The 51,860-nt window shown below is 49.5% G+C and carries 34 protein-coding genes and 1 tRNA gene (1 of these 35 only partly in view); 18 read left to right on the top strand and 17 right to left on the bottom strand.

Annotated elements, in window-relative coordinates; all coding sequences use genetic code 11:
* The 3 genes from LLG96_16440 to LLG96_16430 all read left to right on the top strand — a co-directional run.
* A partial coding sequence (locus LLG96_16440) for a hypothetical protein (protein MCE5251798.1) occupies positions 1–239 on the top strand: 239 nt, incomplete at its 5' end.
* Positions 240–322: 83 nt separating this feature from the next.
* Positions 323–622, top strand: coding sequence for a hypothetical protein (locus LLG96_16435; GenBank protein MCE5251797.1), 300 nt, complete (start codon positions 323–325; stop codon positions 620–622).
* Positions 623–678: 56 nt separating this feature from the next.
* Positions 679–1,752: a Gfo/Idh/MocA family oxidoreductase gene (locus LLG96_16430; protein MCE5251796.1), complete on the top strand. Its 1,074-nt coding sequence runs from the start codon at positions 679–681 to the stop codon at positions 1,750–1,752.
* A 79-nt stretch (positions 1,753–1,831) separates the two neighbouring features.
* Here the strand turns inward: LLG96_16430 and LLG96_16425 are convergent.
* Positions 1,832–1,906, bottom strand: a tRNA-Gly gene (locus tag LLG96_16425).
* A 265-nt stretch (positions 1,907–2,171) separates the two neighbouring features.
* Here LLG96_16425 and LLG96_16420 point away from each other — a divergent pair.
* From LLG96_16420 to LLG96_16395, 6 genes are all read left to right on the top strand, one after another.
* Positions 2,172–2,849, top strand: a complete 678-nt coding sequence (locus tag LLG96_16420) for a nitroreductase family protein (GenBank protein ID MCE5251795.1) — start codon at positions 2,172–2,174, stop codon at positions 2,847–2,849.
* 181 nt (positions 2,850–3,030) lie between these two features.
* Complete coding sequence (locus LLG96_16415) at positions 3,031–5,181, top strand: transglutaminase-like domain-containing protein (protein ID MCE5251794.1); 2,151 nt, start codon at positions 3,031–3,033, stop codon at positions 5,179–5,181.
* A gap of 365 nt (positions 5,182–5,546) precedes the next feature.
* A complete protein-coding gene (locus LLG96_16410; GenBank protein ID MCE5251793.1) occupies positions 5,547–7,112 on the top strand; it encodes a hypothetical protein in 1,566 nt (521 codons plus the stop codon).
* Positions 7,113–7,589: 477 nt separating this feature from the next.
* Positions 7,590–9,731, top strand: a complete 2,142-nt coding sequence (locus tag LLG96_16405; protein ID MCE5251792.1) for a transglutaminase-like domain-containing protein — start codon at positions 7,590–7,592, stop codon at positions 9,729–9,731.
* A 162-nt stretch (positions 9,732–9,893) separates the two neighbouring features.
* Positions 9,894–12,050, top strand: a complete 2,157-nt coding sequence (locus tag LLG96_16400; GenBank protein ID MCE5251791.1) for a transglutaminase-like domain-containing protein — start codon at positions 9,894–9,896, stop codon at positions 12,048–12,050.
* 209 nt (positions 12,051–12,259) lie between these two features.
* Entirely contained in the window at positions 12,260–14,407 is a 2,148-nt protein-coding gene (locus tag LLG96_16395; GenBank protein MCE5251790.1) for a hypothetical protein, read from the top strand.
* Between the two features lie 351 nt (positions 14,408–14,758).
* On the opposite strand, the gene LLG96_16390 is transcribed toward LLG96_16395, so the two are convergent.
* The gene (locus LLG96_16390) at positions 14,759–18,697 is read right to left on the bottom strand and encodes a PQQ-like beta-propeller repeat protein (GenBank protein ID MCE5251789.1); all 3,939 of its coding nucleotides are present in this window, start codon (positions 18,695–18,697) and stop codon (positions 14,759–14,761) included.
* Between the two features lie 384 nt (positions 18,698–19,081).
* Between LLG96_16390 and LLG96_16385 the strand changes: the two genes are divergently transcribed.
* A complete protein-coding gene (locus tag LLG96_16385) occupies positions 19,082–21,436 on the top strand; it encodes a histidine kinase (GenBank protein ID MCE5251788.1) in 2,355 nt (784 codons plus the stop codon).
* Here LLG96_16385 and LLG96_16380 read toward each other — a convergent pair.
* Entirely contained in the window at positions 21,433–22,101 is a 669-nt protein-coding gene (locus tag LLG96_16380) for a response regulator transcription factor (protein MCE5251787.1), read from the bottom strand. The two genes, LLG96_16385 and LLG96_16380, sit on opposite strands and share 4 nt — an antisense overlap.
* A 710-nt stretch (positions 22,102–22,811) precedes the next feature.
* On the opposite strand from LLG96_16380, the gene LLG96_16375 reads away from it, so the two are divergent.
* From LLG96_16375 to uvrA, 5 genes are all read left to right on the top strand, one after another.
* A complete protein-coding gene (locus LLG96_16375; GenBank protein MCE5251786.1) occupies positions 22,812–24,176 on the top strand; it encodes a hypothetical protein in 1,365 nt (454 codons plus the stop codon).
* A gap of 291 nt (positions 24,177–24,467) precedes the next feature.
* Positions 24,468–25,031, top strand: coding sequence for an RNA polymerase sigma factor (locus LLG96_16370; GenBank protein ID MCE5251785.1), 564 nt, complete (start codon positions 24,468–24,470; stop codon positions 25,029–25,031).
* Complete coding sequence (locus LLG96_16365; protein MCE5251784.1) at positions 25,031–26,641, top strand: hypothetical protein; 1,611 nt, start codon at positions 25,031–25,033, stop codon at positions 26,639–26,641. Before LLG96_16370 ends, LLG96_16365 begins: the two co-directional genes overlap by 1 nt.
* A gap of 84 nt (positions 26,642–26,725) precedes the next feature.
* The gene (locus tag LLG96_16360) at positions 26,726–27,511 is read left to right on the top strand and encodes a hypothetical protein (protein ID MCE5251783.1); all 786 of its coding nucleotides are present in this window, start codon (positions 26,726–26,728) and stop codon (positions 27,509–27,511) included.
* A gap of 391 nt (positions 27,512–27,902) precedes the next feature.
* Positions 27,903–30,743 (top strand): excinuclease ABC subunit UvrA, encoded by a 2,841-nt coding sequence (gene uvrA, locus LLG96_16355; GenBank protein ID MCE5251782.1) that lies wholly within the window; start codon positions 27,903–27,905, stop codon positions 30,741–30,743.
* 92 nt (positions 30,744–30,835) lie between these two features.
* On the opposite strand, the gene LLG96_16350 is transcribed toward uvrA, so the two are convergent.
* The gene (locus LLG96_16350; GenBank protein ID MCE5251781.1) at positions 30,836–31,132 is read right to left on the bottom strand and encodes a metalloregulator ArsR/SmtB family transcription factor; all 297 of its coding nucleotides are present in this window, start codon (positions 31,130–31,132) and stop codon (positions 30,836–30,838) included.
* Positions 31,133–31,339: 207 nt separating this feature from the next.
* Here LLG96_16350 and LLG96_16345 point away from each other — a divergent pair, with 207 nt between their 5' ends.
* Both LLG96_16345 and LLG96_16340 read left to right on the top strand, forming a co-directional pair.
* On the top strand, positions 31,340–32,590 hold the full coding sequence (locus tag LLG96_16345) for an MFS transporter (protein ID MCE5251780.1): 1,251 nt from the start codon (positions 31,340–31,342) through the stop codon (positions 32,588–32,590).
* Positions 32,591–32,764: 174 nt separating this feature from the next.
* Positions 32,765–35,827: a hypothetical protein gene (locus LLG96_16340; GenBank protein ID MCE5251779.1), complete on the top strand. Its 3,063-nt coding sequence runs from the start codon at positions 32,765–32,767 to the stop codon at positions 35,825–35,827.
* Between the two features lie 87 nt (positions 35,828–35,914).
* On the opposite strand, the gene LLG96_16335 is transcribed toward LLG96_16340, so the two are convergent.
* The 5 genes from LLG96_16335 to LLG96_16315 all read right to left on the bottom strand — a co-directional run bounded on the left by LLG96_16335 (position 35,915) and on the right by LLG96_16315 (position 43,665).
* Positions 35,915–37,468: a hypothetical protein gene (locus LLG96_16335; protein MCE5251778.1), complete on the bottom strand. Its 1,554-nt coding sequence runs from the start codon at positions 37,466–37,468 to the stop codon at positions 35,915–35,917.
* Positions 37,469–37,835: 367 nt separating this feature from the next.
* Positions 37,836–39,602, bottom strand: a complete 1,767-nt coding sequence (locus LLG96_16330; GenBank protein ID MCE5251777.1) for a prolyl oligopeptidase family serine peptidase — start codon at positions 39,600–39,602, stop codon at positions 37,836–37,838.
* Complete coding sequence (gene pgeF, locus LLG96_16325) at positions 39,599–40,351, bottom strand: peptidoglycan editing factor PgeF (GenBank protein MCE5251776.1); 753 nt, start codon at positions 40,349–40,351, stop codon at positions 39,599–39,601. Before pgeF ends, LLG96_16330 begins: the two co-directional genes overlap by 4 nt.
* Entirely contained in the window at positions 40,338–42,560 is a 2,223-nt protein-coding gene (locus LLG96_16320; protein ID MCE5251775.1) for a bifunctional (p)ppGpp synthetase/guanosine-3',5'-bis(diphosphate) 3'-pyrophosphohydrolase, read from the bottom strand. Before LLG96_16320 ends, pgeF begins: the two co-directional genes overlap by 14 nt.
* Complete coding sequence (locus tag LLG96_16315) at positions 42,553–43,665, bottom strand: glycosyltransferase family 4 protein (protein MCE5251774.1); 1,113 nt, start codon at positions 43,663–43,665, stop codon at positions 42,553–42,555. Before LLG96_16315 ends, LLG96_16320 begins: the two co-directional genes overlap by 8 nt.
* Before the next feature lie 89 nt (positions 43,666–43,754).
* Here LLG96_16315 and LLG96_16310 point away from each other — a divergent pair, with 89 nt between their 5' ends.
* A complete protein-coding gene (locus LLG96_16310; protein ID MCE5251773.1) occupies positions 43,755–43,964 on the top strand; it encodes a hypothetical protein in 210 nt (69 codons plus the stop codon).
* A 72-nt stretch (positions 43,965–44,036) separates the two neighbouring features.
* Here the strand turns inward: LLG96_16310 and pyrE are convergent, their stop codons facing one another.
* From pyrE to LLG96_16270, 8 genes are all read right to left on the bottom strand, one after another.
* On the bottom strand, positions 44,037–44,555 hold the full coding sequence (gene pyrE, locus LLG96_16305) for an orotate phosphoribosyltransferase (protein ID MCE5251772.1): 519 nt from the start codon (positions 44,553–44,555) through the stop codon (positions 44,037–44,039).
* 110 nt (positions 44,556–44,665) lie between these two features.
* Positions 44,666–45,772, bottom strand: a complete 1,107-nt coding sequence (aroB, locus tag LLG96_16300; GenBank protein ID MCE5251771.1) for a 3-dehydroquinate synthase — start codon at positions 45,770–45,772, stop codon at positions 44,666–44,668.
* Positions 45,773–45,852: 80 nt separating this feature from the next.
* On the bottom strand, positions 45,853–46,719 hold the full coding sequence (locus tag LLG96_16295; GenBank protein ID MCE5251770.1) for a shikimate dehydrogenase: 867 nt from the start codon (positions 46,717–46,719) through the stop codon (positions 45,853–45,855).
* 5 nt (positions 46,720–46,724) lie between these two features.
* Complete coding sequence (locus LLG96_16290; GenBank protein ID MCE5251769.1) at positions 46,725–46,916, bottom strand: hypothetical protein; 192 nt, start codon at positions 46,914–46,916, stop codon at positions 46,725–46,727.
* Between the two features lie 460 nt (positions 46,917–47,376).
* Complete coding sequence (locus tag LLG96_16285; GenBank protein MCE5251768.1) at positions 47,377–48,717, bottom strand: hypothetical protein; 1,341 nt, start codon at positions 48,715–48,717, stop codon at positions 47,377–47,379.
* Position 48,718: 1 nt separating this feature from the next.
* On the bottom strand, positions 48,719–49,813 hold the full coding sequence (locus LLG96_16280; protein MCE5251767.1) for a prephenate dehydrogenase: 1,095 nt from the start codon (positions 49,811–49,813) through the stop codon (positions 48,719–48,721).
* Between the two features lie 92 nt (positions 49,814–49,905).
* Positions 49,906–50,640 carry a hypothetical protein gene (locus LLG96_16275; protein ID MCE5251766.1) on the bottom strand — a complete coding sequence of 245 codons (735 nt, stop codon included), beginning with the start codon at positions 50,638–50,640 and terminating at the stop codon, positions 49,906–49,908.
* 54 nt (positions 50,641–50,694) lie between these two features.
* A protein-coding gene (locus LLG96_16270; protein MCE5251765.1) for a phosphomannomutase crosses the window boundary here: on the bottom strand, positions 50,695–51,860 show its 3' portion. It continues 214 nt past the right edge of the window; only the last 1,166 of its 1,380 coding nucleotides appear in the window; the start codon falls outside the window, past its right edge; its stop codon occupies positions 50,695–50,697.

The following is a 51,860-nucleotide window of genomic DNA, read 5'->3' as shown; positions in this document are numbered from 1 at the left end:
CTGTAGGGTATACCATTGAGGATAATTATTTATTTGCAACATCGAAATACAAAAGTACGATAGATATAAAACAAATCCCCGTGATTATATTCTCGGAAAATCACCGGTCACTCGTAAACCTGGAAAAATATACTATATCATGCTTAAAAAACAAAGTAAACTCATCGGAGAAAAACCGGGGGGCAATTCCACGAAAAATGGGGCCTGCGCCCGCGCGGGTGATCCGGGTTACAAAATAAAACCTAAACTGTCTTGACGCTGCGTTATGATAAATAGTATCTTAAAAAGAAATTATTCATCATGTATCTGGAGGAATACTTTTATGAAGAGTAAAGAAGAATTTGTTGAAGAAATCAAAGAAATCAGGGCCATGCTGGCTTCGGGTGCCGAGGCGAAATGCTCATGTCCTAACATTCATTGTGAATTTCATGGAGATTGTTACAACTGCATACGTATTCATCGCCACTATAAGGATCATGTGCCGAGATGCCTGCAACCCATGCTTCGGGAAAAGGTCAAGGGATTAGCACAGATAGTGGAATTCACGGTTGAAAACATACCCGGAAGTCCCAAAGAATACTGGGACTATCTCAATGAGGTCGCGCCTAAAAAAAATTCCTGATGAGCTCTTTAGTTGTAAAAAAAGACTTCAGAATCCGGCAGAGAAAGGAAATTTACATGGAAACGCGTCGTTCGTTTATGGAGAAAGCGGCACTGGCAGGTATCACGGGTATTATTGCGACAAAAACCGCGCCGGCGTTCGCTCAGAATATGGGAATGATCAAGATCGGGCAGCTCGGTCTCGGCTCGCATAATTTTCTGGGAAGGTTATTGAACCCGCCTGAAGAAATGAAGGGCAAGGTTAAATGTCGCCCGTATGCTGTCTGGGACGACGCTCCCGGAGTCGCCGAAAAACTGAAGCAATCCCAGGGATTCGAGAAGGTGATTGCCGATCCGGTAAAACTCGCGAAGGAATCCGATGCGGTGCACGTGGAGCACGCCGATTACCGTCGGGCTCTGGAACTGGCCCGTCCGGCGCTGGAAATGGGCAAGCCTGTGTTTATCAACCGCCCGTTTACTTCAACAATTACCGATGCCGAGGAAACGGTCCGTCTGGCAAAAACGTATAACGCTCCGCTTATGAGCGCCTCATCGCTGGAATTCCAGCCCGAAGTTGAGGAAATGCGGATATTCGCAAAAGAAAAGGGGCCGATACGCACATACGAGGCATATTGCCCGGAGCAGCATTTCACCTGGATGTTTCCTCATGTTTTCAACTATGCCCATGCGGCGTTCGGGGGCGGAATTGACACGGCGTACTTTACCGGCACATATAATATGGACCTCGGCAAATGGATCGATGAACACAAGCCCTTCGGCACTTCGCTGTGTATCCTGACATGGAAATCACATGACGGGCAGCCACCCATGATCGGGATGAACCATATCGGCAACTATCCCGGCCCCTTCCACATCAATGCCTATGCGGTAGGAGAAAACCGGACTTTTACGGCTGGAGGGAATCTGTTCGATTACATGTTCCGGGCATTACACGACTTTTATGCCGAGCGGAAAATCCCGCGGCCATACGAAGCCATTCTCGAGGAGCACCGTGCGCTCGCCGCTACTAATGTCTCACGCCTGGCCGGAAGGGCGGTGAGCCTGGATTCCCTCGGCGGCGATGATGCGGTACCGTATTCGGAGGACATTCGCTGGTGGGTGGTGAGAAATTTTCTCAAGCCCGCGAAATGATTCACCGTAGAGGTATCATCTCTTATAAAGGAAATAAAAAAAGGGCTTGGAAATATACTCTAAGCCCTTGTTATTATTCTGGAGCGGGAGACGGGGATCGAACCCGCGGCATCAAGCTTGGGAAGCTTGCGTTCCACCACTGAACTACTCCCGCACAGTGTGTGTAAATATATCGAAAGGGCCGGGATTCGTCAACGGTTTTTATGCACTGCAATGACCACCAATATTTTAGATCACTTTTTTTACCGGATTATTTATAGAAATATTTTCCCCACAAAAAACACAAAGGCACAAAGAGAGATAAACGATTAACAATATTATCTTTAGTGACAATTCATCGTTCACATATAAAAAAACAGATCCGTAAAAATCCGCCCGATCCGCGAAAATCCGTGTTCTACAAAAAAGGGAGCACTCTTGTGAAAAAACGTATCTTCTCTATCCTGTGTATTACAGTGTGTATGCTGTTTATTTTCTCATCGGCAACTGTCGCGCAGGAATTCAGGACAACTGTCAAGCAGGAATTCACGGCAATCAAACTGCCCGCTCCAATGACTGACGGCGGAAAACCTTTGATGCAGGCGCTCAAGGCCAGGCAGACATCCCGTGAATTCCGCACTGATGCCCTGCCCCTGCAGGTGATATCCGACCTGCTCTGGGCAGCGTTCGGCATCAATCGACCCGAATCCGGGAGACGCACCGCTCCCTCCGCGATGAACTGGCAGGAAATCGATATATATGTCGCAAGTTTCGGAGCTGTTTATCTTTATGATGCCAGGGAACACGCGCTGATACCGGTTCTTGGCCAGGATATACGGTCCTCGACCGGAACACAGGCGTTTGTCGGGGAGGCTCCGGTGAATCTTGTCTATGTCGCCGATTTATCGAAGATGGGAGGCGGATCGGATGAAGGAAAGATACAAACCGCCTTCGCCGACACCGGTTTCATCGGCCAGAATGTCTACCTTTATTGTGCATCGGAAGGTCTGGCAACCGTGGTCCGCGGCTCGGTCGACAAAGACGCTCTTGCTCAGCTCATGGGGCTTCGTCCCGAACAGCGTATCACGCTTGCACAGACGGTTGGATACCCAAAATAAGAAACGGGCATAAATACCTTTGCTCCGGTGAATAAACAGTGACATCGGAGACGTCATGCCGAACTTGTTTCGGCATCTATTCCAAATATGAGTAGCATTATTTATTCGCCGAAGTAATAACATCGCATCAGATTATAGACTTAATGGAAAAAATTTCAACCGCGCGTCAGGAGGAACCGGAATGCGCAAGAAAATGATTATCGTCATGGTTTCAATGGTGTTGGTCGGCTTGATCGTTATACCCGTTTCGGCAGAAATGGTCACCGTAAACTGGGGCGGCAGCGCTGAAAAAATCTATGACAACGGTTTCATGCACATGCTCATGAAACATCCCCAGGGTGGCGTATGCCTCTTTAACATGGAGCTGATCCAGAATGACGCTCCCGGTGCCGGCTTCAGCGAAAAGGGTGTATCGACCGATGTCATATGGGGTAAAAATCAGGCGCGTAAATATATCATGCTCGACGATATACGGACAAACAAGGCATGGCTTGTCCTGTTCACCGTGCACCAGGGTAAAACCCCGCTGAGATTCAAGATCAACGGGAATGCAGGTCAGGTCAATACGTGGGATACATCCAAAAACCAGGAAGTATACCGCTGGGCCGAATTTCCCGCCGAATGGCTGAAAAAAGGCCGGAACGTGATCGACCTGTTCTGTCCCGAAGCCTCAAGCGATGCCGAGGGCTGGGAAGTATATATCGCACGGTCGGATGAGTTTGAAACTGGCGGCGGCGATCCGAAAGATGTGGGTAAAACATCGTTCAAATCCGCGGATGGCGGCGAATCATGGAAAGAAAGCCCGTTCGGACCTCTCGGACAGACACGGGCCGAATACTCGATTCGGATCAGTCTCGACCGCTTTGTAAGCAAGGGATGGCTGGCGAGCCAGGTAATAGACCTCTGGAAGGGGGATTCACCGGATTTCATCGTTCCGCTCCGTGAGATAAAAGATGTGAAAATCTCAATCCGGTCGGATGTTCCCGAGGGTGCCAGCATAGAATATTTCCTGCGAAAAGGCCCGGACCCCGACCCCTATTCAAAGGAATGGGGACCGTATGAATATGTCGGAAATGGCGCGGCTGTTTCTCTCGATTACGACGGAAACACCATGACCCGCCGTTACATCCAGATCAGGGCCGAGCTGAAAACGGCCGATCCGCTCAAGAGTCCCATCGTAAAATCGGCGAATGTCGAGGTTCAGCTTTTCGAACGAGTGCCTCTCAACAGAAACATCCATGTCGTTTCCACCGATAATCCCTCAATACAGTACTCATCGATCGACTGGGAATGGGAAAAATGGGATCGTCCCGAGTTCAGAGAACTCCGTACGCTCGAAAACCTCGATGAGGTTGTAGCCGGTTGCCGGACCGAATTCGATGGACAGGTCAGGCTCCTCGATTACGTCACCAAACGCTGGCGTCACTCCTCCCCTCACCCGGAGTATCCGGCATGGGATGCGAAATCCATCCTCAACCGCATCAACAACGCCGGCGGCGGGGGCATGTGCATCCAGTTCAACAACACGCTTGCAGGGCTGTGCATGTGCTACGGCTGGCAGGCGAGGCTCGTCAATGTCGTCGGGCACGAAATCTGCGAGGTTTGGAACGACGAATACGGTAAATGGATTTTCATCGATGCGGATTTCGAGAACAATTACGACTATGACCCATTGACAGCCGAGCCGCTCGGTATGCTCGAACTTCACCGCCTTTACCTCGACTACTACTTCCCCACCCGGCCCATCGACTGGATGAATGATATGATAACATGGATGGGAAAGGTTGACGACAAACCCGTTCCGGTCAAGCGCGGCTCGCTTTCGCAGCATCCGACCTCTTCTTATGTGCCGGAAGGCACCGTTTCGGGTTTCATCAACGCCGCCTTCATGCGTATGGTGCCCCGTAACAACTGGTACGAAAAACCCTATCCGCGACCGCTTGCCCACGGAAGCACCTGGTGGCCGTGGGACGGCTACATCTGCTGGTACGACGACCGGACACCGCCGAAACGCCAGTATTCATGGCATACCGACCGTCCCCGCGACATGTGGCCTGATCTCAATAAAGTCCACGTCGATGCGACTTCCACGCTCGGGAACGACCGCCTGTTCCTGAGGTTCGAAACTTACACGCCCAATTTCAGCCATTTTGAGGTCAATGCCGACGATACGGGCTGGAAAGCAGTCGGCGAGCGCTGGACATGGCTCCTCCAGTCCGGAAGAAACACACTTGGAGTCCGCGCGGTCAGCAAAGCCGGCGTCAAAGGAAAGCCCTCCGCGTTTGTCGTCAATCACGCCGATGCTCCCCTTGCCGATTATCTCAATTATTGACAGATATTTCAGTAAAAGAGAAATGCCCTTTGTACACACATGTATGAAGGGCATTTTCTTTGCGGTGCGGTATATCTTTCGGGCTATTTCACAAGCATGCAAGTTAAGGAGAATTTAACCACGGAGACACGGAGGACACGGAGAAAAAAAATCCGGTTATCATGTTTTAAAAAAAGTATGGTATATATTGTAATTCTGCTCATCGTTAATAACTCTTGTACCAAAGAGATATTGACTTTTTTCTCGTTTTATATTTTAATAGGTATATAAAAAAACTGTATTATTGCAAAGGTTCATCTTTTTGCCCGGAGATAAGAACCATATCACTGAGGAGTATTATCATTTATCCAAACAGGACAAAAACCATGAAAAAACTGAATATCCTTATAACGGTGACGTTTGGTATGGTTGTGCTTCTCTCTACGCCTCTGTCCGCACAAAAGGACGATTTCGAGGATTTTATAAAAAAACAGCGGGAAGAGTTTGATAAACAGAAGAAAGAAGTGACACAGGAATTCGATGACCTGAAAAAAAAGGCCGATCAGGATTTTGCGCAATTACTGAGCCAGGCATGGCAGGAAATGGAGGTTTTTAAAGGGCTCGAAGCTGACACAACACCGAAACCGGTCGAACCTCCTGTGGCACGGCCTGTTAAAACTCCCGAAAAAGAACCCGCAAAACCACCGGTGAAAACGCCGGAAAAGGCCCCCGCGAAGGTTCCGCAAAAAGCCCCTGTCAAAGAACCTGTACCTGAAGAAAAAAAGCCCCAGGCCCAGAAGAAGGAACTGCCGAAGGAGAAGGAAAAAGTCATTCAGATTCAGCAGCCCGAAGGTGAGCCGGTATCATTTATTTTTTATGGAACTCCCGTAAGAATTTCAATAGACCCGAAATTGAAGGTCAATCTGACCGGGACCGTTTCGGAAAAGACCATAAGCGCATTCTGGGAAACCATCAGCTCGTCCCCATATGAAAAAGCTCTCGAACAGCTTTTCGAGGTAAAAAAACAGCTTCGCATGAACGACTGGGGATTTTGCCTGCTCCTGGATACTGTTGGGAAAAACATTTACGGCCCGCCGACAACGCAGCGCAATCTGTTCGTCTGGTTCATGCTCATCAAATCCGGGTATGACGCCCGTATCGGATTCGTTGACGGCCAGGTGTATCTTCTCCTTCCCTCAAAGCAGACATTATTCGGTGTTCCGTTCTATACCCTCAATAACAAAACATATTATATTACCTTTCTCGGAACGAATCCCGAAAGTGTCAAATCGCTGTATACATACGAGGGAAGCCATAAAGCCGCTGATAAGCTTATCGATATGAATATATACCAGTCACCGGATGTTACTCAGAAGTATGTGTCCAAAACGTACAAATTCAGTTATTCCGGCAAGGAATACTCCATTCCGGTGGATGTCAACCAGAACATAATCGATTTTTATCAATTTTACCCGCAGACAAATTTCGAAGTTTATTTCAGTGCTTCCGTCGACAGCGAGTCAAAAAATGCCCTCCTCAACGGTCTGAAGCCGGTGATATGGAATCAGCCGGAAGACGAGGCTGTAAACATGCTCCTCTGTTTTGTGCAGACAGCGTTCCAGTACCAGACAGATGAAGAGCAGTTCGGAAAAGAAAAGCACCTGTTCGCCGAAGAAACCCTCTATTATCCGTTTTCGGACTGCGAGGACCGATCCTTCCTTTTTGCGTTTCTTACACGGAATCTGCTCGGTCTCGATGTGATAGGGCTTCACTATCCCGGACATGTCGCAACGGCGGTAAAATTCAAGGGCTCGGAGAGCGGCGATTCCGTACAGTATAACAACAGCAGATATATAATCTGCGATCCCACCTATATCAACGCTCATTATGGCGAGTGCATGCCCAGATTCAAGAATGTGAATCCGGAAGTGGTTGCAATACGGACTGATTGAGCACAGTGCTTCCGGCAATTGGGTAGATACGTTTTATCTGAAAATGCATCAACGGTTCCAAGTGCCGAAGCACCAGCATAGTGTCAGGAATTCCTGTAACGCCGTCATTCCCGAATCTTTAATCGGGAATCCATATACAGCCTGTATACATTTTTCAGCCTTCGGTGTGACCATCTCTGGTCATGGGAGTTATTCACATTATTCAATGGAACACGGATTGGGCTGATTTTCACGGATATAAATTTTATTATTTCTAATATTTTCAAGCTATTATATGTGCTTTAACCTCCTTGTCTTTTTGCCCCTCTGCCACCTTACTATTCCGTTTCTATACTATACTGAACTGACAGGACACCTCTGAAAAAACGACAGGAAAACAGTGTCATATCGCTTGATAAAACCGTAACTTTATTATATCATCCTCTCTATGACTATTACGATTCTCAATAACTACCTTACTCAGCAAGGAGACATTCCATGCAGAAGAAAGTTGTACTGTATCTTTCAGTCATGTTTCTTGTTCTTTCGGGATTAAAACCGGCCGATGCAGGCACGGTCACCACGACATGGGGCGGCAGCGCCGAAATGGTGTATGACACCGGATTCATGCACATGCTCATGAAACACCCGGACGGCGGCGTATGTCTTTTCGACATGGACCTCGTCGAAAACGACTCTCCCGGCGCTGGACAGAGCGAAAAAGGCGTCTGCACCGACATCATCTGGGGAAAAAACCGCGCCCGGAAGATTCTCAATGTGGACGATCCCCGCGCTCATTCGGCATGGGTGGTCATTTTCCCCTACTATAAATCGGGGAAATATCCCCTGAAATTCACGGTCAATGGCAGGGAAAGCCAGATTTCCAACTGGGACACCGAAAAGAACAAGGAATGGTACCGCTGGAGCGAGTTTCCGGCGGAATGGCTCAAAAAGGGAAGGAATGTTATCGACCTGTACTGTCCCGAAGCGCAGACTGCCGAGGATGGATGGGAAATCTTCATATCGCGCGCCGATGAATTCGAGACAGGCGGCGGCGACCCGAAGGATGTGGGGAAAACATCGTTCAAGTCCACGGATGGCGGTGAATCATGGAAAGAGAGCCCGTTCGGCCCCCTAGGACAGACACGCGCCGAATACTCGATCCGGCTCAGCCTCGACCGCTCGGTGAAAACCGGATGGCTCGAAAGCCCGGTAATAGACCTCTGGAAGGGCGACTCGAACGATTTCATCGTCCCGCTCCGCGAAATCGGAAAGATGAAACTGGTCATCGAATCCGAGATGCCCCAAGGAACGAAGATCGAGTACTATTTTCGCAAGGGCACCGATCCGCAGCCATTTTCAGCCACATGGGAACCGTACGAGTTCATAGGCAACGGCCCCAGTCTCGACTTCGAAACGGGTGATGCCAAACTCAACCGTCGCTATATTCAGTTTAAAGTTGTACTTTCGACCGAAAACCCCCTCCTCACCCCCGTTGTCAAGTCGGCGCGAGTCACCGCTGAACTGTTCGAACGTGTTCCGCTCCCCCGGAACATCCATGTCGTTACGAGCGACAATCCACCAATCAGATATTCCTCTCTCGACTGGGAATGGGAAAAATGGGACCGCCCCGAGTTCAAAGAACTCCGCGAACGCGAGAACCTCGACGAGGTCATCGAGGGGAGCAGGACCGAACTGGACGCGCAGGTCAGGCTCCTTGATTATGTGACACGCCGCTGGCGTCACAGCAGCCCGTTCCCCGAATTCCCGGGATGGGACGCCCTGTCCATACTCAACCGGGTTGAGACCACAGGCGGCGGCGGATACTGCCTGACATTCAATAATCTCCTTGCGGGTATGTGCATGGCGTACGGCTGGCAGGCGCGAATCGTCAACGTCGTCATTCACGAGGTCGTGGAGGTCTGGAACGACGACTACGGCAAGTGGGTGTTTTTTGACGCCGATTACGAAAACCACTACAATTATGATGTCGAGACTGCGGAGCCGCTCAATCTCCTCGAACTCCATGAGCGGTATCTCGACTACTACTTTCCCGGACACACGCTCGACTGGATGAACGACAAATTCGACTGGTTCAAGCTCAAGGAGGACCAGCCGCCATCGGTGAAGCGCGGTTCGCTGACCGACCACCAGAACACGGTGCTGACGGGCTTCATCAATGCGGCGTTCATGCGCCTGATACCCCGGAACAACTGGTACGAAAAGCCCTATCCGCGCCCGGTCACGCACGGCAGCGGCACGAACTGGCCGTGGAACGGGTATGTCAACTGGTATGACAGCCGGACGCCGCCGAACCGCAAGTATACCTGGCAAACCGACCGTCCCCGCGATATGTGGCCCGATCTCAACAAGGTGCATGTCGATGCGACAACGGGATTCGGCAACGGCCGCCTCTTTCTGAGGTTCGAAACCTACACACCCAATTTCAGCCATTACGAGGTGAATGTGGACGATACCGGCTGGAAAAAGGTCGGCGACCGCTGGACATGGCTGCTCCAGTCGGGGAGAAACACCCTTGCAGTCCGCGCTGTCAACAAGCTCGGCGCAAAAGGAAAGCCATCAACGTTTGCTGTCAATCATGCGGATGCTCCGCTGGCGGACTATATGAATTATAAATGAGAAACTTTTTAAATACGGTTTCATAGAATTATTACCCTCACCCCCGGTCCTTCTCCCGTAAACAGGAGAGGGATGAAAAACGTATTCTATCAGGTATTCGGGCATGGTACATGATGAGAGCTCGAAATTGAACAACCGATACATGTCATATGGGAGACAATCATGAAACACTTAACAAAAACAGTCTTTTTCCTTTCTTTAATACTGTCCCCAGGACTGGCATCACTCCATGCTGATACTGTGCATACTTCATGGGGCGGCGACACCGAAATGGTGTATGACACCGGGTTTATGCACATGCTCATGAAAAATCCTGATGGCGGCGTCTGTCTATTCAACATGGACCTCATCGAGAACGATGCTCCCGGTTCTGGACAGAGTGAAAAAGGAGTATACACCGATACCATCTGGGGCGCTTTCAGGGCACGAAAAATCCTGTATCTCGATGATCCGCGTGCATATTCGGCATGGATTGTCGTGCTCCCCAATTACCGGTCAGGAAAATATCCCCTCAGGTTCACGGTGAACGGGAACGAGAATCAGATTCCGACATGGGATATCACGAAAAATGTCGAATGGTATCGCTGGAGTGAATTTCCGGCACAGTGGCTTAAAAAGGGCAAGAATGTCATTGAGTTGTATTGCCCGGAGGCTCAAACCGAAAAAGAGGGATGGGAACTCCAGATATCACGGGCTGATGAATTCATTTACGGCGGGGGCGATCCGGCCCATGTCGGTGAATCATCCTTTAAATCCTTCGATGGTGGAAAAACATGGAAACAGAGCCCATTCGGAGCTGAACAGAAAGACAGGGCGGAGTACGGCATCCGTCTCAGCCTCGACCGATTTGTCCGCTCGGGATGGCTGGAAAGCCCTGTTATCGATCTCTGGAAAGGAGACTCGGACAGCTTTATCGTACCGCTCCGTGAGATCGGGAAAATGACACTGACCATCGATTCCGAAGTCCCCGCAGGAACCAGAATCGAGTATTATTTTCGAAAGGGAACAAACCCGCAGCCCTTCTCGGATGAATGGGAACCATACCAGTTCATCGGCAGTACTCCCCGTCTTGACTTTGAAACCGGTGGAGCCGATCTCAACAGACGGTATGTTCAGTTTAAGGCCGTTCTGTATTCGGACGATCCCCTGAAAAGCCCGATTATAAAATCAGCCCGGGTGACCGCTGAACTGTTCGAGCGCGTCCCACTCCATAAAAACATCCATGTAGTCGAATATGAGAATCCGCCTATTAAATATTCATCGGTGAACTGGGAATGGGAAAAATGGGACCGCCCCGAATTTAAAGAAATCAGGGAGCGTGAAAATCTCGATGAGGTCATTGCCGGAAGCAGAACGCAGTTCGATGCACAGGTGAAGCTTCTCGACGATGTTACAAAACGGTGGCGCCACTCCGACCCGATGCCCGAGTTTCCGGGATGGGATGCCAAGAGCATTCTCGACCGTATCGACAAGGCGGGCGCGGGCGGTTACTGCCTCCATTTCAACAGCGTTCTCGGCGGTCTCTGCATGGCGTACGGATGGCAGGCCCGGATTGTCAACTGCGCCATCCACGAAGTTGTCGAGGTCTGGAACGATGAATACGGCAAATGGATATTCCTCGACGCCGATTATGTGAATCAATACAATTACGATGCCGTGACCTGTGAACCGCTCGGTATGCTCGAGCTCCACAAACGTTACCTCGACTACTTTTTCCCGGGACAGACCCTCGACTGGATGAACGATATGTTCGACTGGAAAAAGCTCCGGGAAAACGATCTTCCCCCGGTCAAACGCGGCTCGCTCACCCAGCACAAGTTTTACGGCGGACCGATGGAGGGATTCACCGGTCTGATCAATGCGGGGTTCATGCGCATGGTGCCTCGAAACAACTGGTACGAGAAACCGTATCCGGTGCCCCTGACCCACGGGTACAGCGGCTGTCTGGCTTGGAACGGCTATATCAACTGGTACGACAACCGGACGCCGCCGAACCGTAAATACTCATGGCAGACCGACCGTCCCCGCGACATGTGGCCCGACCTCAACAAGGTGCACGTCGATGCGACAACGGGATTCGGCAACGACCGTCTCTTCCTGAGGTTTGAAACCTACACACCCAATTTCAGCCATTACGAGGTCAATGTTGACGACACCGGCTGGAAAAAGGTCGGCGACCGCTGGACATGGCTGCTCCAGTCCGGGAGGAACACTATTGCCGTACGTGCGGTCAATAAACTCGGCGCGAAAGGAAAGCCGTCAACGTGTGTAATCAATCATGCCGATGCGCCGCTTGCAGATTATATGAATTATAAATAGGCTGTTATAATAATCTGGATGATGGGATGAAGCCCCATTCATTGTCCTCCCGCTCCGCTGCGACAGAGCAACGAGACGGCGAGGCGGGCATCCCTCTTTTTTATGAGGAATTTTCAGCTGAATCTATGTGTTTGTAATTTTTAAAAACTTATATGATTCGGTTTTACATATTTAACCATCGGAGCAATAATTCTCCCGGAGTGTGTTCAATGCGAAAAATATTGATTGTATTGATGGAATCGGTCGCGTTCTTCATGGTGAGTATCGCTCCGGTTCATGCGGAGATCGAGACTGTCACATGGAGCGCCGACGCGGAAACGATCTACGACACGGGATTCATGCACATGCTCATGAAACATCCGGACGGAGGCGTGTGCCTGTTCAACGTGGACCTCATCGAAAACGACAGCCCGGGAGCAGGCACCAGCGACAAAGGGATTTATATCGACAGCGTCTGGGGAAAAAACAGGGCGCGGAAAGTACTGACAATTGATGATCCACGGGCGCACAAAGCCTGGCTGTATCTCTTCCCGAACCGTAATCCAAAATTTCCGCTTACGTGCGAAATTAACGGGCACCGGACACAGGTCGACAATACTGAACGGAAAGGCTGGGAAACAGTCCGCTGGATCGAATTTCCTGTCGAATGGCTCAAGAAGGGAGAGAATGTCATCGATCTCTCCTGCCCCGAGGCTCAAACGGAAAAGGAGGGCTGGATACTGCAGCTGGCGCGGGCAGACGAATACGAGGCAGGAGGTGGTGACCCGACGTCTGTCGGAGAAACTTCCTATAAATCCTTCGACGGCGGCAGATCATGGAAAAAAAGTTCTTTCGGAGCCGACAATAAGCTCCGCGCCGAATACTCTGTGCGGATAAGTCTCGAACGGCATGTCAAAACCGGATGGCTGGAAAGCCCGGTTATCGACCTCTGGAAAGGCGATTCCGATACGGTCATCATGCAGATGAGGACCATCAAGAAATTGAAATTCTCCGTCATGTCCGAAGTTCCTCCGGGCTCGACGCTCTCACTTTATATCCGGAAAGGAACAAGCCCGGGCCCGTATTCGAAGAACTGGGAGCCCTATGAACCTGCCGGAAACGGACCCTCCGTTGATCTTGAAATCGACGGGGGTGTGTTCAACAGGCGGTATCTCCAGTTCAAGGCTATTCTTTCAACCGATAATCCGCTCGTCAGCCCGGTCATTAAATCCGCCCGCATTACAGCGGATTTTGAAGAAAGCTTTCCCGTGCCGCTCCACAAGAACATTCATGTAACCGAAATCGACAATCCGCCGGTTAAATATCCTTCGGTACCATGGGAATGGGAACCATGGGACAGACCTGAGCTCACGACATTGCGGAAGCGTGAAAATCTCGACAAGGTCATCGCCGGAAGTCGCACCGAGCTCGAAGCCCAGATGAAACTGCTCGATTACGCCCGGAAACGCTGGCAGTGGACACCTCCGAATCCCGAGTATCCGGAGTGGGACGCTCTCTCGATTGTGGAACGTGTCAACAAGGGAGGCGGGGGCGGAATGTGTATCCAGGAAAATCTCTTTTTTGTCGGATTATGCATGGTATACGGCTGGCAGGGGCGGCTTATCGGCGTGGACGGTCATGAGGTGTGCGAGGTCTGGAATGACGAGTACGGCAAGTGGATTTATTTCGATGCGTTTTTCCCGAATCACATCCTCTGCGATATCCATACCGGCGAACCGCTGAGCTTCCTCGAACTCCATAACCGTTACCTCGACTACTTCTATCCTGACCGACCCATGGACTGGGCAACCGATTACCGTGTCAGCACCGATTCATTCAAGGACAGGAAGGACAAACCACCGATCATCCGGAGCTCGCTTACCTACCACGATCATCAGGCGAATGCTTATACCGGCTTCATGGAATCGCGGATCATGCGCATGATGCCCCGGAACAATTTCTATTCAAAACCCTTTCCGAGGCCATTGTCCCATTACGGCGGCGGATATTTCTGGCAGGGGTATGTCAACTGGTATGACAACAGAACCCCTCCTCGTGGTCAGTACAACTGGTACACTGACCGGCCGCGTGACATGTGGCCTGATCTGAACACCGTCCACCTGACTATCACCCAGGGATATGGAAACGACCGGCTTTTCATGGAATTCGAAACCTATACGCCCAATTTCAGCCATTACGAAGTAAACGTGGACAACACCGGCTGGGAGCAGGCGGAAGAACGGTGGACATGGCTTCTTGTTCCCGGCAGGAATACGCTCCTCGTCAGGGCTGTCAGCAAGTCTGGTGTCGGAGGCAAACCATCACGCATAACGGTCAATCATGTCGTCATGCCGCTCAACGAATGGAAAATAGAATAAAAACGAGATTTCTTGGTTTCTTGTTTATCGTTTATGGTAAAAAATTCAGGTACGTTGCAGTTTTAAAAACCGGTTATCCAGTTAAATCAGCTAACAGATTGATCCCTCTCGGCTTCGCCGTTTCCCCCTTATAATAGAAAGGGGGATGAAAGTGCCCAAATAGCCGCTCCCCCTTTAAAAAGGTGGGATGCCATAGGCAGGGGGATCACATACTATCGAAAAAAATTTTCAATTCTGATTAAATAAAGTTTTCTATGCTTATCAAACTGGATAACCGGAATAAATAACCACAAACCATAGACCACAAACTATAAACCATATTCCGGTTTTCCGAATTACGACTTATATCGATCAGTAGTGGCGCGATTTTTTCAGGTAGTACGGGTGATAGCTCATAACCTGAATGGAGCGGTCGGTAACCACTGAAAATTCATACTGCTCGCTGGCATATTCACCGGCCAGTATCTGTTTGACAGCGGCATTTTCGAGCGACAGCCCGGCGCGTACCCGGAAATCCTCGTCGAGAACGACAATCCTGCCGTCTTCGGTACCCGCAGCGATATCGGTTCGCCTGTGCTGAGTTGCCGGAAACACCTTTATATCAGTAATACCCCGGCCAAGGCTGACTGCCCGTATCCGCTCGCCCTTCAGGTTATAGAGGATAATATCTCCGGCATCGGTGCCCACAAGTATGGCGGTCATGCCGTCATGGGAGGTTGTGAGCGTTTTCATCACAGTCACTTCTCCTCCGGTGTTGGCATTCCACTGTGTTTTTCCGGTTGCGGGCTCGAGAGCATAAATCCGGTTATATTTTGTGCCGAAAACCACTTCCTCATTCCCATCACCGTTCGTATCGGCAAACACCATGTCGGTCAGGTGAAAACCGCAGTAGTCGGTCACCGACAGGAATTCGCTTCCCATCTCTTCCCATGTGTACCATATCACTTTGCCATCCTTCGGTGAAACCATATTGAGCGGTGTATGATACTCCGTACCGACCGCAATAAATATCTTACCGTCGCGATGCCGGAGAATTCCGATACGGGTCTCGGGGTGATAATAGGTAAAACATTCCCACCGGACAGAGCCATCAGGCTTGAAAGCATACAGTTTCCATCCGGCTGTTGAAACGAGGATGGTGGACGATCCCGTACCATCGATGTCGCCGACCACTATATCGACCGCATTCGCATCGGTACCGTAATACATGGTCAGCTTATGAGTCCAGAGCTGTGAACCATTCTCACCGAAACAATAGAGATTCTCGCTGTCATCACCCGCGATAATCTCGATGGAGCCATCATGGTTCACATCGGCGGCAGCCATGCACGTGACTGGGCGACTGGAAGGAACAGTAAACAGAACATGGCCACCATTTTTATCATATCTGGTTACCCTGCCCTTCGTGTCACCGGCTATATAACCCGATAATCCCGCACTGCACACAACGGTGACAGAATCATCGCTCGCATACTCTTTTATACGTTCGATTCCGAAATCTTCGAACTTTTTAAGACCGGATTCGGGATTGATTCTTTCTGCGGCCGAAGTCACCGACATGAACGGCACGCGGTTTTTCCAGAAATCACCCTTAAAGGTAAAATCGAAGTTGAAGGTATACGTGCCGGACCCGAGACGCACTGTATCTTTCTTTTCATCTTCCAGCGGTCCGATTTCCCTGAATTCGAGGTTACGGATTTTAAACGTCCCCGTACTTTCCTCCGGTACGATGAGCTTCCCGGTCCGTCTCCGGTAATTTATCTCGAAATGCACCTTCCCGGGGGCTTCGATATATGAATTTCTGAAACCGAGAAATGTCGTATCGAGCAGCCAGATGTACCGCGAATCCTGAACAAAAAGGCTGCAATCGGTATAGACACCCTCGTCGGCAAGGGCATCGGCATTCAATCCGATAAGATCCGGGCTTTCGGAATCGTCAACGATATACATCCCCTCCCCGACCTTGTAAAGATTCCGGGGTAGTTCCTCATAATCGTCAACGGCGTACATGAGGTTGGCAAATATCCAGGAATCACCGGGTGTCATGGTGATGTCTCTGCGGGCATGGCTGATTGTGGTCTTTCCGTTACCGTACGGGTAGTTCCAGCGGCTCCGGGAACCATCGGCCTCATATTCCAGGCGGCGTTCGGCTTCATCGGCGCTCTTTATGAAAAAGGTCTTGTCGCCCTGATGGACGGTGAGGAGGTTTCCGGCGAGGTCCACATCACCGCGTGTCCGCCAGCGGGCATCGAGCCGGAAATCGCCGTCCCGGAGGGCTTTGATTCTGTCGAGAAACAGGAAATACTTCCCCTTCCTCCAGATAATCGTGCGCTCCCAGTCTGCACCGTTATAATCCCGCGAAGTCGTGCGTGTAATACCGAATTTTTCAAAATCACCGGCGCAGTCCAGTACTGTCAGAGGCGGCGGGTCTTCCTGAATACCGTTACGGGTTACGGTGACACCGTTATGGTACTTCGGAGTGGACTTGATATAATCGAGGTCAAACAGCCAGATGCGGTCTTTCCAGGTAAGACGGGAAATGGTGTTACCGTCAAGGTGACCATGCGAAAAGGTGGAAATACCATCGAGCAGCATATATTCATCCTGAGGATCGAAATTCCACCGGTACGATATCTTGTCAGAATAACGTCCGGCTTTAACAGACAGGTGCGCAATGTTCTGAGTCCGCAGGGAGCTCCACCTGAGCGCTCCCTCATCGAGCAATACGGGGAACACACCGACAAACCGGGACGGCTCTTCTTCAGGGATATCGACAGCGTATATTCCGCTGTACATGTCCTCTACGGAGAAAACACGGTCGGCGCCGAAATGCATCTGTATAGGGTTTTCCCCTTTTTTGTCGCCGCTTTTCATGGTGTCGAGGCTGATGACCCGTTCCTTCGACCCCCAGTTGTAGAGCCACTGATACTGGCCATCACCGTAAAACCAGGCACCCATGCCGTAAAACTTGAGCTCCATGCCCCGCGCGGAACCTTTAGCCCGGTGGGAATATCCGCCCACATCCCCCAGGCTCACCGGATCACGGCGGTTGTCGATTGTTGCGGTCACGAGATCTATGAGCGAACGAAGGCGGTTACTCGAACAGAAAGAATCATCGCCGCGCGACATATCGTACGTAAGCAGGTGGAGCGGCGAGAGATAAAAATAATTTCCTGCGTCGTCATTGGGACGGAACGAGTGCTCCTGCCCCCTGTCGAAGGCACGCCGGTATTTCTCGACCATCGAATCGAGACCGGCGATATCATATTTCTCCGTAAAATACCGGTGAGAGTAATAGAGGCTCAGAGCGAGAAAAGTGGTATGGTTCTGCCTGCCCTCGTCGAGGGGCGCATTCTGTACATCGAGGTTGGGCAGCCACCGGACGAATGTCATATACCCCCAGAGAACCTCTTCGATGATCTTCCGGTCTGCGGGGGTGAAAAAGGGATCGTCATCGATCAGCTCCCACGCATACACCATCTTCCAGAGGTTGAAGTAGAGATTCGTCCATCCCTCTGGAACCCACTGCCCTGTTTTTTCCGCGCGTTCGTGGCACAGATAGAATCCATCGCGGAAATGCTCCGCCCATTTTTTATCACCGCTGAGAAAGTACAAAAGTCCCCAGTTCGCTATGCTCCAATAGGGCGCCATGGTGGTTCGAAGGTTCTGCCGCACGTTGTCGAGAGTTGAATCCACACTGTCCGGAGGTTTCGGTAATTCAAGATCGGACTTGAGATAGTGCATTATTCCGAGGGTCGATGCGCCCTGTTCGATGAGGTTTACGAATTGCTCGAAACCGGGCATGATGTCCTCGTCACGGCTTACTCCGATGACCATGACCGACCGACCGGTATTCCAGATCGATGCGGCGGGATGAACGATCACTCCGCCGGCGCCAGGGAAATACGCATCTGCAAAGGCGAACCGGCGTTTGTAGAGATCGAGCGCATAGCGATTATCGGAAATATTCCCGATGATAATGAGGTGTTTGAGGCCGAGCTCGTTTTCGAGCGGTTCATCGGCGCACCGGAAGGGGATTGTGCTCCCGCATTTCGATGCCAGAAGAGCCTGCATTTCCTGAACATGAGGTTTTGCCGCAGCAGGGTAGATAACTATCAATTCCTGTGGATCGAGCGGAATCGTGAAATTTTTTTCAATAGGTTTTTTCGGAAAGGCTCCGGGAATATAATCATTGTTCTCCTTATATGCATATACGGCATTCCGGGGGAAAAATCCCACGATAATAATGAAACATATTACAACACATGACAAGCGTCCGGAAATATTCATTGTAACCGCCTTTGAAAAAACGTATTCGTTGTAAAAACAATACAGATTAACAGAATTGACTGGTATGTTATAATATAACAGGAAAACTCAGAATAACTTATACGCTTTAATAAACACAATGAATGGGTCTAAAGCTCCGACAGTTCCACAATAAAAACATGATACATAAAAATGATTTATACAAGTACAAATGTTTCCGATTATATTACTTGTTTAAAAAGTGATTGTCATCACAAATCGACTCCAATATAATAATCTATATTCTCTGTAATAGACGATATCGGTGGCTGATTCGCACGGTACCATGAGCCGGAAGTGTTTATAACATCATTAAAAGTCCGCGGTTTCAATTTCAGAAGGATTTATCATTCCGGAGAAACTCGCTTGAATAAAAAGTTATATGTGGGATTGAGCATAATACCATTCCTTGTGGCTTTTCTTGGAATTTCCACGCTGACACAGGCACCCTATACCGGTCTGACGTATGAATTGAAAGACGGGACATGGTATATATCATCGGTTTCCCCAAAAGGTCCTGCCGGGAATATACCTGAGTGTACAGACGCGGAAATTGTCGCCATAGAGGATTTCGAGCTCGAATCGTTCGATCTCGTAGAGGACTTCGATTATATACCCGACCGGGAGTCGCTCAATCACTGGTGGAAAGCACAGACATACTTTTCCCGGCATGTAAAACCGGACAAGCCGCTTGTACTCAGACTCAAAAACGGCGATGTATACAGCTCTGCAGAAATTGTGCCTGTCCGCTTGCCTGTGGCTGAAATTCTTTACAGAGTCGGGATGATGTTCTTTCTCGGGCTTTTTTCACTGATAATCGGTCTTGTGGTTGTTTTGAAAAAGCCCGGTGATGTGCGCGCCCGTTCTTTTTTTTACATGGTGTTCTCCGTTGCGCTCATATTTGTAACCTTCGGAAGTTATACATCCCGCGATACAGCTTTCAATATCACTATTTTCAGTGTATTACGAATCATAAACATTTTCGCGTTCGTTTATTTCCCCGTCCTGTTTTTTCATTTCTGCTGCCTCTTCCCCCGTGAAAAAAAGCTGGTTACATACCGGTTTTTTACACCGGTTCTTTATACGATCCCGATTATCGTAACCGTTCTCTATCAGCCGCGTATTTCATACCTGTCGCTCAATTTCCTGTTCATGGCCGGGCTTGCCTCCGGTGTGGGTTTATTCATATACAGTTACGCCACATCGAAATCTCCCCATGAACGGTATCAGATACGGTGGGTTTTGGGGGGAGTAGGAGTATTTTCAGTCGTATTCATGATGACGACATTTATACCGATCCTTGTCACGGGACAACGGCTTTTCAGCGACAGGGTTCCGAGCCTGTTTTTTATTCTGATACCACTCTCAATGGCTTTCGCCATAACAAAATATCATCTCATGGATATCGACACCATATTCGATAACTCGGTTATCTATTTTCTCACACTCTGTATTCTTGCGGGACTCGATGTGGGAGTCATCAGTACGCTCGCCCGTCTTAAAAATCTGGCTCTTGCTATCAAGGAACCCTTCGCGACGGTGATAGCGCTCTGGTTGGTTGTTCTTGCTTACATTCCCGTAAGGAATAATATAAACAAAGGCGTAAAAAGGATACTGAGACGTGATATTTATGATTCCCTGGAAGTATCTATCAGGCTGAGCAACAAACTCCTGGCCGCTCACAATGCAAAAACCGTGGTGGATGCGGCTGTTGAAACGGTAATCGGAATCCTACATCCCAAAGGTATTTCGGCTTATATATACGGTAAAGAAAACGACAGGGAAGTCGCTGTTCCTTATTTCGGAGAATGTGAAGATTCACTCATAACGCTTGCGATAAAAGCCCGAGAATATAAAGAACCATGTCCGCTCTACATGATCGATTCGGAGTTCGGAAAACTACCTGAGGTATATACAGATGGGGTTATCGTTACCCTGCGCACATCGGCAGGTACGCTCGGGTGCCTTCTGCTCAAGAACAAAGAGTCGGGCAGACTGTATACCCGCCAGGATATAAACCTCCTCAAAACACTTGCCAGCCAGACATCAATGGCCATTGAAAGCATCTTTCTCAAGGAGGAAAGCGAGCACCGTCGGCATGAAGCTCTTCGCGAGCGCGAAAGAATATCTAGGGAAATACACGATGGTATCGGCAGCAGTTTCAGCAACGCCTTAATGCTGATAAATCTCTTTGATAAGGATGCCGATGAGGATAAAGGCAGATCGGAGCGCCTGAAGAATCTGAAAAGTCTTCTTTCCGGGGGTCTCACCGAACTTCGCGATCTCATCTGGACAATCGAAGAAGACGAGTACAGGCTCGGCGACCTCATTTCTCATATACAGGAGAAGGCAGGAACAATACTCGGTTGTGAAAACATTCCATTCCATTTCGAGATCGATGTCGAACATGAGTCTCTGGCACTGCCGGCAATGGTAAGGCTCAACATTATCCGTATCGTTCAGGAATCACTGGCAAATGTAATCAAGCACGCCGAGGCCGCCAAGGTTGATATCAGAATAAAAAACACTGCTCAGCAGTTGAGAATCACGATAGCCGATAACGGCAGGGGTTATGATGCGGAACAGAACCGGACCGGAAGCTATGGACTGAGAAACATGAAAAAACGGTGTGAAGAGATGGGAGGAATATTTTTTTGCACTTCCGCTCCCGGCAAGGGAACGGAAATTATCATTTCACTTCAGGTTCCGCAATCGGATTAACTATTTTTATCATTCTGCCGCTCCACAGATGATTCGATCGCCCGCGCTACTGCCTCTCCTCTCGAATGAACCCTCATCTTCTCGTAAATCTTGCGTATATGATTGTTGACGGTATGAACACTTATATCGAGTTTAGATGAGATTTCCTTATATGATGCTCCGTGAACAAGATTATCAAGTATCTCCTCCTCACGAGTCGTCAGGGAATAACATTCGAGCCCGTTACCCGTTGCAGCGCTCTTTTCACTGTCCTTGAATTCATGGAGAATTTTCCGCGCGACCTTGCCCGAAAGAAAAGAACCGCCTTTTTTCACCTCATTGAGCGCCCGGATAATTTCCTCACGAGATGAGGCTTTGAGAATATAACCCGAAGCGCCGGCTTTAATGGAATCTATAATGGTCGCCGTGTCCTCGAAAACTGTCTGAATGATGATTTCCAGCCCGGGAAACTCTTTCTTGAGTGTCCGGGTTACCTCGATTCCCGATATTCCGGGAAGACCGATATCGACAAGAAGCACATCGGGAAGTGGTGCAGACGGTATTGATTTGAGAGCATCTTCTCCGGAAGTATACAGAGCGCTGACCTTCACATCCTCACTCTCGATGTATTCCCTGAGAAGGTCCGCAGCCACCTTGTTATCTTCGATGATAACTACATACAGCATGCCATGAAACTCCTGAAAGACCGGTATACGAATTTAAGGAATAATATAACAAATACGAAACATGGTAAATGACTAAAATAAGTCATATACGTATGACAATAACCCGATAATAAATGACGATTCCCTCTTGAATATACTATTTTCATCCTCTATTATCCACGATGAATATGTATTGCAATACATTGATTATAAATAGAATATATATGATTATTGCTGTTGATTTTTAACCCCGCAGAAAGGCCCCACGGTCACAACCGGTTTTTTTTAGTATAAAGAATGGGTGCTGTCCGAGCGAGCCGAAGGCTCGTGTCCCGAAAAACAGGCCGTGAACGGGGAAAAAGGCTTTTCACGGGGGGCCCTTTCCCTGGTTACTTCCTTTGGGCACGCAAAGGAAGTAACCTATAGAAAAAAGTGTGTGTAAAAAATGGAGGAAGGCCAGGACTATACTACCCTTGTTTCGAAGTGGATTTGTTTTTATATATTTTTTTATAAATGCAATATATTGATAATTATACAACATAATGTAATTATCATATTTATTTGTGTCTTTATGTCTTCGTGGTGAAATTTTTTCATGACTGATCCGGATTAAAGAAACTGCCCTGTCATTATCCCACATGAGTTTCTTGCCAAATGAGAATGGCCGTATTATTTTCATATTTATAGCTCCGGCTCCTGTTACCTGAACCACTATTCAGGGGGGAAACGTCATGTTCAATCATACCTCGCCATCGTACCGTAAAATATGGATACGTCTTCTTCTTGTTTCATTTACGTTTATTATGTGGGGAACACCGGCGACTGTCCACGGGCAGCAGACATGGAATGCATGGAAGTTCCGCATGCCCATAACCCTTACCGGCCGTGATACGGAAACTGCCGGCCTTGTCCCGGTCGATGTGACATTTTCGCTGTACGCTCACCAGTGTACCAGTCCCGAAAAGGAAATCCGCCTTATCCTGATGACAAAGGAAGGAGAAAAAGAGATTCCTTTCCAGCTCTCGGGGCTCTCGACATGGACGAAAGATACCGACGGCCGGCGGAGTTCCCCGACGGTCAACGGCATGATAACCTTTTTCGATGAAAAGAATGGGGCGGACGATGCCGAATACGCACTGCTGTACGGAAATCCGGATGCGAAAACGCCAGACTACCCGACCGACCTGAAGATTACCGGGAAAAAACCCGCATGGACAGTGGAAAACAGCGCCATGACCGTGCAGTTTCACGGAAGAAACCAGTCGCTCCCCGAAAACACCAATAAAGATTCAGGCCAGATATCCCGTGTCACCCTGAAAAAACATTCGGAGATACCATTTGCGACTTCCGAGGGAGTCCTTCACTGGAATCCGGGCATCTTTGTTCCCTCCCGCGGCTGGATTCACTCGTTTGCATGGGATCCCCCCGAGAAATGTGAAATCACGCAGGGTCCCCTGTTCGTCGAGATTCGCCGCAGCGGCATCTTCCCCGGAATACCCGAAGCGCGGCTGTCGATTACCTACCGGATATTCACGAACCGTTCATACGTAGAATCCGGAACTGTCGTGGAAATCCTCGATGATATCGGAGTAGTGGCGCTCCGTAACGATGAAATGATATTCCCAAAAGGATTCTTCTCTCATGTGGCATGGGAGAGCAACAGAACACCGGTTGTCAAACGGCTCGACGAATTCACCCCGGTCAACCAGCACGGCGATATTCTGCGTCTGCGGGATGACACTCCCTTCGTCACATTTTTCAGTCCCGACAAAAGCATCGGCGCCGCCTCGGTTCGCGAGGAATATGCCACGATAGGCCCCGGCGGCGCGCCCCCGACACTTTTCGACAATGCGACCTATGTCTCGAACGGAGATCTCCAGTACTGGTTCCGGCCGCTCGTTTATTTCCATATCGACTGGGACCGGAAACAGCTCATCACCGTGCCGAAAGGATCGGTGTATTCCGAGCGGAACATCTATTTCTTCTATGCAACAGATGGGGATCGACCCATTGGAGATGTTATCGCTCTCAGCCACGCGGTTCGCTCAAAACCGGATATAAAACTCGGCCCGTATAAACTGCCGCCGGCGAAATAAAAAAGGAATGAAACGCGGATTTTTACGGATTACGGCATGATTATGATTTTACATTGAAAAAACTGTGTCCGTATGCTTTCCTGCCTGTAACAAGACTTTTTGGGTGTACTCTTGTTTTATTCAGCTTCTTGAATCCTGAACAGGACATCTCTGTTCTCAACATACCTCCTTCTCCACCCTATAAATAAAAATTATTAAACAATAATTTCACCTGAATTCGTTTTATATATAAAAAGCTGTGTATACCGGTATAATGACGTTTTACCACCATTTCGCGTATAGAGGTTATAAATGGTTTTAAAATCCGGAATATCCGAATCCGTGGATATATGGGACAAGGGATGGCCGCAGACACCCGAGGAACTGGGAATGCTTGTCGATGCATTTGGTGATAAACTGGTGCTCACCGCTTTTCGGCGAGTCGGTAATCTCAGCGATGCGGAAGATGTGGTGCAGGAGGTTTTTGTCCGTGTATATACCGAACGCTTAAAACGGTCGAAGATACTTCATGTGAAACCATATCTTTACACAATGGTAATCAATATGTGTACCGATTTATTGCGTAAGCGCAAACGGCCGGAGTCGTATTTCGACTCGCTGTCTCCCGATGAAATCTCACACAATGGCAGCAATCCCCATGAAATAACCGTTGCCAGGGAAGAACTGTTCCGGATTGAAAAGCTTTTGGGACGATTGCCCAAAGCTCAGGCTGATGTTGTCCGTCTCAGGGTATTCGAGGAACTCCGTCTGAGTGAAATTGCCGAAGTAGTCGGCTGCTCGCTCGATACTGTCAATTCACGGTTACGGTATGGATTCAGAAAATTGAGAAAGATAGTTGCAAAGGGGAACATATAATGGTAATCACATGTCGTGAAGTCCGAAAATATCTGGATAATTTACTTAATGAAAACTCCGTCGGCGAACCATATTCCGAACTGGCCGAGCACATGGTAAACTGCCAGAATTGCAGCCATGAATACGAAATGGCACAACAGATACTCGCTTCCATCACGCCTGTCCAAAAAATACAGGCTTCGCCCGGTTTGAAGCACCGTATTATGACTGAAATCGATGTAAGAGCCGAAATAACATCGCCTTCCGAAGCGATCCCGTTCCGGAAGCATTTCAGAGGCTGGAAAATTCCTTCGGTGGCGGCAGCTTTCATACTGGTGATGTTATCACTTCTCTATATGACACAAAATTTCATTAACGACAACCAGAGCGCTCCGCAATTGCTTTCCCGGGCATGGGCAGCTGAGGAATCGCTCTTCAAAGGAAACGATATTGTCCATATAGTCAACGAAATTCTGGTCGAGCCGGTATCGGATCCCGTACTTACCCGGGTACGGTGGTTTCCGGTCACGGCGATCAGTGAAACAGGTAAAATCCGAACACATCAGCTCAATCTTCCGGCAGAACCGCTTGAACAGTATACGGTCAGGGACGAATCATGGTTCGAATTCAAAACCGGCCGGTTCGCACATATTTTTTCCGTCGACGGCATACCGGTATGCGCAAACTCTTTTGACGGCAAGGCTGTTTATACTCTCGATAACATGCAGTCGGGCGGATGGCAGATTCACAGCTCAACCGTAACCGATACATTCCAGCCTCCGAAAAATCCTGCAGAATATCTGGGAATCGGAGTGGGAATGTCAAACGAAATCAATCCCAATGATGTATTTCTCGAACCTGATGAAAAACACAAGGACAGTCCCGGATTCCGTTTTGTCAGGGCTGATTTCAAACTCGATACTCCCGTGAAGGTACCAATACCTTATCTGATTTTCAAAATCCGCGAGAGCGACAACATTCTCATGGAAATGGAATGGGTCTCTGAAAAAGAATCCATGATGAAAATCCGCCGCGTTTCAGTTGCATCAGCCGAAAAACAGGATATCCCGTGGAGCCTGACCGGAACGGACAGTCTCGCAAACTCCGCTTCAAAACCTCCCAAAGCAAGCATCAGGTCCGATATGGTCATCACGGATGTTTCCGTCCGTCATATGGTAAGGACCGCCGATTTCGACACATACGTTTTCGCACATAATCCTCCCTGGACAGACCATCGTGAAATCACCGATATTCTCGACTTAGTCAGTCCGCCCCACAGGATGTTCAGTATTTCATATCGTGCAGGGGATGGCCGCCATGTTGTATTTGTCCAGTCACCCACCTACAACATGATGTTAAAAAACATTATGAATAAAAGCACCCTGAAATATACTTCGCCGAATGGATTCAAGGTGTGGAGCGGGTCTTCTGATACATGGCTGGCAAATATACTTCTCACCAGCGCCCGATCAACGATCAAGGATATACCGTCGAAAGATGTATCGGGATATATTCTCGAATCTCCGGATGGTACTTTCCCCTGCCTCGCTGTCAACGGCACATTATCCGATAACGAGCTGCACAATCTTGTCGACAGCCTGGTATCCGCAAAAGACTACCGGGAAAAGTAGAAAAGTGGTAAGCGTAATCCACTTGACATGAAAAAAAGTTCTGTCTTTTCAAAAAACAGACCGAATAATTAATGAGAAATAATCATGGAGTTGGAAAACGGAATGAAGTATCTCAGGATATGCCAGCACGTCATGAATTTTACGGTTGCATCCAAAAAACACATAATTTTTGCCGTTGTGCTGTCATGTGTGTTCAACATGTTCACGGTGGCTTATGCTCATTGCGGTAATACTATTACAGAAACAGGGAGAGGCTTCGTTATTCTTGAAATGAATCATGCGGACATACAGGATATGAATTCATCGCTACAACGCAGCGGTTATCCGTCGTTCTCAAAGAAAATTGCAGGTATCGGTATTGGTGGATATAGTATATCATGCAACAGAATAGTATTCGATGGCTATGCCATGTTGTACATACCGGCCAAAAGGCACCTGACCATGGATGGCGTTCGGCACGATACATCGCTGAGCGGATTGTTTGGAGTTTATAATATCGGTTATTGCATCTACAATAAAAACGGAATCGGAATCTTTCCACTCGTCGGAATTGGTTTTGGCGGACTGAGATTTTCCATCAGGGACAGGAGCGATCGCACATTCGATGACATCCTGAAAAAACCGAACGGAACCACATTGAGTTCCGACATGATAGTGACATTCAACTGCGCGCTTGGAATAGATAGAATGATCTTCACAAGAGAAACAGGCTATTTTCAACGCGGTTTCGCTACGGGTATACGGATAGGTTATAAATACAGTCCGCAGAAATACGGATGGACAAACGTCGTTGAAGGACCTGATATATTTTTAACAGGCCCCTATATCAACCTGACCATCGGCGGAGGATATAATAAAAAGAAACAGTGACACAATAAGCCCTTTATTCGTAAAAATATTATACCACGAAGACACAAAGACACAAATTTATATAACATATTATTCGTACTATTCTTAGCAATTATTTAACTTTTACACCCAAAAAGATTTAAAAAAACAAATCCGCGTAAATCCGTCCGATCCGCGTATATCCGCGTTCTATCAAACCTTGTGAATTGATCGGAATAACTCCATTCGGAACACCTCCGCGCTTGACCTTCAAAAAAAGTATCGCTATATTATTTGGATAGTTCAACGGAACATGCTATCGTGCTATTGTATATATATTTCATATACTTAGATATATTCAGCCGCTGCATTTTCATTACGGATTTCATGGACACCCGTGAATCCGGTTACATTTTTTCCCCGGAAACCAGACATGAACACCAAAGACAGCATCTTCGTCAAGGGCGCACGCGAGCATAACCTCAAGAATATAGACGTCACCATTCCCCGTAACACGCTCACCGTCATCACCGGTCTTTCGGGCTCTGGGAAATCGTCTCTTGCCTTCGATACGATCTATGCAGAGGGTCAGCGGCGGTATGTGGAAAGCCTGTCCGCATATGCCCGTCAGTTCCTCGGGCTCATGGAGAAACCCGATGTGGAATACATCGACGGGCTTTCACCAGCCATTTCGATCGAGCAGAGCAAGGGTTCCCACAATCCGCGCTCAACGGTTGGTACGGTGACGGAAATCTATGACTACCTGCGGCTCATGTTCGCGCGGCTCGGTGTACCGCACTGCCCCAATTGCGGCAGGGAAATCAGCCAGCAGACCCCGCAGCAGATCGTGGACGAGGTCATGTCACTCCCGGAGGACACCCGTATCCAGATACTTGCACCCCTTGTGAGGGGGCGAAAAGGCGAATACCGCGATGTTTTCAAACGAGCGCAGGCGGACGGCTATATCCGCGCCAGGGTGGACGGCGAGATCAGGAGTCTTGAAGAGGAGATTATTCTTGATAAGAATATAAAACACACCATCGAAGTCGTCATCGACCGTCTCATGGTATCCAACAAGATACGGACACGGCTTACCGATTCGGTCGAGACCGCTCTTAAGCTTGCGGACGGGCTTGTCATACTCAACGTACCCGAAACCGAGGACCGTCTCTTCAGCGAGCACTTCGCCTGCCATGAATGCGGGATAAGCCTTGCCGAAATCGAACCGCGGCTTTTCAGCTTCAACAGCCCGTACGGTGCTTGCCCCGTATGTTCGGGTCTCGGAACCCAGCTTGAGATCGACCCCGAAAAGGTTGTCCCCGATGACTCTATCTCTGTTATGAAAGGCGCAATAAAACCGTGGGGAGTCCCCCGCGGCCACTGGTATTACGCTCAGATTCTCAGTGTAGCGGATCACTACGGCGAAGACCTCACGAAACCGTTTGTGAAACTGTCGAAGAAATTTCGCGATATCGTGCTGTACGGTTCGGGTAAAACATCGATCAGATTCAAGTATACAAGCGCGAGCGGCCGCGCACGGGGTGAGTATTACGGCCCGTTCGAAGGTGTCATTCCCAATCTCGAACGCCGCCACCGTCAGACCGAGTCGCAGGAAATCCGGACATGGATCGAGGGTTTCATGCGTTCGATGCCCTGCCACGAATGTAATGGCGCACGCTTGAAAAAAGAAGCGCTGGCAATCACATTCAGGGGCAAAAATATCAACGACATAACGGTAATGTCGGTCGACGAGGCGCTCACATTTTTCAATTCTCTCGAACTCCGGGAAAACGAGGAACTGATCGCCCGTCAGATACTCAAGGAAATCAAGCAGCGGCTCGGATTCATGAACAATGTGGGGCTCGACTATATCACCATCAACCGGACGACCGGTACCCTTTCCGGCGGCGAAGCCCAGCGCATAAGGCTCGCTACCCAGATCGGCAGCCAGCTTGTCGGGGTGCTCTACATTCTCGATGAACCCTCCATCGGTCTCCACCAGCGTGACAACAAAAGACTGCTCAGCACATTGCTTTCCCTGAGAGACCTCGGAAACACAGTCCTCGTCGTCGAGCACGACCGTGAAACCATGGAGAACGCCGATTACATCGTCGATCTGGGTCCGGGTGCCGGTGTACACGGCGGAAAAGTGGTAGCTTACGGGCCGCCTTCCTTTATCAAGAGCTCATCGTCGCTCACCGGACTTTACCTTTCGGACAGGGCAAAAATCCGGATGCCGGCAAACCGCCGCATGGGGAATGGCCAGAAATTGACACTCAAGGGCGCGACTGGAAACAACCTCAAGTCCATTACAGTCGATATTCCGCTCGGACAGTTCATCTGTGTAACGGGCGTTTCCGGATCGGGGAAATCGACCCTTATCAACCAGACGCTCTTTCCCACTCTCTCCACAAAACTCATGCGGTCGAGCATGGATTCGCTGCCGTATAAAAATATTCAGGGACTTGAACATATAGATAAAGTCATCAGTATCGATCAGTCCCCCATCGGCAGGACACCCCGATCGAATCCGGCAACCTACACCGGGCTTTTCACACCGCTTAGAGACCTGTTCAGCCAGATACCCGAGGCAAAAGCGAGGGGATACAAACCCGGGCGGTTTTCGTTCAATGTCAAGGGAGGACGGTGCGAGCGATGCCAGGGCGCAGGCATCATCAAGATCGAAATGCATTTTCTGCCCGATGTATATGTACCATGCGAGGAATGCAAGGGACGGCGATACAACCGTGAAACGCTCGACATACGGTTCATGGGCCTTACTATCGCCGATGTCCTCGATTTAACCTGCGATGAGGCTCTCGATACATTTCAGAATATACCTGTCCTGCACCGTAAGCTCAAAACCCTGAAAGACGTGGGGCTCGGCTACATTCATCTCGGCCAGCAGGCGACGACGCTTTCCGGAGGCGAAGCCCAGCGTATTAAGCTGGCGAGCGAGCTTTCACGGGTCAGTACCGGGAGAACGATCTACATTCTCGACGAGCCGACAACAGGACTTCATTTCGCAGATGTGGAGATGCTTCTCGGTGTCCTCGCGCGGCTTGTGGATATGGGAAACACGGTCATCGTGATCGAGCATAACATGGATGTGATCAAATGCGCCGATTACATCATCGATCTCGGTCCGGAAGGCGGAGACCGTGGTGGAACGATAGTCGCCAGAGGCACTCCCGAAGAAATCATCCGGATCAAAGAATCATATACCGGTCAGTATTTGAAAAGGGAGATTGAAAGTCTGGCATGTACGGAATGATGCCGGAATATTCAGGAATGACAGCCCGATAAATATATCCGGCGAAAAGAACGGCATTGTCTGTCTGGCAGCCGCGAAACACTCATAACTTCTTACAGTCCGAGACAACCCCTCATGCATTTGATCATATCGGAAAAGTGGTTGTTGGTGAGCCTGTAACAGAAATTACCTTCTTCCCTGACCTTCTGGACAATTCCTGCGCTTTTTAGAATTTTAAGCTGCTGACTGATAATAGGCTGAGGAAATCCGAGCATTTCCGACAATTCCATGACCCGAAGACTTTTCGTTCGGAGGGCATCGATAATTCGGATACGGATGGGATTGCCGAAACCTTTGAAGATTTCAGCAGCAAAATCGATTTTTTTGGGATCAACGGTCTGTAGATTCATGTCATCTGCTCCTTCACATGAAAATATATAGTAATATTACTATTGAGTCAAGGGAAAAATCAATGTAAACTGAATATTTTATAAAAGATGTAAATGTCTAATCATTATAATTATCAGTTGATCATTGACTTACGCTCTGCAAAATGGTATATTCAAGTGTTATTGATAACTGCTCATTTTTCTTTTTGGAGACAATGAACAAGAATAATGGAAGATGAAAAAAACGCTCCGCAAGAAGTTGATAATCACTCCTCATGGCGGATCACACTGACAGTAATGTTCATAGCCCAGTTTTTATCAGGAATGGGCTTTTCTTTTATATTCCCCTTTTTACCGTTTTACTTTCGGCACCTCGGCGTTAAAACCGAATCAGGCGCGATGATGTGGATAGGCTGGTCATCCCTTGTTTTCGGGATTACCATGGCTGTCTCGGCACCGATCTGGGGAGTTTTTGCCGATCGGTACGGCCGTAAAATCATGGTGCTTCGCTCCATGTTTGCAGGGTCGATAATCCTCGGTCTGATGGGAGTTGCAACTAACCCGTGGCATCTCATGTTCCTCAGGTTTTTCCAGGGAATGACTACCGGTACGGTTTCGGCGTCCATTACGCTTGTATCGAGCGTCACACCATCGGCAAACCTCGGATTCAGCCTGGGCCTCATGCAGACAGCTGTACTGCTCGGAAGCTCGGCCGGACCGCTCATGGGCGGCGTTCTTGCCGATAATTTAGGTTTCAGAATTCCCTGTGGTCTTGCCGCTATCATGCTTTTTATCGGCGCTATCGTTGTCATTTTCTGGGCAATCGAACGGTTTGTTCCTCCTCGAAACAATAAAATCGAGGGATTTAAAACCATGGTCGGCATTCTCAAAACCCCCGGTTTTCTTGTCATTATGGCAATCTTTTTTTTAGTGTACATGCTTAACACCATGTTTATACCCATACTGCCATTTTATATCGAGAAACTGTCGGGCGATCCGTCGAAATCGGCAACGCTCACGGGCATATTTGTCGGCGCTTTCGGTCTTCTTTCCGGTATTTCCGCCCCTCTTTTCGGAAAACTCGGCGACCGTATCGGTCACATCAAAATACTGATTACATCACTTGTACTTGCAGGCCTGTTTTCTATTCCGCAGGCAATGGCTCACAGCGTCTGGGTTCTTTTCATCGAACGGTGCCTCATGGGACTCGCAGCCGGGGGAATCATCCCATCGGTCAATACTCTTGTATCGAATTCAATCTCCCGCGATAAAGTCGGCAGCGCTTTCGGTCTTACCGCGAGCGTCACCTGCCTCGGTATCGGTGCGGGGCCCCTTATCGGCAGCACTTTGGCGTCACTATTCGGTTTGCGTCTGCCGTTCGTCATCATGGGTATCCTTGCACTTTTAATCAGCCTGAGCGTATATAAAATGGCACATCACCATACACACGGAATTGCTCCCGCTCAAAACAACAATTGATACCGGGGCAATAGTTTATTAAATTATATGGTATTATGTGAATGATAAAAGGCATAAGGCATAAGTAACAAGGTAATATATATACACTGTCTTTATACATCAGAATTACATCGTTATACATAATTATTCCTTTTGACAAAAGAGAATCGAATATAATGATTCCGGGGAAACACCATGAATCTCAAAGAGTTTGTTGATCCGCCAAAGCATTGTCGCCCTTCGCCGTTCTGGTCATGGAATTACCGAATGGAACCCGCTGAAATCGAAAACCGTATCCGCGACATGAAGAAAAGGGGATTCGGAGGTTTCTTCATGCATTCACGGACGGGGCTTCGCACGCAGTACATGAGCGACGACTGGATGAGGGCTGTCCGCCGCGGGATCGAAGTAGCCCGTGAAGTCAAGATGGAAGGCTGGCTGTATGATGAGGACCGCTGGCCGAGCGGATTTTGCGGCGGTAAAATATCGGAAAAAAAGCCCGAAAATCTCGCAATGGCTCTTACCTGGACAGAAGATGTTTCCGTATTGAACGAAAACGAGCTAAACGATGTTATTGCATTTACCCGGAAAAATTCCGGCGGCGCTCAGGAGATTCTGACTGAAAAGCCGGAAGACATGACCGGAATCGGGGCATTTTATGTGCGGCGGTATACACGGGGGCATTTCTGGTTCAACGGCGAAAATTATACCGACCTGCTCAATCCACAGACCGTTCAGGATTTTATCGAAGCCACCCATGAGCGGTATTCAAAGCTTTTCCGGTATGATTTCGGCGAATATATGCCGGGAATTTTTACCGATGAACCGAATGTGAACCGCACCATCAGGTGGTTCGACAGGGATGACCACCGCCCGTTCTCGTTCCCATGGACGCCGGGATTCGAGACATATTTCGAGGGACTGCATGGTTATTCTCCTGTTCCGAAGCTCGTCCATCTCCTTACAGGTACTGAGGAAGGATTTAAATTCCGTCACGATTTCTGGCGGGCTGTCAACGAGCGATTCATCGAAGCGTTCACCATCCCCATCTCACAGTGGTGCAAAGAACACGACCTCAAGTTTACGGGGCACTACCTGTACGAGGACGATTTCTACCCCATGATATCGTCGGGAGGAGCAGTCATGCCTCACTATGAATACATGGATGTCCCCGGTATTGACCACCTTCAGCGCGGGATATATCATCCGTGGACGATCAAGCAGGTCTCCGGTGTGGCGAACCAGATGGGCAAAAAAAGGGTGATCTGTGAAATCTTCGGAGCATCCGGGTATTCCATGAGCTTTGAGGATATGAAATGGATCGCCGACTTCAACTGTGCTCTCGGGGTAACGTTTCTTTGCCCGCATCTCGTACAGTACTCGATAATCGGCGAGCGGAAACGTGATTTCCCGCCGACATTTTCCTATCACCAGCCATATTGGGATCATTTCAAGGTCATCAACGACTATCTCGCCCGCATTTCGTGGACAGCAAGCCAGGGAAAAGGAACGGCAAAAGTGCTCGTTTTAACCCCGATTACCTCGGCATACGGTGCATACGATATCGGCGGCGAAAACGGCGGCGAACAACTCAAAAAAATCGAAGATTCCTACCATGCGGTTGTTGAGGAATTCATCGCGGAACACATAGCGTTCGATCTCGGAGAAGAACGTATACTCGCCCGTCACGGCAGGGCTACGGGAACCACATTCTCGGTCGGAAACGCCGATTATTCCTGTATCGTGCTTCCCCGCGCGCTGACATGGCTTTCCTCCACAATGGAGCTTCTCGAATCGTTTACCGGCCCGGTCATCATCATGGGTGAAGCGCCATCAAGAATTAACGGCGAGCCGGACGACCGCATATCGTCATATCTCACAAAGCCGAATGTAACCGTCATGCCTGATGATCCCGCCGGTGCAGCGACGACAGTGATCGAAAAAACGGGGCGCGATGTATCCGTCACGCTCCCGGACGGCTCACAGGCGCGCGGAGTAATTGTCAATCACCGTATCGAAGCGGCGGCGCATCTCCTGTTCCTCGCAAACACCAGCCGCTCGGAAACCGCGGACGTTACTATTACGGTCGATGCCGTCGGCGGAGTTGTGGAGCTCGATCCGGTTACGGGAAGAGGCTACCGGTATGCTTCAAAACTCTCCGAAGGCCGCACGGTTATCGAGACGACCCTTAATCCGGCGGGCAGCAGGATTTTTCTCATTGACCAGACCCAGACATCTGTTTCGGCTCTTACGGAAAATATATCCGAAGAAATTCTGACCATCGAGGGACCCTACGCCTTCGACCGTCTTCACGAGAACGTTCTCACAATCGATCGCTGTTCCCTCGAATTCGACGGTAAGAAGATTTTAACCAATGTACCGGTCTGGAAAGCGCGCCGTGAAATCTGGCGTCATACGGGCATTGACGAATTCGACGGTTATCAGCCATGGTTAATCGAGACAAAGAATGTGCGCACCCGGACGAACAGGACTGTGCTCACATTTACCTTCGAGGCACGCGGGATACCGGAACATCTCGAACTTTCCATGGAAAGCGCCGAAAAATTCACCATTGAAATCAACGGCACCACTATCGAACCCTTTGCAGGCAAATGGCATATCGACCGCAACATACCCGCGCTCGACCTCAGCGGGCATGTCATCGAGGGAACCAACACCATAAAGGCCACCACAGACTTCCTGTGGGACACTGAAATAGAAAATGTGTATATTGTCGGCGATTTTGCGGTCGGAAAAGAAGAGGAAGGTTTTCCCATCATCACCGAGAAAGAGACTCTCGATGCAGGAAGCTGGGTCGATCAGGGATACCCGTTTTATTCCGGATCGATGATCTACAAAATGGAATTCGAACTGGGTTCAATTGAATCCGACCGATATGAAATCGATCTTTCCGGCGCAAAAGGGAGCACTTTCTTTGTCGTGGTCAACGAGACAGAAGTCGGCGAAATATCCTTCCCGCCATACCGTGGGGATATAACCGGGGCATTGAAACAGGGTGTCAACACCATCGAAATCGAGGTGATCAGTACGCTCCGGAACACCCTCGGGCCGCTTCACCATATCGACGGCGACAACCTTAAATGGGCTGGCCTGGAACAGTTCATCGATTCAAAACCCACTGATGAACAGGCACGCGTTACCGGAATCCGCGATACATGGACAGACAGCTATAACTTTATCCCGTACGGGATTATCGCACCTCCGAAACTCGTCAGGATTACCCGTCAGCAACAGTAAACGGCATCGTAGAGGGCATCAGGGAATCAAGACTGGTAACTTTTTCGGGATTATGTGGCGGTTTTACCTCACAGCAGCCCATAAATTCTAACGCACAAACCGGATGCCTATCACAAACCCGGGCCACAGACGTTTCCACTGGTTTCCCGATTTATCCTCGCTCATCGACCATGATGCCAGATCGGAACCATCATTGACCTTTGAAACAAGGTAATTGAGTGTCGGGCCGCCATACACCGAGAACGATTCGCTTACATTCCATCCACCCAGTATCCGGAATCTGGTCAGCTCGTTCAACCGGTCAGTCCAGACGTCATCTTCCGATATATGCTGGATGAGAGCATCGATATCCACATAGTACGAATCACGATAGCGTATATGTCCGCCGAAACCCCACCCGAGCGACCAGCGGAACGTGTCGCCTGCCTGCACTCCCATGAATACCAGATTATGAAAATAATCGGTTCCGGAGCGGTAACCCACATTGATAAACCGTGATTCGTCAATCCACGCATCATATTTGACCGGCACATCCGAAGCCCGCGAGACCAGACCTATCGGTATAACGCCCTTTTCACCGGATACATTGAACATTCCGATCTGAAGACCGCATTTCATGTTTTCGGCAACATTAGCTAATCCGCTTACCTGGACACCTCTGAAATCACCATTAACGATACTGGCAAGCCCGCCTATCTGGATTCCCTCGAAATCATTGTCACTGACATTAGCGAGTCCGGCCGCCTGCACAGCTTTTACATCACCATTGACAACATTGGCGAGCCCGCTTACCTGAACGCCCGTAATATCCTTGTTGGTCACATTTGCAAGACCGCTTACCTGCAGGGCTTGTACATCGCCGCCCACGACATTAGCCAGTCCACTTAACTGAATTCCTTTAATATCCTCGTCACTGACATTGGCGAGTCCGGCCACCTGCACAGCTTTTACATCGCCATTCACAATATTGGCAAGCAGGCTCACCTGAGCGCCCGTAAACTCTTTATTGATAACATTCGCAAGACCACCAACCTGGAGAGCCTTCATATTGCCATCCACGACATTAGCCAGTCCACCTGTCTGAAATCCCCCGACATCGCCCCTGATGACATTGGCGAGCCCGGTGACCTGCAGCGCTGTCACATCGCCATCGATCACATTGGCAAGCATACTCGCCTGTATTCCCGTAAAGTCTTTGTTGATTACATTTGCGAGACCGCCAACCTGAAGAGCCTTCATATCGCCATCCACAACATTAGCCAGTCCGCTTATCTGTATTCCCATTATATCGCCATCGACAACGTTTGCGAGTCCGGCTGCCTGAATTCCGACAGCGTTATCACCCACGACATTAGAAACTCCCGAAACCAGAACTCCCGAAGCATTTTCGGAATATTCGTTCGAGTATATACCAAGCCCTATACCACGCAGTCTGGCGGCTTTCCCGCCAGGAAGATTGAAAGAAACATAGTTCGTTACTTTTCTGTCGCCGGCAATTAACTCGCCGATGCTGTATCCCTTCCAGACCGATATATTGACCGGCATATTCACATACGACGATTCCCAGTCGTTATTATTCTGTCCTTGTACCGCTGCCGGAATCAGGAATGCTGCAAACAGAATAAGACCAAACCGTTTCATGATGACCTCCCGGGGTGTGTTTTAATAAGCATGCAATTGTCCATATCGATTATGTATAGATGCTGAATCGAGTTCAGCATGACGATTAATCGTGAGTATGTGCTTGTTTATCTGCACTTGTTACAGAGTCTATACCAAATAAAAAAGAACAGATTCAAATCTGGCATGAACAGATGTATCTTTATGTTCTATTATATTTGACGAGGAAAACAGTGCAGAAGTTGGAAAATAGTACGCGAAAACGTAAATATGTGTAATAAATCTACTATAACACTTTATTATTTATAAATATATATACCTGAATCATTAAACATTATTGTTTCAGAAAATATTATTGGTGTGTCATGGAACGAAACGAAAAATCTCTTTAAAAACTTTCAAACCAGTCGAATACCGCCTCATACAGAATCTCATGACCGCCCTCGAACAGGGTCAGCCTTGAAAGACCCGATACCCGTCTCAGGTGGATTCTGCGTCCATACGCCGGGTCTTCAATCGTTCGTCGTTCAAAACCGTCGGGAATCTGCTGCTCGTGTTCAATAGAGTAAATGACATCTTCAGGGATGATATCCGCAGTTTTCCCGGAAGCTTTCACAAGCTCGTTATACGCCCGTATACTGTGACCCACCGGAACGGAACCTTCTCCGCCCGTTTCTCCCGCATGACCGTCATGAATACCCGCATTGATATCCATGGGAATGATATGTGCGCGCCAGAGATTTGTCAGCGGTGAACGTTTTTGGTATTCGCGGTCAACATTTTTAGAAGAACCGGGTGTACCGTCGCAGATATGCTCGATATCGGCGGCATAGGCAAGACCCCGCTCCTCTGTTTCACGATGCCACTGTGAAAGATCGCTTATCGGCACCCATGCGCTCACGGCGGTCCACGTCGAAGGAGAGTTGCCAGCGGAAAGAAGCGCCATGTGCCCTCCCCCGCTTGCCCCGGCAAGAAAGATATGACGATGGTCGACACTCATATGTTCGAATGCCCAGGAAACGGCATCGAGAATATCTTTAAGCGCGGCTTCCGAACCACCCGCGAGCGGATTGTTGTTCGGCCCGCGAAAATCGGGGAAAATACAGTTCCAGTCCCGCTCGTGACACCGTTTGAAATATTCATCGCCCGAATCCTGCATATACCCGTAACTCCATGTATGAAGCGCAACAAGGAGCGGGCGTTTATCGCCACTCGCCTTCAGGAATCGAATATGCTGGATTGCACCATCATACGATGAAGGGATTGTCGTAATCTGAACTTCCATCGGTCTTCCGCCTTCTTGTATTGTTTGAGAATGAATTTCACCTTTTACACCGAAAAATACCAGACCGGCCAGCGCCGCCGCGATGCAGTAAAACCCGAAATAGCCCAGTGACCCCCGCTTAATGATACTCAACAGCATAACGAGCGATACCCAGCCGCTCAGAAACGCCGCCAGAGTCCCGATGATAACCGGCCCCCACGCAAGGGACATGAATCCCGCCTCACTGACATCCTTTACAGCAAGCACCGTCGCCCCGGTAATGACCGGAATGGCAAGCAGAAACGAGAATTCTCCTGCCTCAGAACGCCTGACTTTCATGAAAAGCGCCGATGATATGGTCATCCCCGACCGTGAAATCCCCGGTATGATTGCCACCGCCTGCGCTATTCCAACCAATAATCCGCGCAGGGGATCGATATGCCGTGAATTTTCTTTTATAAAAAAAGTCCCAGTCAGTACAATTCCGGTAATGAAGAGCGCCACAAGCACGGGTAAAGGCGATGAGAAAAAAGCTTCGATGCTGTCTTTCAGTAAAAATCCTGCAAAAACCGCGGGAACAGTTCCGATACAGAGAGCGGTTATCGTACTGAGCCCGGACGATGTCCGATAGATAACGGGAACAGGCATCCGGTCTACAAGAAAGGAACGCATATCGGCAAGAAAACTGTAACTGAGCTTCATAATCGATGTTCTTAACACAACGAGCACGGCGAGCAATGTCCCGAAATGGACAAAGATATCGAAAGTCAGCATGCTTTCATCGATTCCGAGTATATGCTGGGCAAGAACGAGGTGTCCCGAGGAAGAAACAGGTAAAAACTCTGTGAAACCCTGGAGTATTCCGAGTATAATCGCCTGCAAGTAACTCATAAAACGTTTCCTTTCAGCATGATAAAGCCAAGCATGCGACCGGATTGGTCGCCGCTGCGACGGAAGGAATAGTATAAAGAATCACGGCAGATAGTACAATCATTAAAAATCTCGATATGGTGTTCCGCTACACCGGCATCTGTCAGGTGTGACACGAGCTCGGCTCTCAGATCGGCAAACAGGGAGCCGCCGCGGTCTGTAACGGATTCGGGTCTCAGACGACAGGCAACATCAGGCCCCACTTCATAACAGCACGGTCCGGCGGAGGGTCCCATCACGGCGACGATCTGCGCGGGGTCGGTTTTATAATGCCCGCTCATCAGTGCAACGGCTTTCCGGGCGATACCGTCAACAATCGGCCGCCAGCCGCAGTGAATCGCACCTATTACTTCATGACCGGGATCGTAGAGCAGAAGAGGAATACAATCGGCCACTTTAACACCAAGCAGAAGTCCTCTCCGGGCCGTGATGAGACCGTCAGTCCCGGGATAAACGCCGCCGGAATCGACAATTTTTACCGCGGAACCATGCACCTGTCCCATAAATGCAACCTCGTTTTCATCAGCTCCGGCATACCGGTAAACGATACGGTGGTTTTCCGCCACACGGGCATGATCATCAGGAGTATGGAAACCGAGGTTGAGTGAATCGAACGGCGGAGACGAAACACCGCCGGAGCGCGTGGTGTAACCACATACAACCTTTTCAGAAGGAACAGTGCGGGGAATAATGAGCTTAAAACTGTTCATCGTGGCTCTGGACATTTTTCGGTGAACGTAAATCGAAGCGGATGACGCGGTTAATTCCTTTGACTTTCCGTATCTCGTTCATAAGTCTTTGCAAATCCGAAAGATTTTTCACATCAACATCGAAATCATCGATGGCGATGCCGTCTTTGGTAATCACATTAGCAGACCGTATGTTGCAGTTGAATTTGGCGATGGCGGAGGTAATATCGTTCAGAAGACTCTTCCGGTTCACTCCCTCTGCCCTGATGCTCGCAACAAAAAACATATTGTCACCGGGTTCCCAGTTTACATCGATCGCACGTTCCATCTCGATGGGGTTATTCAGCACATTTTCACAGTCACTCCGGTGAATGACCATACCACGGCCCCTCGTTATGAAGCCAATAATCTCGTCCCCGGGAAGGGGTTTACAGCACTGGGCAAAACTGACGAGGAGATTCTCCATTCCCTGGATCGATACTCCCAGCCTTTTTTTTGTTTCGTCCTGCTGTTTTCCCCGCTTCTTTTTAACCGTAAAGCCGAAAAAGTTTTGAACACTGCGAATGGAAATGTCCCCCGATCCCAGGCTGACGACAAAATGTTCCCAGTCTTTCTGGTGATATTTACTGAGAAGTTTTTCATGCTCTTTATCGGATATTTTTTCGCCCCGCAGCTTCTCAATTTTCTGGAGCATCTGCTGACCGAGAGAAAGGCTCTCGTTGTAATACTGGCGCTTAATCCACCGTCGGATCAGGCTTCGCGCCTTTGCAGTCTTTACTGTTTCAAGCCAGCCCGGGCTCGGCTGTTTATTCGGGTTGGTCTGAATCTCGACCGACTCTCCGCTTTTAAGCTTCCTGTCGAGCGGAACCATTCGTCCGTTGACCTTGGCGCCGGCGCAATGAAGGCCGATCTGCGTATGGAGGGCAAATGCAAAATCCACCGATGTCGAGCCCATGGGAAGCTGAATGAGATCGCCTTTGGGGGTAAACACAAAAACCTCATCCTGGAACAGGTCCATTTTAAGCTCGCGCATGAAATCTTTCGCTTCGGGAGTTCCGCTCTGCCAGTCGACAACTTTCCTGAGCCACGCCATGTAGGAATCGATTTCATCGGGCTCGACTTTACCCTCTTTGTATCTCCAGTGTGCGGCGATCCCGGTTTCTGCGGTATCATGCATATCATTTGTCCGGATCTGAACCTCGACCATATGGCCCCCGGGGCCCATTATCGTGGTATGGAGGGATTGATACATGTTGTACTTCGGAGTGGCTATGAAGTCCTTGATGCGTTCGATGACTGGTGTGAACATGGAATGGATGATACCGAGGGAATGATAGCAGTCGGCAACGGAATTGACAATTATCCTGATGGCGAAAATATCGTATATATCCTTAACATCTTTTTTATCACGCAGCATCTTACGGTATATACTGTATTTATTCTTGAGCCGCCATTGTATGTGATGTTCGATTTTTTCTTCGGTAAGCCGTTTTTTGATCGGCTCGATAAACCGTTCAAAGTAGGCGTCGCGCTCGCCGACCAGTTTTTCGAGCGTGCGGCTTATCCTCTTATACTCGCGGGGATAAAGCCAGCGCAGGGAAAGGTCTTCCAATTCTGTTTTGATGGTATAGATACCAAACCGGTGAGCGAGTGGGGCGAATACCTCGAGAGTTTCATGGGCAATACGCTTTCTCTTTTCCACCGGCAGATGTTCAAGAGTCCGCATGTTGTGAAGACGGTCGGCAAACTTCACGAGCACGGTACGGACGTCCTGGGCGGTATAGAGAATCATTTTTCGGAAGTTTTCCGCCTGCATTTCCTCGGGGCTCATGAGTTTGAGCTCGGCGATCTTCGTGAGTCCCTCGATAATCGTGGCGATTTCATTCCCGAATTCATTCCGCACATCATCGACGGTCAGCGAAGTATCCTCGGCAACATCATGGAGAATCCCGCTGGCGATCATGACGGAATCGAGATGAAGATCAGCAAGAATCCCCGCGGTCTGGATGCCGTGATAAATGAACGGTTTTCCGGACATACGCCGCTGACCCGCATGAGCCACAGCCGCAAAACGAAGAGCCCGTTTTATGAGCTCCTTGTCTACATGAGGATTGTAGAGCTCGATTTTTTCAAGGAGTTTCGCAAACTCATCAACAACTTCGGTAAGCTCGACCGGCTCGATGGTATAACGATCCGGCGATGGTTTAACTCCCTGGTTTTTTTCAACCACCGGTCACACCTCTGTAAATATCATACGTTCTGGAAGCGAACGATTCGAGTGAAAATTCGGTTTCAATGATTTTACGGCCCCGCTGTCCCAGGGATTTTCCCCCGTTGCCGGAGGTCATCAATTGTTCCATGGCAGATTCGAGAGCTTCATGGCTGCCCGCGGGCACCACGATCCCCGACTCGCCGTGACGGACGATTTCCGGAATCACGTTGGTATCAGCGGCAATAACGGGAACACCCATCGCCATGTATTCCATCGCGATACGGCATATGGTCTCGGAACCGGTCGATGCTATCACTCCCGCATCGAGCGACCCGATGAGATCACGTATATCCTGTTGATAACCGATAAAACTGGTTCTTTTCAGAACTCCCGCATCAGAAGCCATGGCCCGTATATGTGCCTCCCTGAGCTGGGCATCCCACCCGGAAACCACAAACCACGTGCCGTGTCGCCGGGAGGCAAGAATCCCGGCGGCTTTGAAAAAATACCGGTGTCCCTTCACGGGGGAAAATCTACCGATAATCCCGAAAACAAAAGCGTCATCAGGAATTCCGAGGGCTTTTCTCAAACGGTTCCGCGGATAATCGTCCGAGAAGAAATCGCTGTCCACGCCTCCCTGGATAACATGAATCCGCGACCGGTCAATTCCGAATCCCTCGGCATAATACTCCCGTATGGTATTACACGATGTAATAACGCCCGCCGTTTTTTTCATGAGATACCGCGAGCCGGGATGAACCTTGGGCGGAATCTGGTTGCCCGAGGTTCTCACTACCGGTATTCCCGCTCCTCTCAGCGCAAGCGCCCATTGCAGATGATCGCTGCCGTTATGAACATTCACCAGGCTGACGTTATTGTCGAGCGCAAACGACCTGAGTCTGCGAAGCTCCCTGAAATACCCGATGGGATCATGTGAGGCGGAGCCTGAAACGCTCAGAGTATCAAGACCTTTTTCATCAGCCGTTTTAAGAGCGGGAGTACCGGTTCCCGCTGCTACCGTCACACGGTGACCACCCAGAGCAAGGCCCTGTGCAAGAGTTACCGCATAATATGCACAAGCATTGTACCACCGTACCGTTACCGCCTGAACATAATGCCCCATACAGTTCTTTCACGTTTGAATCTTGACAAATGTTTCCCTATAGACAATATTAATTAAGGAATATTCCTCAAACGCCACAGGAGTTATTCATGGAAGACAAATCAATTCCCCGACAGACCGTTGTTGCCACAATTTCGCTCAGCAACGGGAGAAGCATTTCCGGAGAAATCCAGATCGATCTGGATTCCAGGCTCTCGGACTTCCTGAACCTTCCGGAGCGGTTCATCGTTCTGCGCGATAAAAATCAAGCATTAAAAATCGTCAATAAGGATTACATCGTCGAAGTACATCTTCAATAACGGGAACGGCTGATTTCCCCGGGACAGGTATGTATCTGCTGTTTTTCGGGGTATATGATCGTAATCCCCGCTTCATATTCCCATCATGGTACGGGTCAGAAGCGGATCAAATACATAGCCAGCACCCTCCACAGCTTCACGGGCGCCTTCTTCGCGGTCAATGACACAGACGATCTTCAGAACATTGAGGCCAATTTCGCGAAGGCTTTCTGCAGCCGTTATTGCCTGCGTTCCCGTTGTCAGAACATCCTCGATGAGCACAACGTTCTGTCCCTTTTCGTAGAGACCCTCAACCACATTTTTGGTGCCGTAATCCTTGGCTTTTTTACGAACGAGAAGGAAGGGTATACCCGTCTTCAGACCGACAGCGGTAACAAGAGGGATGGCTCCAAGTTCCGGTCCTGCGAGAATATCCGTCTCCGGCGGAATTTTATCCCTAAGACCGTCAGCCACAATGCTGAGAATATCGGGCCGCGTTTCGATACGGTACTTATCAAGATAGTACGAACTCCTCCGTCCGCTCGAAAGAATAAAATCTCCTCTCAGGAGCGCCGCATCCTTTACCTTCTGTGCTAGTTCTTCGATGTTCATATTGACCTTTCCATAACAATCTTAAGCCGTTATGTTTCATTTCATAGTTATCCGACCATATATTCATGAAGGGATTGTTTCCGTATAAAAAATGACGCCGGAGATTTCTGTCAGTCATTTCTGGTGAAAAGAAACTCCAGTGATTCTTCAACTTCCCTCTCAGCCACATCATCGTGAATCCGCACAGCGCCTATCCCGTCGGGCAGGATAAACCTGTTACGGCCTCCAACAACTTTTTTATCTGTTGTCATCGCCTTCAAAACATCACTGACAGAGATGCCATCGAGTGAAACAGTCATACCCGCCCGGTCGATCAGGCTGTTCTGACGGTTGAAGTCGGCTTCACTCATGAAACCCTTTATAACCGCGATTTTCCCGGCAGCGATCATTCCCAGAATAACCGCCTCGCCGTGCTTGAAACGGCTGTATTCCGTAACTGTCTCAAGCGCATGACCCACCGTATGACCGTAATTAAGAATTGCTCTCAAGCCCGCCTCGCGCTCGTCAGCAGCAACAACAGCCGCCTTGATACGGCAGTTCCAGGCGATAAAACGCTCCATGATTTCATCGGCGGCTTCGAGGCTCATGATCGCTTCAATATATTGTTCGAGGAACGAGAAAAACTCCCCGTCACGAATCATCGCATGTTTTACCGCTTCCCCCATTCCGCTTATGACCTCACGGTATTCGAGCGTTTTCAGAACATGCGGATCGATCAGCACGCCACGGGGCTGGTAAAAACAGCCGATGAGGTTTTTTCCGAGCGTATGGTTTACCGCAACCTTACCGCCAATGGACGAATCGACCTGGGCAACGATAGTTGTTGGAATCTGCACAAAGGGCACACCCCTGAGAAGCGTGGCGGCAACAAAACCCGCCACATCTCCAACAACTCCTCCTCCGAGGGGAATCACGATGCTCTTACGCTCAAACCGCGCTTCAATGAGCCGAGTCATGATGGTCTCGTAGGTAGCAAGAGTTTTAAATTCCTCGCCATCCGGCACAACAACAGCAGTAACGGAATAGCCTTCCGCTTCTATTGACTTCAGCACTGTGTCAAGGTACAGGCCGGCCACCGTTTCCGTTGTTACGATGGCTGCTTTTGCAGGTTTTTCCGCTATACAGGTGCGAATAAATGAACCGGCCCGACGGAGACTGCCGCTTCTGATCATGATATCATACGAACGTTCAGCAAACTCGACTAAAACTGTTTCCATAAAAAATCTGCTCTTTCAAAATAGAAATACTGCCTCATTAACATAATCGTATCATACCAGATATTATGCAGAATAAGACCTTATGATCTGAACTGACCACGAAGAATGGCCGCCATGAACTCCTCAGGGGCGTCATGGCCTGTCCACAATTCGAGTGATCGTGCGCCCTGGCAGGCAAGCATGGAAAGACCGCCGACAGTACGAGCCCCTCTTGCAGCGGCTTCTTTCAGCAGCGTTGTCTGCATGGGGGGAATAACAATATCGTAAACAATCTGTCCGGTGCGAAACACCGAAGGATCGGGCACCGGCGACGCATCTTCATGGGGATGCATCCCGATTGTTGTCGTGTTGATCACGAGCGACGCAGCGGGAATAACCTCGGAAATGGTTTTTTCATCGAAAGGACAGGAGGCAATTTTTTTTCCCGTTTTCCCTGAAAATTCCGTCGCGAGATTCTGAGCCTTCGGCAGTGTCCGATTGAGGATGCAGATTTCCTCGACCTCCGGACGGGTTGCGCATCCATATATAACGGCTCTCGCGGCGCCCCCGGCTCCGATGATACAGACCTTTGCGGGAAAGGAATCGACTCCCTCTTCCCTGAGAAGCCCCTGGACGAATCCGTACACGTCGGTGTTATCACCGGTCAGCAAACCATGCTCATTGATGATCGTATTGACCGCTCCCACAGCCCGGGCGTCATCGGTAAGACGGTCGAGATACTGCATAACCGCTGTTTTGTGAGGCACTGTTACATTCATGCCCCTGATGTCGAGTGCAACAATTCCGCGAACGGCGTTTTCAAGGTCTCCGGATTTCACATGGAACGGGACATAGACGCCGTCAAACCCCATTTTTTCCATTGCTTTCGTCTGCATATGGGGCGACATGCTGTGACCGACCGGATCCCCGATAATTCCGCAAACCATTGTCGTACCGCGTAAAAGCATTCCGCTCAAGCCTCTTCCGGAATATCTTCCTCTGCCGGCCCTTTTCTCGAGCAGCAGCTTCCATGCGCCTCTTTACAGAATTCTTCGAGAATTCCTACAGCCTCTTTCCATGAGCACCGCTGCACGAATTTAATGACAGCGACAAGCACAAAAAGTACCGTAGCCAATGCCGCCAGAAACCTGATAAATGATTTCATCACCGAACCTCCGTTAGAATAACATTTTGGAACACAACTCAGACAACGTTAAATTTGGGAAGTAAATTTTCACATGAAAAATCAGCCCGATCTATTCAAAGAATTTATAGAACACGGATTATCGCGGATCGGCTCGTCGCGCTGTCGCTCTGACGCAGCGGAGGAGGATTTTCACGGATTTGTTTTTTTATATTTATATCTTTTTGAGTATCAACAATTTATCATTGCTAATAATAGTATAAATAATATCTTATATCTATTTGTGTCTTTATGGAAAAAATTTTCATGAATAATCCTGGTCAGTATGCTGAGTGAATAATCCCTTTATCCATCCGTTGAATCGAATGGTCATTGTAATATAAATGTCTGGAATGAAAATGCAACATGCGCTTTAAAGCAGGATGCAAGGGCAGCTAAAACCGCTGCAGAATACATCATGTTGTAACGGCACTGCTGCCGCTTATAAAATCCTTCCGGAAAGCTCCCTGACGAGCCTCAGAAATTCACTGACAGGATAGTCATCACTTCCGGAACCATCAATGGTCACCGCACTTGATGCCGTCATACCCGCAACGGCAAGTGCAAGCGCCACATCCGGCTTCCCTCCCGAATCGAGGACACCGCCTTGCAGCTCACCTCCCCCGCGCAGTACAATACCTTCGGTGAAATCGCCGACACGGATACCGCATTTTTCAAGTCCGCGCGCAAGAAGCTTGAACGCTTCCCTTCCCACTCCCGGTGCATCGGTAATATCGCTAATAACCGTTTCCCCGGGAGCGGCAGTCGCAACAGAAGCGAGTATGAGAAGCTCATCAGTCATTGTCTGTGCCTGTTCGGGAGTAACATGAACTCCGTCAAGCCTGCTCCAGTCAACTCTTATATCCGCGATATCCAACAGCCGACCGTTTTTCTCCGAATCAGGTATCACTCGCGCCTTCATCCGCCGAAGCGTATCAAAAAATCCCCTGCGGCCCGTATCCCATACTACCTTTTCGATAATTACGCTCGAACGCTGGAGCACGGCGGCAAGACCTGCAACAGCGGCTGCAAGTGTGGAATCTCCCGGAATTTCAACCCGCACTTCCCCGGGTTTCTCCGCCCACTGCACTGTGACAATCCCGCGTGTTTTATCTCCTGAAATCCTTGCCATACGGCGTTCGAGTTCAATCTGCGTATCACCCGTTTCAGAAACGGGCGATAGCGTACACCCGAACTCGCCGAGCACCTTTTCCGAGGGCGATACAGCGCCGGAATTGAGCGAAACCGTTACGGAACTCCGTCCTGCCAGCGCGGCAGTGATAATAACCTCGAAAGCCCACTGGGAATGCACGGTGACCAGTCCCGGCGCTGCACATTCACATCTCCTGATCACCACATCATCGCCATCGGCGGTGACATGGTCAGTACCGAGTCCAACCGACGCGAGCCGTTTGATAAGGGGTCGTACATATTGCGCCCGTGCAGTTTCGCCATCGATAATTTTTACGGTTTTTGCGCAGAATACTGCACCTGTGGCGATACAATGGATGACGGCATCCGGAATGTCGCGATCCAGTATAACATCGCCGGCCAGCCGCGTGCCCCGCATCGTAAATCCTTCCTCCGTGTCGGTAATGCTCGCGCCATGTCTTGCGAGGAATGCCCGTAGTTTTTCAACATCGGGCGCCGTAGATGGATTGAGGATCGTCAACGGCTTTTCAACGAACATGCCAAGCGACATGAGCACGAGTGTCAGCCTGAGATCACCGGGAAGGATTATACTGCCGGATAGAGGCCCGGGAGAAGAAACCGTGAACTGCACCTTACCTCCTCAGACGGGCTGTATAACCGAGACGGGTGAGGAGTGAAACCGCATCGTTCGCAAGCGGCTCATTCTCGAACGAGAGCCGGAGCGTCCCTCCTTCGCCTTCGCGGACCTTGACAACTTCCATATCCTTGATATTGATGTCAACCCGGGCAAGCTCCGTGGCGATTTCGGCGATAACACCGGGTTTGTCTTCGACGACGACGAGGACTTCGAACAGGGTGCGCAGGAAGCCTTTAGTATCCTTTGGAATAGTCGCCCGTGTAATATTAGCTATCTCGAAATCTTCTCCCAGCGCCGGTGTTCCGATACGATCTCTGATACGTCGAAGATGATCGATATACGAATCGAGAGCCTCTTTTATGGCATCGTCGTTCGTTCGGCATATATCGTCCCACATGGTGAAAGGACTTGAAGCAATCCGGGTCATGTCACGGAAACCTCCGGCGGCAAGCCTGAGGTACGGCGCGGATTCGCTATCGAGTTTACCTGCCATTTCGACGAGAGTTACCGCAAGCATCTGAGGAAGATGACTGACTGTGGCAGCAATGCGGTCATGTACGGCGGCATCCATGATGATAACGGTAGCTCCGAGGGTTTCGAGAAATCTGCTGAAGCTTTCAACAATGGCTTTCGGAACGCCATCAACGGGTGTAAGAACATATATGGCGTTCTGAAACAGGAACGGATCGGCAGCATCGACACCGCGGCGTTCGGAACCGGTCATCGGATGACCGCCGATAAAGTGAACTCCCCGGGGAAGCACCATTGCCGCATGTTCGGTGATGGCGCGTTTGGTCGAGCCGACATCGGAAACGAGGACACCCGGTTTCAGCGATGAGCCCAGAACAGTGAGAAGCCCCTGGATACGGTGTATCGGTGTACAGAGCACCACGCAATCGGCGCTGGCAACCGCATCTCCGAGCTCTTCGTAACCGCAGCCTTCGTTGACCGCTCCCATCTCGATGGCGCTGGCTGTTGCGGCTCGGGATGAAACACCGATGATACGAATTCCGGGATACTTTCGTTTTATCGCAAGTCCGAATGATCCGCCGATCAGCCCGACACCAACAATGACAATCGTGTTAAACATATTCCAGGTTTATGGTTTGTGGTTTATGGTTTGTGGTTTCAGTGAACCACTCTCAGGTTCGATTATACAACCGTAAGGTTACCGGTACATGGTTACTGTTCGCGAATAACGACATCCTTGAACAGCGCCGAAGCATTGTTTCCCGGAGTACCGCGTAAGCGGAAACATATTTTACCGCCCGGAAGCTCTGGCTGCGCGGTATCCGCGGCATCGATGATCGTTTTTCCGTCGATTTTCATGAATACATGAGAACCGTCACGGCCGATTTCAATTTCATTCCAGCGCTCACCGGTGACATGGGTTTCCGCCTCCGCGAGGAGCACCATTCCCGGGTCTCTCACAATGAATGGTTTTCTGTCGTGCGCCGCATTGTGGAACGCAAAAACGTAATTCTGCACATTTTCCTGTGTCCAGAACCCGAAATTGCCATCATAATCGGACGGAATCAGAAAATCTCCTCCCGTGGTTTTGTCGGAAGCCGAGATAACCACAACGTTGACACTTTCGAAGGTGGACGGCTTCACTTTAAATGATACCACAACACGTGACGCATACGATTCCGGCGAAACAAGCATTACACCCTTTGAGCTGTCACTTTCAGCAACTCGGAGGGCATTCTCCGCCTGATCGATGGATACATTGCCGATACCATAAAACGGCCATTTCGCGAGCTCGGCGACCGGTATTGTTTTACCATCAGCGGTAGAAACCGGATAGGAACCGGTTCCGGGCTGGCCAGCATCATTTTTTGTTCTGGCTTTATCGTCGGAAGAGCATCCGGCAAGACAATAAACAGCCAATACTGCCATAAGAACTGTTTTTTTCATGATTCCCTTTCCGTATCGTTTCGTATAATCGCGGCGAAATGCGGACTACCCTTGTTATTCCCCGCCATTTCCATCAAACTGATCGATAAGTTCGAGAATTTTACGGGTATGGAATTCCATTGTTTTTTCATCCCCGGATGACTCGACATTAAGACGGACAAGAGGCTCGGTATTCGATTTACGGACATTAAACCGCCAGATATCACCAAATTCCATGCTGACACCGTCAATATCGGAAAATGCCGAAGCTTTATCACGATAATTCCGTTCAAGCATTGCCAGAACGCCATCGGGGTCCTTCACCGAGCGGTTTATCTCGCCCGAGCAGGGATACAGCCTGATACGTTCTTTCACAAGGCTGGAAAGAGTCTGACCGGTGATCGATAATTCCTCCGCCACCAGAAGCCAGGGTATCATACCTGAATCGCTGTATGAGAAATCGCGGAAATAATGGTGAGCGCTCATTTCGCCGCCATAAACCGCCTCAATATCCCGCATTTTCTCTTTCATGAACGAGTGGCCCGATTTTGAGATTACCGCTTCGCCGCCTGCCTCTTCGACAAGCTCGATCGTGTTCCATGTAAGACGGGGATCGAGTACTATTTTTCCTCCGGGATTCCGGCCAAGGAGCCGTTTTGCGAGAAATCCCACAACATAATAACCCTCGATGAAATGACCGTTTTCGTCAAAGAAAAAACACCGGTCATAATCACCGTCCCACGCAACACCCATGGCGGCTCCGGCAGATATGACCGCATGAGCGGTAACGGAACGGTTCTCGATAAGAAGCGGATTCGGTATCCCGTTCGGAAATGAACCGTCCGGTTCGAAATTCATCCGTTCGAAACGGAACGGCAGCAAGGGCGCCATCGTATCAATAACCGGTCCCGCACAACCGTTGCCGGGATTGACCAGTATGGTGAGCGGTTTCAGAACATCGATATTGATAAATGACAGGATACGCCGGACATACTCATCCATAATATCCTTTCGGGCGGTATTCCCGGTATGCAGTGTTTTTACCGGAATATCACCCGTACGGACCCGCCGTTCCATGTTCATAAGTCCGGTATCACCACTGATGGGACGGGCGCCGGCGTGCACAAGCTTGATTCCGTTATAATCCCTGGGATTATGACTTGCTGTCACCATGGCGCCGCCGCCCATTCCCTCGAAAGATGAGGCAAAATAGACCATTTCCGTCCCGCACAGGCCGATAT

The sequence above is a fragment of the bacterium genome, from assembly GCA_021372535.1.
Classification (GTDB): Bacteria; Latescibacterota; Latescibacteria; order Latescibacterales; family Latescibacteraceae; genus JAFGMP01.
Note: the sequence above shows the minus strand (reverse complement) of the source record. Positions and strands in the feature narration are given on the sequence as shown.

Excerpts from the sequence above, each read along its gene's own strand:
- LLG96_16435 (MCE5251797.1), top strand. The coding sequence starts at position 323 with ATGAAGAGTAAAGAAGAATTTGTTGAAGAAATCAAAGAAATCAGGGCC.
- LLG96_16430 (MCE5251796.1), top strand. The coding sequence starts at position 679 with ATGGAAACGCGTCGTTCGTTTATGGAGAAAGCGGCACTGGCAGGTATC.
- LLG96_16415 (MCE5251794.1), top strand. The coding sequence starts at position 3,031 with ATGCGCAAGAAAATGATTATCGTCATGGTTTCAATGGTGTTGGTCGGC.
- LLG96_16410 (MCE5251793.1), top strand. The coding sequence starts at position 5,547 with ATGAAAAAACTGAATATCCTTATAACGGTGACGTTTGGTATGGTTGTG.
- LLG96_16405 (MCE5251792.1), top strand. The coding sequence starts at position 7,590 with ATGCAGAAGAAAGTTGTACTGTATCTTTCAGTCATGTTTCTTGTTCTT.
- LLG96_16400 (MCE5251791.1), top strand. The coding sequence starts at position 9,894 with ATGAAACACTTAACAAAAACAGTCTTTTTCCTTTCTTTAATACTGTCC.
- LLG96_16395 (MCE5251790.1), top strand. The coding sequence starts at position 12,260 with ATGCGAAAAATATTGATTGTATTGATGGAATCGGTCGCGTTCTTCATG.
- LLG96_16390 (MCE5251789.1), bottom strand. The coding sequence starts at position 18,697 with ATGAATATTTCCGGACGCTTGTCATGTGTTGTAATATGTTTCATTATT.
- LLG96_16380 (MCE5251787.1), bottom strand. The coding sequence starts at position 22,101 with ATGCTGTATGTAGTTATCATCGAAGATAACAAGGTGGCTGCGGACCTT.
- LLG96_16375 (MCE5251786.1), top strand. The coding sequence starts at position 22,812 with ATGTTCAATCATACCTCGCCATCGTACCGTAAAATATGGATACGTCTT.
- LLG96_16370 (MCE5251785.1), top strand. The coding sequence starts at position 24,468 with ATGGTTTTAAAATCCGGAATATCCGAATCCGTGGATATATGGGACAAG.
- LLG96_16365 (MCE5251784.1), top strand. The coding sequence starts at position 25,031 with ATGGTAATCACATGTCGTGAAGTCCGAAAATATCTGGATAATTTACTT.
- LLG96_16360 (MCE5251783.1), top strand. The coding sequence starts at position 26,726 with ATGGAGTTGGAAAACGGAATGAAGTATCTCAGGATATGCCAGCACGTC.
- uvrA (MCE5251782.1), top strand. The coding sequence starts at position 27,903 with ATGAACACCAAAGACAGCATCTTCGTCAAGGGCGCACGCGAGCATAAC.
- LLG96_16350 (MCE5251781.1), bottom strand. The coding sequence starts at position 31,132 with ATGAATCTACAGACCGTTGATCCCAAAAAAATCGATTTTGCTGCTGAA.
- LLG96_16345 (MCE5251780.1), top strand. The coding sequence starts at position 31,340 with ATGGAAGATGAAAAAAACGCTCCGCAAGAAGTTGATAATCACTCCTCA.
- LLG96_16340 (MCE5251779.1), top strand. The coding sequence starts at position 32,765 with ATGAATCTCAAAGAGTTTGTTGATCCGCCAAAGCATTGTCGCCCTTCG.
- LLG96_16335 (MCE5251778.1), bottom strand. The coding sequence starts at position 37,468 with ATGAAACGGTTTGGTCTTATTCTGTTTGCAGCATTCCTGATTCCGGCA.
- LLG96_16330 (MCE5251777.1), bottom strand. The coding sequence starts at position 39,602 with ATGAGTTACTTGCAGGCGATTATACTCGGAATACTCCAGGGTTTCACA.
- pgeF (MCE5251776.1), bottom strand. The coding sequence starts at position 40,351 with ATGAACAGTTTTAAGCTCATTATTCCCCGCACTGTTCCTTCTGAAAAG.
- LLG96_16315 (MCE5251774.1), bottom strand. The coding sequence starts at position 43,665 with ATGGGGCATTATGTTCAGGCGGTAACGGTACGGTGGTACAATGCTTGT.
- LLG96_16310 (MCE5251773.1), top strand. The coding sequence starts at position 43,755 with ATGGAAGACAAATCAATTCCCCGACAGACCGTTGTTGCCACAATTTCG.
- pyrE (MCE5251772.1), bottom strand. The coding sequence starts at position 44,555 with ATGAACATCGAAGAACTAGCACAGAAGGTAAAGGATGCGGCGCTCCTG.
- aroB (MCE5251771.1), bottom strand. The coding sequence starts at position 45,772 with ATGGAAACAGTTTTAGTCGAGTTTGCTGAACGTTCGTATGATATCATG.
- LLG96_16295 (MCE5251770.1), bottom strand. The coding sequence starts at position 46,719 with ATGCTTTTACGCGGTACGACAATGGTTTGCGGAATTATCGGGGATCCG.
- LLG96_16290 (MCE5251769.1), bottom strand. The coding sequence starts at position 46,916 with ATGAAATCATTTATCAGGTTTCTGGCGGCATTGGCTACGGTACTTTTT.
- LLG96_16280 (MCE5251767.1), bottom strand. The coding sequence starts at position 49,813 with ATGTTTAACACGATTGTCATTGTTGGTGTCGGGCTGATCGGCGGATCA.
- LLG96_16275 (MCE5251766.1), bottom strand. The coding sequence starts at position 50,640 with ATGAAAAAAACAGTTCTTATGGCAGTATTGGCTGTTTATTGTCTTGCC.